Raw genomic sequence first — 57,671 nt, 5'->3', positions numbered from 1 at the left:
AACACCCAGCGAACGGTGAATATCGCCGCCAACCCACAGGGTGCCCTTCGAATCCACGAAAGACTCCCAGATACCGAATCCGTGGTCACCCTTAATAGCAGGGGAGAACTCCGGCAGCATCTTACCGCTGTCCTTATCGAAAGCAGCAACCAGCTTGACCGAGTGAATCACGCTCGAACCGCCCACGGGGGTCCGCTTGTTACGCGAATCCTGGTAGAGGAAGTCGCCGCAGTGGCAGGCGCCGTAGATGGTGTTACCGTGCAGGTGCAGATCCTGGAAGTCTCCACCATCGCGGGTAATCGCGGTGTAGGTGGGGGTCAGAGACGCCTTATCGTAACGAGAGATGAGGTGCTCAGTACCGCCCACCCAGACGCCGGTACCGGCATCCTGGACGTCGAACTGGAAACCCCAAATTTTGGTTTCATTACGCAGGTCAGAGACATTAGCGCCAGCAGGAATCTCAGACTGCTGGTACGCCCACGGGCTGCCCTTCTGCATATGCTGAGTAATATCAGCCACGCGGTAGGCAAGGCCACCGTTGAGCCAGGTGAAGTAACCGGCTACGTAAACATGAGAGTTATCAGCGGAGGCGCTAATACCGTTGACAGTACCGTTGAACACCTGGCGCCAGTTACGGTCTATACTCACAATACCGGGCACACCGTTAGAAGGCTCGCCCAACTTAAAACGGGCAATATTGCGCGAATACGCCTCACCCGCCTTTTCACTTTCATAAATGTGGGTAAAGGTGCCGCCAATATACACGTAGTCACCCTGACGGTGAATGGTCTTCACTGTCATGACCTCGGTACGAATGCGATCTTCGACTTTAACCTGGGCCCATTCAGGGGCAACTTCACCGGTTGTGGCGTCAACAACGACGAAGCTCTCATGCTTCTCACCGTTAACAAGCTTGAAGTTACCGCCAACAGCCAAACGGTTATTCGGCAGAGCCTCAACAGCCTTCACTTGACCGTCAACAGTCAGCTTAAAATCGCGGCGCAACTCGCCGGTCACCGGGTCAAAAGCAGCAATATTAGATTGCGCAACACGCTCACCGGTAGAGGACTCAAGGTACTCGAAGTCGCCACCAATAAACACGCTGGAGGTGCCGTTACCGTGATCGACCTCGGTAATGGCCTCAACGTAGGTGTTCATTTCGCCGGTTTTACCGGAGGCGGTCCTGGCGCTGGTTCGCCAGCGCCAATCCGCCGAACGGCTATTGGGCAGGGCACGACGAGCGCTCGCCGGGGTACCGGAATCCGGGATAGCGCCCAGGTTCAAATCATTCTGGGTCAGCTTCGGGCGCAGGAACATCTGGGTGTAACCGAAAGAGGCCTCACCGTTGCTTTCCTTACCGTAGATGTAGGAGTTCCGCGCATCGGTGATTGCCGGCTCAGAGCCATCCTGCGAAATGGGAGAGTTTGCACCGTAACGGAAACCCATACGGTAATCCTGGGACGCCAACTCATCAAACATCAAAGTCTTGAAGCCGTTGTTCTGTCCACGCAGAATGTGGTCTTCCCACGTGCCATCAGGCCAGTCCCTGCGGCCATTTTCATTGTAGGAAGAGAACTCGTCAGGGTTCGTGACGATCGCATTAGACCAGACAGCGTTCGAACGCAGAGCCCAGGTCCACTCGGAGGTCTGACGGCGGTCAACCGTCGCCTCCTGCCACTTGGTGCCCGAGGTGTTCAGCGCGCGACGGAAACGGTAACCATCGGGCAACTGATCGGGGCGGGTGCCGTTGAGCAACTGCGAAATGGTGGTACCCGAAAGCTGAATCGGGGTCTTCGCGGCGGGCAGGGAGCTCAGAGCTTTGCCCTGTTCAAGAGTCATACCGGAAGATGCGGGTGCGGCATCGCTGTAGAGCTGCGAAGTGTCACCCTGACCTTCATAGTTTTCAGTCCAGCCGTCGCGGCCCTCACCAATCTTGACCCAGCCGCCACCATCAGTTTCCTGATCGCAGTAGAACTGAGTCGGCTGACTCATCGAAGGAGTGTACAGCCAATAGGCGCCGCTCTTTGCCTCGGGGTTAGCCTGCTTGGCTTCCCAACAGCTAGCGGCAGCACGCTCGGAGGTCGTGCCATTGTAGAAAGCAGAGTCCCTTTTTTCCGCAGTCTGTTCGACAGCGGTACTCGGCGTAATAGCGGGGATAGCTACGGGCAAAGCCAACGCCGTAGCAATGCTCAAGCAAAGAGTTGAGCGAGTTATAGCAGAACGTGAAAAGCCAGAGCCCGTCATGCCAAGGTGGGCTTTCATAATATCTCCAAATGAATGCCAAGAAATGTTATCGAGTGCGCATCAACATTAATGCGCTATGGATGATAATGCGCGGGTTCCAGCGAATCATAGCTGGAAACCGGCATCTTTAATTAGACCCTAACAATCAGGATTGTTCGGGAAATCATGGGTCGCAATCTTCCACTGACCATCGACCTGAACGAGGGTGTAAATATTGAGTGAACGCTTCGGAGAATTGTCATCCTTAACGGGCTGATTATTCTCGTCATAGATCTTCACAGAGGAAGAATCCATGCATACTTCCAGCATGCGCGCGGGCTGACCCTTGTACTGGGTTTCAGTCATACGGGGAGTGCCCACGACAGTGGAAGAACCTTCATAGTGCCAGCCAGCCAGTGCGTACTCGGAAGCCTGCACGGCAAACTCAGCGGCAGCGGAATCAACAGCCACGGCCTCGATGGAGCGAATCGTCTCATCATCGAGAACAGCGCGGGCCCGCTCAACGTTCTGTTGCTCAGCCTCTTCGTCGCTGGTCGGATCAGCGGCACGCTCAGGCGAAGCCTCAGCAGAGGGGGCTGCCTTCACCTTGGTCAGAATGGTCTCAAAAGAGTTAACCAGTTCGGTAGTCTTCTTAACTTCTTCAGCGTCAACAGGTACGGAAGAAGCGTTCCTCATCTCTTCAGCGCCAGTGTAAATCTCTTCAAGCTTCTGGCCGTCAGAAGAGGTCGCCTCACTCTTTGCCCCATCCTTTGCCTCAGCCGAAGCCCCAGAGGAAGCATTGGCGGATGCTTCTGCGGTGCCCTGCTCAGAAACCTGGGGGGAAGCGCTCGAAGACTTGTTTGAGGAAGCATGCGCCGACGCGGAAACGCTCGCGGACGCAGAAGCAGGCGAAGAGCTATCGGAGCTCGGGTTTTCAGTAGCGCAAGCGCTCAGGACCAGGGTGGATACCGCAACGGTACCCAAGGTGCCCAGAAGGCGGGACCGGGAGGGGTACTTGAAGAACACTGACATGGAAGCCTCTTTAGTGGTTGGAGTGAGAATGACTATATTCCGGAAGATAATACCTCGCACGAAGGTAAGGCACCTAAAGGCTAACACGCAAAGCTGGGAAAATACTTAGACCCGCAAAAATAACGTTTTTATAAATGATGAGAATAAGCCCTAACTAATGCTCTATTTTGACTCGATTAGAAGGTAAGTATATATCTCTGCATGAAAAAACCTTCATGTAAATGAATGAAATAGATTCACTATGTGCAAAAAAATCCCGGGCTGGTTTAAAACCAGCCCGGGAGAATAGGGCGAACATCACTAAAATTATTTGTCATAAAAGTGAATATCGCCCTGATGAGGGGTTATGCCGCCTGAGCAGCCTCGGTACTTGCCGAATAGTTATCCGCAGTATCTACCGCACGCACATAGTAGCGGGCGCCGTCGCGGTGATCCACCGAATAGCTCGTGCCCGTAACCGTCGCAATAGGACGATCATCGCGCAGAACCTGATACTTCACCCTATGCTCGGAAATACCCGACCAGGTCAGCTGATCCTTGGAGCCGTTCGTCGTAACCTTCAGGTTGCTCGGGGGAGCCGGAGGCGTTACATCGCGAGGTGCATAACGTGCGAAACCAACGGTCTGCTGCACGCCGTTAGCACCCAGCGACTTACGGATATCGCCACCAACCCACAGAGTGCCGGTGGAATCCACGAAGGACTCCCACACACCGTAGCCATACGCGCCGTTCATAATCGGGGCGAACTCCGGCAGCATCTTGCCGCTGTCCTTATCGAACGCAGCTACCAGGCGAATGGTCTGAGCATTAGTCGCGTTCTCCCACTCCGAATAGACAGTGTCTGCGCCCTGGAAGAGGAAATCGCCGCAGTGGCACGCACCGTAAATGGTGTTACCGCTCAGGTGCAGATCCTGGAAGTCGCCACCCTCACGAGTAATCGCACTGTCTGTGCGACGCATGCTCGACTTCTCGTAACGGGTAATCATATGCTCGGTGCCACCCACCCAGACGGAGGAACCAGCATCCTGAACATCGAACTGGAAGCCCCACATCCTGCGCTCGTTTTTCAAATCCCAGGTTTGGGCATTCTTGGGGGTGTACGAAGGACGGTGGTGCCAAGCCACCGGGTTCGTGCTACTGCCTTGCATATGAGCGAGACGGAACGCCTCCTGGTTATTCAGCTGGGTGAAGTAACCAGCGACGTACACATCGGCATTGCCCTCAGAAGCGCTCACGCCGTTAACTGTGCCATTAAAGACCGGACGCCAGTTCCAGTCCACCTCACCGTTGCTCAACTTAATGCGAGCCAGGTTCCTCGCATACGCGTAGGTGGGGGAGGTCTGGCCCTTCAAGTGAGTGAAGGAACCACCAATGTACAGGTAGCCATCACGCACGTGCAGGGTCTTAATCTGTACCGGTACGGAAGCAATGCGGCTAACCACGCGGATATCCCAGTCCTTAGCAACCTGACCGGTCTGCGGATCCAGAATTACAAAACCGTTGTAGTACTCGCCGTTCACCTGGTCGAAAGAACCACCCACAGCAAGCAGGCCGTTCGGCAGAGCCTCAACCGACTTCACCTGACCGTTAATCTTCGGGCGGAAGGAACGGCGCAGCTCGCCGGTACCCACCTCGTAACCAGCCAAGAAAGCCTGCTCAACCTTCTCACCGCTTGCCGACTCAACGTACGCGAAATCGCCACCGGTAAAGACAGCGCCACCGACCTCGGTGATAGCCTCAACCTGGGTGTTCATCTCGCCGTTCTTACCGGTTCCGGTATCAGCGCTGGTACGCCACTTCCACTTCTCGGAGTAGCTATTGGGTAGCGCGCGGCGGTTACTTGCCGCAGCGCCCTGCTGGCCATAATCATGCAGACCCTTAGCCACCAAATCGTTCTGAGTCACCTTCGGGCGCAAGAACATCTGAGTAAATACCAGGGGAGTGGTCGAATCATCCGCCGGGCGGTAAATATACGCCGAAGGACGGTTCATCAGGTAGGTCTCGGTCCACCATGTAATCTTGGCGTTGCGACCGTAGGTGAAGCCCAACTTGTAGCCCTGCGATGCCTTCTCTTCGAAGTTCAGGGAACGGAAGTCATCAGAATCATGGGTGAAGATGTTACCAGCCACCTGACCACGGTTGGCGTAGTCATAACGGTTACTGTACTGCCAGGTGTTTTTGACCGAAATATTTGACCAGAACATCTTCGAACGCAAAGTCCAAGTCCATTCGGTACTGGAATCACGGTGAGCCTTAAAATCCTGCCAGGTAGTGCCCTCAACGTTCATCGCGCGATGGAAACGCACGCCATCGGGCAAATCCTGCGGACGGGTACCGTTCAGTAGCGCGTTCACGGTCACGCCGGAGAGCTGCACCGCATCAAAGCCGGTCGGGTTCTTATACAGCTGATCGGCATTACCGCGACCGTAGTAGTTCTCAGTCCAGCTCTCACGACCGCGGCCAATCATAACCCAGCCGCCGCCATCAGTTTCCTGATCGCAATAGAACTGCTCAGGAGCACTCATCGCAGGGGTGTACAGCCAGTACGCGCCGCTCTTGCCACGCGGATTATTCTGCTTAACCTCCCAGCAGCTCGCAGCCGCGCGCTCACTCGACGAACCGTCATAGTAGCGTGCATCAGCAGCCTGCGCGCCCGAAGCAATCGGACCCAAAGAAGCCGCAACCATCGCAAAAGAAGCAGCCGCCGCACCCAAAGCACGGGACCCGGAGCGAGAAGCTACGCGAGAGCCCTCAGAAGCGGAGGAAGCAGCACCCTGCGCGCGCCCTCCACGCGTGAACGGAAGAAAATTCATTTGTCTCTCCTAGAGACCTCAACCGGCACACAGCAGAAAACTGCAATTCACACAGCAACACCCACCCCACACAAGGCACAGCATAGTGACCAGGCATCGGGGTAAGGGGGAAGCGTTATGAACTGCGCTAACAGCGAGTCTGTAGCCGGAATCAGTGAGTGTAGTTATCGGAAATTGAATGAATACGCCCCACCCCTCACGCACGAAGCCAACAATGGCACCGTACCCGTACGAAGCGGAACGCTAAAAATCTGTGAAGTTTCCTCTGTCGTACCAACAGCGAAGAAACACCACAGACCAAGATTCAGCCCATCATCGGAAAGGACGGAAGCAACCCATCCGACGCAATGAATCCCAACCCATCATAGCCGCCGCAGAGGCGAAGAGATAGCAAACTGGGAAAACCGGACCGAACCAAAACTATAGAGGGCATACACCCCGGGTGCACCGCCGCCTGACCCGGACCCCGCAAACCCTGCAGAGCCCGAACCAGGCGGCGGCTCAAAGAAACTAGATCAACAATCTGACCTAAGCCTGAGCAGCTCCCGTGGAAGCCGAGAAGTTCTCAGACGCATCGATGGAACGCACATAGTAGCGAGCGCCATCAGTATGCTCAACCTCGTAGCTGGTGCCCGAGACCGTAGCAATCACACGGTCATCACGCAGCACCTGGTAGCGAGCACCGCTCTCACGAACACCAGACCAAGACAGCTTATCGGTCGAGCCATCACGCTGAACCGACAGATTCGACGGAGTCGACGGGGCGGTCACATCGCGAGGAGCAAAACGAGCAAAACCGACAGTGCGCTGCTCACCATTAGCACCCAGCGAACGGTTAATGTCGCCACCAACCCACAGGTTGCCGCGAGAATCCACGAAGGACTCCCAAACACCGTAGCCGCTAGCGCCCTTCAGAACCGGGCTGAACTCGCCGATGACTTCGCCGCTATCCTTATCGAACGCTGCGACCAGGCGCATACGGTGAACCGCCTTCGATTCCTTCCAATACGTGTGGTAGCCGGTCGAACCCTCGAAGAGGACATCACCGCAGTGGCACGCACCGTAAATGGTGTTACCGCTCAGATGCAGATCCTGCCAGTCGCCACCGTACTTAGAGATAGACGAAGAAATACGGCCGTAACCGTTCTTCGAGTAGTTCGCAATCAGGTGGTCAGCGCCGCCAGTCCACACGGTCGAGCCAGCATCCTGAACATCGAACTGGAACGCGTACACAATACGGTCAGTAATGTTCAGCTTCAGCGAAGGCTCCCACTCCCACCTAATGTTCGAAGCATCCGAGCCGTTCAGAGCAGCCAGGCGGAAAGCACGCTGGTTATTCAGCTCAGTGAAGTAACCCGCAGCGTGAACAGTCGAGTTATCGGACGCAGCGGTAATACCGTTGACCGTACCGTTAAAGTTCGGGCGCCAGTTCCAATCCACCGCACCGTTCGAGAGCTTAAAACGAGCGGCACCACGCGAGTAAGCGTACGCCTTAGACGTATTGCCCTTTACATGGGTGAAGTTACCGCCAATATACAGGTAACCGTCCTGAACCAGCAGAGTCTTCACCTGTGCGGCATCGCCATTGCGACGCTGAATCTGAAGGTCCCAGGTGCGGTCAATCTGACCGGTGGTCGCGTCCAGAATGACGAAGTGGTTAACCTTCTCGCCATTCACCTCGGTAAATTCGCCGCCAACTGCCAGGCGGTTATTCGGCAGAGCCTCCAGAGCCTTAATCTGGCCGTTGAAAGTCGGGCGGAAGGAACGAACCAGCTCACCCGAATCCACGTTGTAACCAGCCAGGTACGACTGATCAACGCGCTCGCCGCCAGCCGACTCCACATACTTGAAGTCGCCACCGGTGAAGACGGTGTCGCCTACCTGAGTAATAGCCTGAACGTAAGTGTTCATCTCGTTCTTCTTGCCGGTGCCAGTCTGTTCACTGGTGCGCCAACGAACGGGCATCGTGTAGCTATTGGGCAGAGCACGACGGTTGCTGGCGGCAGAGCCAGAACCAATCTGCGAGAAGTTCAAGTCACGCTGAGTCAGCTTCGGGCGCAGGAACACCTGAGTGAAGGGGATAGAGTAACCGAAGGAACCGCGCTTGTGGTAAATATACGAATCAGAATTCTCATTACCGAAGTTCACCAGTGCACCGTACGCAAAACCAATCTGGTAGCCCTGGTTCGGGTTCGCGAAGAAACGAACCGAGCTGGTGGTAATGCCCGGAGCCATTTCCGAGGGGGAACCGCCCATATGAGCGGTGCGGTTAATGCCGGCACCGGTGAACTTCACGGTGCCCCAACGCTGACCGTAGCTCATCGCCCAGGTCCACTGCTCAGTCTGAGGACGCTGAACATAAACGTTCTGCCACTGGGTGCCCCTTGCGTTGTGGGCACGGTGCAGGCGCATGCCATCGGGAAGGTCCTGAGGCTTAATGCCGTTCAGCAGCGCATCGACAGTGTTTGCGGGAAGCTGGACCGGAGTAAAAGCGGAAGGGCCGGTGGGGTTCTGGTGCAGCTGATTCGGGTCGCCGGTGCCGTTGTAAGACTCGGTCCAACCCTCACGACCGCGACCAATCATGACCCAGCCGCCGCCATCAGTTTCCTGATCGCAGTAGAACTGCGCCGGGCCGCTCATCTGCGGGGTGTACAGCCAGTAAGTGCCAGAGGAGGCAGAAGGATTAACCTGCTTGACCTCGTAGCAAGAGGCAGCCGCCTTATCGCTACTGGAACCATCATGGGTTCCGGTCGCAGCCGAGGCGGGAGTAGTAGGAGTAAGAGGTGCCGCAGTGAAAGCGGTACCAAAAGCGAGTGCGAAAGCGGCCCACTTTTTAGCAGACCATGAACGGACATGGGGCTTTTCAGTGGGTTTGTTCGTGTATGTGGTTGTCATATGCGTCTTTCTGATGCGACGTTCCGGAAGAAACATCGAAAGATACGGTGAATTTAGCGCACTAGAAAAACCGCAGTAAATACTGAAAACCTGAGGTTGGTTGGAAGAGGTAAACAGAATCCGGAAGGGGATATACTGTCTGGTTTTTCTGTAAGCGTTAATGATTAGGGTACAGGATTAAGCTGTGAAAATAATGGTGCACAAAGTGCAAAGATGTCTGTGGATGTGTGATTTGCGCCCCATGTGATGAACGTTGTGGCACAGGAACAGACACGGAAGAAAACCATACTCAAATATCACCCACGAAAGCGACAACCGAGTGCAAAAAGGAATATATTCCATCACAGAGAATACAAGAGAAAAATGCCAGAAAAAGCGGACAAGTCCTACAATGGAAAAGCCGCAAAAAAAACACCCCAAAACGCACAAAAAGCACCATGAAATAAAGGCAAATTCACTCGGACGCCCCAAACCGGTACCGCCCTATACCGACCATCCATAGCAGCCCTCCACCAGCTCAACCGCCGCAAGCGAAGACCCCAGACTCAGGAGAACCCGTGAGCACCACCCGAAAAGCTACCGCACAGCCCCTCGAAGCACCCCTGCACCCCCTCCTGAAAACCCTCAACCAACTCAGCAACTGGGCCGCAATCCGCACCGCTGCCTCCGCACAGCCCACCGAACGTAGCGCACGCACCCTCATCGGCGCCGTCGCCGGAACCCACGCCGCGCTCATTGCAGACATCTCCACCGCAGTACGCGATACCACCGCCGAAGCGCTCAGCCTCATCATCGCCCCCACCGACCGTCAAGCAGAAGACCTCGCCGCAGCCCTGCGCTCCTACCTGCCCGCCGCAGACATCGCGCTCTTCCCCGCCTGGGAAACCCTGCCCCACGAACGCCTCTCACCGCGCTCCGACACCGTAGGCCGCCGCCTGCAGGTACTGCGCGCCATGACCGGGGACGCAGATAAACGCCCCCAAGTCGTTATCGCACCCGTACGCGCCGTCATCCAGCCCATCGTCACCGGCATCGAAAAACTTGAACCCGTACACCTGGTTCGCGGCGAAGAATACCCCTTCAAAGACGTAGTACGAGGCCTCAACGATGCCGCATACTCCCGCGTAGACCTGGTTGCCAAGCGCGGCGAATACGCCGTACGAGGCGGCATTATCGACGTCTTCCCGCCCACCGCAACTACCCCCGTCCGCCTCGAATTCTTCGGCGACGAACTCGACGAAATGCGCCACTTCTCCGTCGCCGACCAGCGCACCCTCAGTGGGGGAGAAGAGCTTACCGAACTCACCCTGTTGCCCTGCCGCGAACTGCTCATCACCCCCGAGGTCATGAGCCGCGCCGCACGACTGAAAGCCGACTACCCGGCAGCCGCAGCCATGCTTGAGAAGATTGCCGGCGGAATCTACGTCGAAGGCATGGAATCGCTCACCCCGCTGCTCATCGAATCCATGAACACCCTCACCGAGCTGCTGCCGGCAGGGTCCATGATCATTAACGTCGAACCCGAGCGCGTGCGCGCCCGCGCCGAAGACCTCGTCGCCACCAACGAAGAATTCCTCGCCGCAGCATGGGACACCTCTGCAGAAGCCGACGCAGTAGCACCCATCGACCTCGGCCAGCTCCGCATGAGCGACAGTGGATTCCGCACCATCGACCAAACCACCGCACAGGCACTCGAAGCCAAGCTCAGCTGGTGGGAAATCACCGAACTCGTCACCGACGCAGACCTACTCGAAGACGCCGCCGGGGCGCTCCAGAACCAGAACATTGCCGACGCCATCGAAGACGGAATCGACACCTACACCGTCAACGCCACCCCCGCAACCGCATTCAACGGTTCCGTCGAACGCATGCTCAGCCAGGTCGGCGACCTCATCCAGCAACAGTGGACCGTCCTCGCCCTCACCAACGGCCGCGGCTCCACCGACCGCCTCATCGACCTCTTCCACTCCGGCGAAGGGGCACCCGCCGTACCCGCAGCCCGCCGAACCAGCCTCGAAGCCGACCCCGCCGGGGACCTCGAACACGGCATCGTGGAGGTCTGCGAGGCGCCCGCCTCCGCAGGCTTTCTCATCGAGGAGGCGAAGCTCGCCGTCTTCACCGAAGCCGAACTGCTCGGACGCCGCGGCACCTACGCACCCCGAGGCGCCGCCGGACAGAAATTCGCCACGCGCCGCCGCCGCAACGCGGTTGACCCGCTCGCACTGAACCCCGGCGACTACGTGGTGCACGAACGCCACGGCATCGGCAGGTTTGTCGAGATGACCTCCCGCCCGGTGGCGGGCGCCTCCCCGGTCAACGGTGTGCAGCCCATGAAGGAATACCTGGTCATCGAGTACGCCCCCGCCAAGCGCGGTGGTGCACCCGACCGCCTCTTCGTGCCCTCCGACCAGCTGGACCTGATCTCCAACTACGTGGGTGGCGAGAACCCGAGCCTGTCCAAGATGGGCGGCAGCGACTGGGCTAAGACCAAGTCCCGCGCCCGCAAGGCAGTCAAGGAAATCGCCGCCGACCTGGTGAAACTCTATTCGGCACGCCAGGCATCGCGCGGTCACGCCTTCGCCGCAGATACCCCCTGGCAGCGAGAGCTGGAAGAGTCCTTCCCCTACAACGAGACTCCCGACCAGCTCACCGCCATCCACGAGGTGAAGGAAGACATGGAGAAAGAAATCCCCATGGACCGCCTCATCTCCGGCGATGTGGGCTTCGGCAAAACCGAGGTCGCTGTACGTGCCGCATTCAAGGCGGTACAGGACGGCAAACAGGTTGCCGTGCTCGTACCCACGACCCTGCTCGCGCAACAGCACTACGAGACGTTTAGCGAGCGCTTCTCGGGATTCCCCGTGAAGATTCGCGTGCTATCCCGCTTCCAGAAGGCGAAGGAAACCCGCCAGATTACCGAAGAAATCGCATCCGGCGCGGTGGACGTGGTGATCGGTACCCACCGCATCCTCTCAGACAGCGTGGTGTTCAAGGACCTGGGCCTGGTCATCATTGACGAGGAGCAGCGCTTTGGCGTGGAGCACAAGGAAAAGCTCAAGCAGATGCGCACCAACGTGGACGTGCTCGCCATGAGTGCAACCCCCATTCCACGCACCCTCGAAATGTCGCTAACCGGTATTCGCGAGACCTCCACCCTTGCCACCGCGCCGGAGGAACGCCACCCTGTGCTGACCTTCGTGGGTCCGCGAACCGACAGCCAGATTACCGCCGCAATCCGCCGCGAGCTCATGCGTGAAGGGCAGGTGTTTTTCGTGCACAACCGCGTGGCTGACATCGACGATGTTGCTGCGGAAATCGGCAAGCTCGTGCCGGAGGCGCGCATCGCCACCGCCCACGGCCGCATGAGTGAATCGCGCCTGGAGCAGATTATTGTGGACTTCTGGGAGCGCCGCTTTGACGTGCTGGTGTGCACCACCATCGTGGAGACCGGCCTGGATATTTCGAACGCGAACACCCTCATTGTCGACCACGCCCAGAACTACGGTCTGAGCCAGTTGCATCAGCTGCGTGGACGTGTGGGCCGTGGCCGTGAGCGCGCCTACGCGTACTTCCTGTACCCAGTGGATAAGACCCTCGGCGAGATTGCACACGAGCGTCTGAAGGCTGTAGCGACCCACAATGAGCTGGGCGCTGGCCTACAGCTTGCGATGAAGGACCTGGAGATCCGCGGTGCCGGCAACCTGCTCGGCGGCGAACAGTCCGGCCATATTGCCGGTGTCGGTTTTGACCTGTACCTGCGCCTGGTCGGCGAGGCGGTGGCGAACTACCGCGGCGAGAAGGAAGAGCGCGAGGTCGAGACGAAGATTGACCTGCCCGTCAATGCGCATATTCCGCACACCTACATTGACTCGGAGCGTCTGCGCCTGCAGGCATACCGCCAGATTGCCGCCGCCGATACCGAAGAGAAGATCGCGGAGGCTCGCGAGGAGCTGGTCGACCGTTACGGCGAGTTGCCGGAGGCGGTCGAGAACCTGCTTGCCGTGGCGACGGTGCGCATGCACGCCCGTGCCGCCGGTATTCATGAGCTGGTGGTGTTGGGACCGAAGGTTCGCGTGGTAACCGCTACGCCGCTGCCGGAGTCCCGCCAGATGCGTCTGAAGCGCGTGTACCCTGGCTCCACACACGCCCAGCCGAAGGGTATGGACACCTGGCTGACGCTGGTTCCGCGCCCGAAGACCATGCCGGTGGGCGGTAAGGACCTGGTGGATGGCGCGATGCTGCAGTGGGCTGAGAAGTTCATTAACTCGATTTACTCGGAGAAGCCGCAGGCTCTCGAGGAGTAGAGACATACAGGGGTAGGCGCCGCCCAGTCATATCGGGCTGCCGAACCATGATGCCGAACCATGAAGATGCTCGCCGTGCAGATTGCCACAATATGGCACATCTGCACGGCGAGTGCGTTTGCCCCGTAGGGGCGGCATAGCTCACAATTAAGGCATGACTTCAACGGTGAACTATGCATCTCAGCGAATTGTAATTATTGGTGGTGGCCCCGGCGGCTACGAGGCAGCGATGGTGGCTGCCGCATCCAACGCGGACGTGACTCTGATCGAACGCAATGCCATTGGTGGCTCCGCCGTTCTGACTGACGTTGTGCCCTCTAAGACCCTGATTGCTACGGCGGATATGATGACCCGCTTCTCCGAGGCGGGTAGCCTGGGCATCGAGAACACGAAGGGTAAGGCGCCGCAGCTTCGAGTTGATATGGACCGCGTGAACCGCCGAGTCCGCGACCTGGCCCAGCAACAGTCTGCCGACATTAAGCGTGCCCTGGCCTCTGCAGGAGTGAAGATTATTCACGGTACCGGTAAGCTCCTGGACCGCCACACCGTGCAGGTGACCGATGAGGCGGGTCTGGTCTACCCCCTGCACGCGGACTTTGTGCTGTTGTCGGTGGGTACGCATCCGCGTGAAATGGCGACCGGTATGCCCGATGGCGAGCGCATTCTGACCTGGACTCAGCTGTACAACCTCTCCGAGGTTCCCGAGGAGCTGATTGTGATTGGTTCGGGTGTGACCGGTGCCGAGTTCGCGTCGGCGTATAACGGTCTGGGCTCGAAGGTGACCCTGGTGTCTTCGCGTGACCGTGTGCTTCCCGGTGAGGACGAGGACGCAGCTCGCGTGCTGGAGGACGTCTTTGAACGTCGCGGCGTGCGAGTGATGCCGCGTTCCCGTGCGGCTGCTGTTGAGCGTACTGAGGACGGCTCCGGCGTTATTGTGACTCTGTCGGATGGTCGTAAGGTTTCTGGCACTCACTGCCTGGTTGCTATTGGTTCGATTCCGAACACTGAAGATTTGGGCCTGGAAGACGTCGGTGTTGAGCAGACCCCGAGCGGTCATATTAAGGTGGATGGTGTGTCCCGTACGAGCGTGAACAGCATTTACGCTGCCGGCGACTGCACGGGCGTGTACCCGCTGGCTTCCGTGGCTGCGATGCAGGGCCGTATCGCTATGGCACATATCCTCGGTGATGCGGTGCGCCCGCTGCGCACCGATAAGGTTGCCGCGAACATCTTCACCTCCCCGGAGATTGCGACCGTAGGCGTGAGTGAGAAGGACCTCGCCGAGGGCGCCTACCGCGGCGACGCGGTGACCCTGCAGCTGGGCACGAACCCGCGCGCGAAGATGATGGCGATGCGCGACGGCTTTGTGAAGATTTTTGCTCGCCGCCACTCCGGCACCGTCATTGGTGGCGTGGTGGTTGGTCAGCGTGCTTCCGAGCTGATTTACCCCATTGCCCTGGCGGTGGAGAAGAAGCTCGCGGTGGATGACCTGGCGGATACCTTCACGGTCTATCCCTCGCTCTCGGGCTCTATCGCTGAGGCTGCACGTAAGCTGCACACTCGCGGCTTGTAGCCCGCACATAGATACCCTGGGCTTGTAGAGAGCCGGTATCTCTGAAGCGCACAAAAGCGGTGGGGGTCGCCTCCTGATTCTAAGGAATTCAGGAGGCGACCCCCACCGCTTTGCTGTAGAGACGCGTTAGCTCCGTGAAGCTTTACTTCGTGGTGCTGACAGCGTTCATGTCCACGTCACGGGTTTCGTGAGTGAGCAGGATGAAGATAACGCTCAGGATCGAGGCGAATGCCAGGTAGCCGCCCACTGCAGCCACACCGTAGGAGGTGTTCAGCCACACAGCCACGAACGGGGTCAGTGCCGCACCGAGGATGGACGCCACGTTGTAGGCGATACCGCTGGCGGTGTAACGCACGTTGGTGGGGTACAGCTCCGGCAGGTATGCGGACATGGAACCGAAGGACAGACCCATCAGGCACATACCGATAAAGATGAAGAGGGTAACCACTGCCGCGTTTGCGTTCGCGCCGGTACCAACAACGGAGGGGGAGATGAACAGACCGAAGGACAGACCGAAGACAGCCATCGCGATGGTGGTCCACAGCTGCTGAGTGCGGCGGCCGTACTTGTCAGCCAGCCAACCCGAGATTGGAATGAAGATCGCGAAGCCAATAATGGAGATCAGCTGAATGATCAGGAACTCGCGGTAGGGGATAGCCAGGCCGCCCTTATCCGCCTTGCCGATACCGTAGGAGAGGACCCAAGCGGTCATCAGGTAGAACAGCACATAGCAGGCAACCATGATGAAGGTGCCCTGAATCATGGGCCACCAAGCGACCTTGAACGCCTCAACGAGCGGGGTCTTCACCTTCTCGTTGTTAGCGGCAGCCTTGGCGAAGACGGGGGTCTCCTCCAGCTTGAAACGCACGTACAGACCAACGGCGACCATCACGATGGACAGCAGGAACGGAATACGCCAACCCCAAATGAGGAAGGGGTGCTCGAGGTTCTTCGCGTCGGTTGCGGAGTTGAAGGTAATCCAGCTGGTCAGCAACAGCATGAAGCCGTTCGCAAGCACGAAGCCGATGGGTGCACCCAGCTGAGGCCACATCGCGGCGCGGGCGCGCTTGCCATCCTCAGCGTATTCGCTCGCGAGCAGCGCCGCACCGGACCATTCGCCGCCCAGGCCCAAGCCCTGGCAGAAACGCATAATGGTCAGCATGGTCGGTGCCCACAGACCAATCTGGTGATAGGTGGGCAGCAGACCGATGATGAAGGTTGCCAGACCCATGGTGAGCAGTGCACCGACGAGGGTAGCCTTACGACCGATCTTGTCGCCGAAGTGGCCGAAGATCACGGAACCGAGGGGGCGCGCGATGAATGCGACGCCGAAGGTAGCGAAGGAAGCCAGAAGCTCGGTGGTTGCGTCCTTCGAGGGGAAGAACAGTACGGGGAACACAGCCACTGCTGCAGTGGCGTAAATGTAGAAATCGTAGAACTCGATGGTGGTACCAACGAGCGAGGCGAGAATAACTCGACTGCGAGGAGTCGTATTCTTCACCGGTGCAGCAGACGCTTTCGTGTCGGATGCAGAAGCGCTCATGAGGAAAACTCCCGAGATGGTGAATTTGTGTGTACACATGGAGCCTGAGGTAGGTGTTCCGTTGCCGGTCAGCGCGGGAGGGGGGTGTGCCGTAGGCGCGTACTGGGTGCCGTGACCGCACCGGGTGGGGTGCGGCAGGTGTCGGATTCTGAAAGGCTCCTCTAAAGTGCAACATTATAACTCTGTTCAGAAAAACCCAAACAAATACAGCCACTATCTGGACGCGAACACAAGGGTTAGCGGCGTAAATCCCACTTAAACAGGCAAGAGCGGACATAGAAAATCCCCCGGAAAGATACGAGACGTTACCTCATGCCCTTCCGGGGGATTCGTATAGCCTATGGCGCTCGCGGTATCGAGACCGCAGTAGCGAGATAGAGCGTTACTTGATGGTTGCCAGTACCGCGCCGGAGGTGACGGTATCGCCCGGCTTAGCCGACAGACCCGAAACCTTACCCGCCTTGTGTGCGGTAATGGGCTGCTCCATCTTCATAGCCTCCAGCACCAGAATCAGGTCGCCCTCGGCGACGGTGTCGCCGTCAGATGCGGCAACCTTCACAATGGTGCCCTGCATGGGGCTGGTCAGCTCATCGCCGCCACCCTTTGCCGCGCTACGTGCCGAACGGGACTTGCGGGTCTTGGACGCGGGCTTAGCGGCAGGCTTAGCGCCACCGCCCAGCTCGGGCAGGGACACCTCCATGCGCTTGCCGTTGACCTCAACGACCACGGTGGTGCGCTCATCCTCATCGGAGCCCACGCTGCCGGGTGCGCCGGAGTACATGGGGATAGTGTTGTTGAACTCGGTCTCAATCCAGCGGGTGTGCACCTTGAAATCGCCACCCTCAGCCGGTGCGAAGGCGGGATCATCCAGCACGACGCGGTGGAACGGGATGACGGTCGGCATACCCTCAATGGTCAGCTCAGCCAGGGCGCGGCGGGCACGCTGCAGAGCCTGCTCACGATTCGCGCCGGTGACAATGAGCTTAGCCAGCATAGAGTCGAAGTTACCGCCGATGACATCGCCAGCCACAAAGCCTGAATCCCAGCGCACGCCGGGGCCGGTGGGCACGGTCAGCTTCTCGATGGTGCCGGGGGCGGGCATGAAGGAACGGCCCGCATCCTCACCGTTGATGCGGAACTCGAAGGAGTGACCGCGCAGAACCGGGTCCTTCTCCTCAATCTTCTCGCCGCGAGCAATACGGAACTGCTCACGAACCAGGTCAATACCCGAAATCTCCTCGGAAACCGGGTGCTCCACCTGCAGGCGAGTGTTCACCTCAAGGAAGGAGATAGTGCCGTCGGTACCGACCAGGAACTCACAGGTGCCTGCACCCTGGTAGCCGGCCTCGCGCAGAATCGCGCGGGACGCCTCATACAGGCGCTTGTTCTGCTCATCGCTCAGGTAGGGGGCAGGTGCCTCCTCAATGAGCTTCTGGTTGCGGCGCTGCAGGGAGCAGTCACGGGTGGAAACCACCACAACGTTGCCGTGCGCATCCGCCAGGCACTGGGTCTCAACGTGGCGGGGCGAATCCAAGAAACGCTCGATGAAGCACTCGCCGCGACCGAACGCCGCGGTAGCCTCGCGAACAGCGGACTCGTACATCTCGACGATGCTCTCGCGGTCACGGGCAACCTTAATGCCGCGGCCACCACCACCGAATGCGGCCTTCACCGCAATGGGCAGACCGTGCTCATCCGCGAAGGCAACAACCTCATCGGCGGACTTGACCGGATCCTTGGTGCCGGGCACCAGGGGAGCGCCCACCTTCTGCGCGATGTGGCGTGCCGCCACCTTATCGCCCAGCTGGGTAATGGACTCGGGGGAGGGGCCAATCCAGGTCAGACCCGCGTCGATGCACTTCTGAGCGAACTGCGCGTTCTCAGACAGGAAACCGTAACCGGGGTGCACGGCGTCAGCGCCGGAGCGGATAGCAATCTCAATGAGCTTATCCATCACCAGGTAGGACTGCGCCGCAGTGGCACCGCCGAGAGCGTAGGCTTCATCGGCAAGCTTCACGTGCTGGGCGTCGCGGTCCGGGTCAGCGTAGACGGCGACGGTCTGCAGACCCTCATCGCGGGCTGCGCGAATCACGCGGACAGCAATTTCACCGCGGTTAGCGATCAGAATCTTGCTGACCGGGCCGGTGTGGCGGCCGGGAACTGCAGTAAATTTCTTGGCGGCTTCTGCCTGGTGCTGAGTCACTTAAAGCTCTCCTTTAATCTCCTGCTCCAAGGATACATCGGCAGGATTGGCGAATATAACGCGCATCATACTGTTCTATCTTATCGATTGGTGTTCAACAATGTGTATTTCAGGGCGCGCTTTGAGACGGATTTATGCTGTGAGCCGGTTCTAATCCTCTTGCTCGGGCGCTAGCCACAAATCGGTCACCGCGACCTCGCGGCGGCGCAGCATATCGCGTAGTGCGTGGATGGACAGGCCCACCACCGTGTGGAACTCACCCTCAATACCGCGAATAAACGCCGAACCGTAACCGTCCAGGGTGAAGGATCCCGCCACCCAGAGCGGCTCACCGGTAGCAATGTACGCCTCGATTTCCTCGGGGTTGAGCGTATCAAAGTGGACGGTAGCGCTGCGCAGCTCAGAAACGGTGGGCAGCTCAGAAGTAGCGGACAGCTCGGCACCCGGCTCAAGACCGCGCAAATCCACTAGAGCGTGACCGGTGTGCAGCACGCCGTGGTTGCCGCTCATTGCGCTGATGCGCTCGCGTGCCGCCTCGGCAGTGTGAGGCTTGCCGTAGGCAACACCCTCAAACTCGAAGACCGAATCGCAGCCCAGAACCAGCGCATCGCGCACACCCTCGGCGGCGAGTTCAGCGGCAACTGCCTGCGCCTTCAACTGCGCCAGAAGGGAAGCGGTCTCAGCCGGGGTGAGTCCCGCACGTCCCTGCGCTCGCGCCTGTTCGTTGGCGGTAGCGAGTGCGGCGTCTTCATCTACGGAGGAGACGCGCACCGTGAACGCGATGCGGGAGTCTTCCAGGAGCTTGCGGCGCGCCGGGGATGCGGAGGCAAGAATCAAACGGATCGGTGTGGTACTCATAGGTTCTATTTTAGAGCCTTGCGGGTGAGCCTTACCCTCGAGTGCAGATTGAAGGGTGTCAAGAAGCTGGGGGAATGGGCAGAAAAGTAAGGGGGGGGACGAAAAGAGCGTGTCCCATCCCCCTCAACCACGTAGGAGATGGAACACGCCGTTCAAAATCATAACTCTTCTCAATCGTTAAAGAAAAAAGAATCAATAGTGACACTTTTATGACGTTTGACAAATGTATTTTGCCCATGCTGAGGCATGGGTGGTGGAGAAGCGACACGGCGCTAAGCGGTACCGCCTAGCGCCGTGTGCGTGAGCCTTCGTCAGATTAGCGGTGTGCCGCGGCGGTGTTGTCTTCCACCTCGTGAAGTCGCTGCGCCTCGCCGGCGATGCGCTCATCGTAGAATTCCTGAGCCACGAAGCCGCCCTCCGAACGGGGAGCGTTGTAGAGCTCCTCATCCAAAATGCCCTCGCGGCGAGCCACAATCGCGGGAACCAGAGCTTGACCGGCAACGTTCAGGGCGGTACGACCCATGTCAACGATCGGGTCAATCGCCAGGAGCAGACCCACACCGTCCAGCGGCAGACCCAGAGTGGAAAGGGTCAGGGTCAGCATCACGATAGCGCCGGTCGTACCGGCAGTCGCAGCCGAACCGAGCACGGACACCATCACAATCAGCAGATACTGGGTGAAGTCCAGCTGAATACCGTAGAACTGAGCCACGAAGATTGCGGCAAGAGCCGGGTAAACCGAAGCGCAGCCGTCCATCTTGGTGGTCGCACCCAGCGGAACCGCGAAGGATGCGTAGGCGCGGGGAACGCCCAGGTTGCGTTCGGCAACGGTCTGGGTCATCGGCATCGAACCCATCGAGGAGCGGGAAACGAAGCCCAGCTGAAGCGCCGGCCACACGCCCGAGAAGTACTGGCGGACCGACAGGCCGTTCGCGCGAACAATAATCGGGTAGACCACGAGGAAGACCAGCAGCAGGCCAATGTAGAGGGCGATGACGAACGCGACCAGCGAACCCATCGACGCCCAACCGTACGCGAACACTGCCTTAGCAATCAGACCCACGGTACCCAGCGGTGCCAGGCGAATAATCCACCACAGAATCTTCTGAATAATCGCCAGAGCGCTCTTGACTACGTCAATGAACGGCTTGGCTGCCTCACCGACCTTCAGCGCGGCAATACCGACTGCGCCGGAAATGACCAGGATCTGCAGCACGTTGAAGGATGCCGAGGCGGTAATGCCGGAATCGCCGGACTTAGCGCTGACACCCAGACCCAGGAAGTTCACCGGAATCAGACCGGTCAGGAACGCGGTCCACGAACCGGTCGAGCCGGTGTACGCCTTACCCTGCACCTGCGCACCCACGCCCGGCTGAACAATCAGGCCCATCGCAATACCGATGAGCACCGCGAAGAACGCGGTAATCGCAAACCAGATGAGCGTGTTAACCGCCAGACGCGCCGCGTTAGTTACCTGCGACAGGTTAGAGATGGAGGCGACCACGGCGGTGAAAATCAGCGGAACAACAGCCGCCTTCAGCAGGGTGACGTAGGAGGAGCCGATGGTATCTAAGGTCACCATGAGCCAGTTGGGGTTGCTCTTCGCGTCCCCGCCCAGTGCGAGGGCGAGCGCGCCGAGAACAATACCCAGAATGAGGGAAGCAATGATTTGGTTGCCGAAAGAAGTAGCCCACTTGGGCAGACGTGAACGAGATGATGCATGCGGTGTAGACATGTGGCATACTCTAAAACTTTTACGCGCTCCGGCGCGAGTTTGTGTGAAGAAGTATTGCAAACCCGGTGCAGTGTAGGGGATGTATGACGAACCATGACTTTCCGGCGGCACCTTTCGGCTGTACATCCCGCAGCCCAACCAGCAACACAGCCCAACCCCGCTGCCCAACCAGCAGAGTAGCCCAACCAGCAACGCCGCCACCAGTGCCGCCAGCAGCCCCCCACATAGGCGGTTAAATCGGCTGATAGTTAATTAGGAATTGCCGCAAAAGCAAACAGAAAGGAAACAACTGCGCAACATGCGGGGAAGCTTGCTGAGATTTTGCCGTCAGCTAATAAGCCGAAAGCTAGAGCTTGATATGCTGGAATCACACCGATAGTCCGGCGAAAGTCGCCGGATGATGCTGTACCCACTCAGCTTCATGTACGCGTTGAGCAATACGCCACGCACCACCTTTCAAGGAGAGATGCATGAGTTCTGCTCCCCAATACCCCGGCGGAACCACCACCCCCAACGGCCCGAAGAAGCCCGGCAACCGCATGGAAGCAGTCGCCAACTTTGCTACCCGCGCCGCACAGACCTCTGCCCAGCAGACCCTGAACCTGGGCGCGACCCGCCCCGGCATCGCCAAGATGATTGCCGTAGCGGGCGCTGGCGTGCTGCTGGTTGGCGGTGGCATCTTCGCCTACAACTCCATGCACCAGGAAGAGAACGCGTTCCTGTCGCAGGGCGAAGAGTACGCCCGCGTCTGCCAGGATGCGAAGACCGGCCTGCGCGTGGAAGATAGCGAATGTGAGAAGGCAGGCGTTCAGGAGCCGACCGACTCATCCAGCAGCGATTCCTCGGGCTCCTCGAACTCGTCGGGTTCCTCTAGTTCCTCCGGATCTTCGGGCACTTCTGGTTCGACCACCACTCACAATAATTCGAATGCGTTCCTCTGGTACTACCTAGGTCGCCAGAGTGCCGCAAACTCCACCGGCACCCCCACGGTTCCGGGTGTGGGCACTAAGCTCTCCGGAGGCAGCACCACCCGCCCCAGCAACGGCACCGTCTACAGCGGCGTGTCCTCCAAGGGCGGCGGCTTCGAGGACTCCTACCGCACCGCGAAGAAGTCCTCCACCGTCTCCTCCGGCAAGGTAACCAGCACCAACAACTCCGGTAAGACCTCCACGGTGCGTAATAAGACCACCGGCTCGGTCTCCAGCGGTAAGCAGGGCACCAGCAATAGCGGCAGCACCGGCTCCTATAGCAAGTCGAACACCTCCAAGTCGGGTTCGTCCTCGAAGTCTGGTTCCTCGTCTAAGTCGGGTTCTTCGTCCAAGTCTGGTTCTTCCTCGAAGTCCGGTAGCAAGGGCGGTTTCGGTGGCGGCTCCAAGTCCGGTGGCGGCCGCTCCGGCGGCTAAGCCATAAGCCATCACACTAAATGCGGGCAGGGACTGAACGGTCCCGCCCGCATTTTCCTCACTATTTTCCAATCACTACTTCGAAGGAGCCTAGCCCCTCATGCGCCGTGAAGAATTTCCCGTCGGCCGACCCGACTGGGAGAACGTCATCATTGAGGAAGGCCTCACCTACAGCGTGGACGGCCCCCACGACACCGACCACTATTGGAACGAATACGCCGCCTACATTTTCAGCCCGCAAGAAATGGACTCTGTGCGCGCCCAGGCGGAAGAAATGCACCGCATGTGCCTGGAAACCGTCGAGTACATTGCCTCCGGCGCGTTCGGCACCCTCGGTCTGCCCCAGGCGGCGTTCAACCTCGCCGTAGAATCCTGGAACCGCCGCGACGCCGACTTCTACGGACGCTTCGACTTCACCTACTCGGGCGTGCCTGGCGACCCCATGAAGCTGCTCGAATACAACGCAGACACCCCCACTGGCATCGTGGAGGCGGCAGTCAGCCAGAAAACCTGGGCGAAAGACCAGCGCCTCGATACCCGCGGCTACGCCCACTGGGGTGAAATCGGCGAAGCCTTCACCAACCGTTGGCGCCACATCTTCGCAGCCGAAATTGCCGCTGGCGTGCAGCCCGTACTGCACCTGGCGCACGTGAGCCCCGAGATTGACGAGAACAACGAGGACTACAACAACCTCTGGCTCATCGCCTACGCGGCGCAGCAGGCGGGCATCAAAACCCACATGATTCCCATCGACGAAGTCATCTTCAACGAGGACACCAAGAGCTGGGAAGACGCCTACGGACGCGCCATCACCAACCTCTTCAAGCTCTACCCCTGGGAAGACCTGGTCACCGACAGCGAAGCAGGCTACGACAAGCTCCTCTTCGCCTACCATGACTCCATGCAGCGCTGGATTGAGCCGGCGTGGAAGATGTTCCTCTCCAATAAGCTGCTGCTTGCCGCGCTCTGGGATAAGTACCCCGGCCACCCGAACCTCGTACCCACCTACGCGGGCCACCGCGGCGGCATGCGCAACTGGGTTCGCAAACCCATCTTCGGACGCGAAGGCGACGGCGTAGAAATCTACGCCCCCGACTACGACGTCTTCATCAAGCCCGAAGACGACGACTTCTTCGCCAACGCCCCCGAAAGCGAATTCATCTACCAGGAGTACATCCCGGCACCGCGCTACGAAGGCATTATCAACCCGGTCAGCCACCCCATCCTCGGCGTGTGGGTGGTCGACGGACGCACCGTAGGCGTGGGCATCCGCGAATCGAACGGCGCGCTCACCGACTACTGGTGCCGCTTCGCCCCGCATCTGGTGGATCTGAACGACTCCACCGGCATGGGATTCGGCACCACCGACCCCGGCACCGCAAACTTCGGATAGCCCGGAATCCCGATAGATAAACCTCGCACGAAAAGACGAAGCCCCCGCCTCAGCCAAAGCTGAAGCGGGGGCTTCATCCCTAGAGCTCCTAATCAGAGACTCTAGAAAACCACTCAACGAGGAGCGAACAGACTAGAGGCTACTCGTCATCGTCCTCATCGTCGTCATCCTCAGTATCCAGAGGAAGCATCATCTCATCGGTCAGGGCGCGACGCAGAGTATCCAGGCCCACCGAACCGAGCAGAAGCGCACGCGTGTGGAACGCACGCATGTCATCGCCGCGGCGCAGAGCCTGATCGCGCAACTCCAGCCAGAGGCGCTCACCAATCTTGTAGCTCGGAGCCTGACCCGGCCAACCCAGGTAACGCAGGAACTCGAAACGCAAGTGGCCCTCGGACTCGTCCAGGTTCAGCTTCAAGAACTCGTAACCCAGCTCAGAAGTCCAGATGGTGCCCGGCTCAACGCCCAACTGCTCAGCCCACTCGGCGGGAATCGGCATCTCGCAGTGAACACCAATATCGAAGACCACGCGGGCGGCGCGCATACGCTGAGCGTTCAGCATACCCATGCGGTCACCCGGATCCTTCAGGTAGCCCAGTTCCTCCATGAGGCGCTCGGCGTACAGCGCCCAGCCCTCACCGTGACCGGAAACCCACAGCATGTTCGTGCGCCAGGAGTTCATGGTGCCCTTCAGAGCCGTGGCGATAGCAATCTGCAGGTGGTGGCCCGGAACACCCTCGTGGTACACGGTGGAGGTTTCACGCCAGGTAGTGAACGTGTCCTCACCCTCGGGAACCGACCACCACATGCGGCCCGGACGCGAGAAATCGGGGGAGGGGCCGGTGTAGTAAATACCACCCTCGTTCGTGGGCGCAATGCAACACTCAATGCGGCGCATGGGGCCGCCAATTTCAAAGTGAGTATCCGCCAGGTTCTCCACCGCGGCGTCGGCGAGCTTCTGCATCCACGCCTTCAGCTCATCGGTGCCGTGCAGCTGACGTGCCGGATCCTCATCGAGCAGCTGCTTCGCACGCTCAATGCTTGCGCCCGGCTCAATCTCCTCGGCAACCTCACGCTGACGAGCAATAATGCTCTCCAGCTCCTTCACGCCCCAGGCGTAGGTCTCGTCCAGGTCAATGGTGGTGCCCAGGAACGAACGGGAGTGCAGGCTGTACGCCTTACGGCCCACAGCGTCGCGGGAGGGAGCGACCGGCTGCAGCTTCTCCACCAGGTAGCTGTTGAGGCGGCGGTAGCCTTCCTTCGCAGCCTCGGCACCGGCGGCAGCCTCATCCTTCAGGGCGGGGACAGCCTCGGCGACCTCAGCGGCAAGCTCGTCAAAAAAACCACCGGGAGCGTAGTACGCGGCGGTCTGCTCAATGACAATATCCACCTGGCGGCGCGGGGCGACCTTGCCCTCTTCACGAGCCGCCTCAAGGGTCTGGATGTAGCCCTCCAGCGCCTCGGTCACGCGGTGCATACGACCAATAATGTGCTCCCAATCCTGCTGGGTGTTGCGCTTCATCAGGTCAAAGACCGAGCGCACCTCCTGCGGGACGGAGGCAATATTGTTCAGCTGCCAGCCACCAAAACCAGCCTTGTACTGCTTGCGGTACAGGCTCAGACGCTCCTGCAGAGCATCCAGGGTGACCAGGTCAACGTCATCAATAGGCAGGACGTTATCGACCTTCTTCAAAGTCTTCTTCGCAAGGCGCGCAAAAGCCTTCTCGCCGGCGGGCGAGTAATCGGGGTACAGGGTCTCTACGCCCTTACGACCAAGCTCGGTTGCATGGACGGGGTTCAGGTCGAGGACCTTTTCAAAGTATTCGTTAGCAATCTGATCGACGTCGGTCAGCGAGCGCTTCAATCGGTAGATGCTGGGAAGTTCCTGGTAAGTGCTCATGTTCATATCCTAACGCAGGGGTGTGCCTCCAACCACGATTTTCGGTGATTTAGCTCGCTTAAACCGGCAATATTACGGGCTGAGCGGCACCGAACACGACGAAAAGGGCTCACCTGTGGACAACTCACCGGGGCGCAGGCGCGAAAATGCCCCGGCTTTCTCCCACCTGAACGTGCAGGAGAGAGAAAACCGGGGCATACCCAAGATGGGCTAAAAGCTGCTAGCTGGTGACTTAGCCGGCGAAGTATTCACCGTTCAGCTCCAGCAGACCGTTTGCGCTCTCGACCACGCCGAGGCGGTGCGCAATGAGGCGGTCCTGCAGCTCATCGCCGGACACCAAATCCACCAGAATGTTCGGGTACTTGGTCGAGCAGCGGATGAACTCGTCGTACGCCTCATCGCTGAACGCCGCGTTCGTGATGAAGGTGCCGAGCTGACCGCCGCGGGCGTGAATCGCCAGGAAGAACGCGGTAATATCCTGCGGCTGAACGCTCGCGGACAGCACACCGTTCGCTACCGGGCGCAGAGTACGCACGTAGAATGCGCGTTCTTTTTCACCGGTGGCGGGAGTTGCCACACCATCTACGCCCTGAGCCTCCAGAGCCTCCACCGTGTAGCCGCGCATCAGGAACAGATCGAAACCAATGCTGCGGAAACGCTCCTCAGACACCTGAGCCAGCGCCGGAGCCAGCGCCTCGCGGCGGAAGACCTGACGGTAACGCTTCAGAGCCTCACGCACCTGCGCGGCAGCCACCTGCAGAGCAGTCGAGGGCTCAACAGTCGAACCAGCGGGAGCGGACACAGCAGTAGCGGAAACAACCGGCTGAACGGGAGCTGCAACGGGTGCAGAAACAGCAGGAGCGGGCACGGCAGGCTGGGCGGTAGTCGCAGCGACCGGTGCCGCCGGAACCTCAGCGGGTGCCTGGGCAGTAGTCGCCTGGGTAGGAGCCGCTACCGGCGAACCAGCCGGACGCGCCAACAGCGCCGGAGAAGCACCCGGCACCGGAGCCAACGGCTCACGCGAAGCACCCTCACGAGCCGCCAGGCGAGCCTGACGCTCCGCCGCGCGCGCCTCCTTAGCAGCCTGAAGAGCCTCCTCACGAGCCTGCAGCTCAGCCGCAATATCCTGAGGCAGCTTGTGCTTGAGCGACTGCGGCGGCAGCGGCGCCATGCGGGCGGTCACCGCCTCCGGAGCACCCTCCGGGAAACGCTTGAGCAGCTCCTTACCCGCCTCGCTCAGCTCGTAACGCTCCGGGTTCTTGCGGGAGGTACGGCCCGTACCCTCACGCAGAGCGTTCAGGTAGCGTTCGCCCTTGAGCACGTGCATCGCCACCGAATAGCGGTTACGCAGACGCGGGGTCAGCTTATAACGGTGCGGAGCAATCTCACCCTGCAGGTACGGGATATCCAGGGCGAGCTTCAACTCATCGTAGATGTCGTAGTAGGAGATACGCGGGTTCTCCTCCACGAGCTTCAGAATCGGGTACAGCAACTGATGCGGGTACGGCAGAGCATCCACCGCCGCGGGATCCAGCAGAGCCGAAGCCACCAGCTTCTGAACGCTCGGCTCAACCATCTGCGCCAAAGCCGGTGCAAACGCAGGACCCAGCGAGTAGACGGTCTCACGCTCGGAGAGATAGTGGTGGGCAATCAGCACATCGTAGAGGTAATCCTGCGCGTCAATCTGCACAAAATAGGGGTTCGAGGACGCCTGCTGAATGCGCTCGTCGCGGTCAAAGACCTGCTCCAGGCTCGGAAGGCTCAGCTCCACATCGGCGCCGTGGTCGTTGAGAGTATCGAGCAGAAGAACGCCCATATGGGTCAGCAGAGCATCGGTTGCGGCAATATCCTCAGCGGTAATCGAGGTGCCCTCATCCTTAACCAGCGCCAGCACGGAGCTCAGCTCGCTTGCGGGCACGCCAGTCTCCTCGTGGCGTGCCACCAGCTCCTTCGCAGACGGGGACAGCGAGTACAGCGTCAGCGGCGAATCCGTGTGCTCGTGAATGGTCTTGGTGCGCAGGTAGCCCTCACGGGTCAGCAGGCTCAACGCCTGAGCAATCACCGGCTCCACGATGCGCTGCTCCAGATACGACAGACCGTACCAACCCTGCACGAAACCGCACTCACGCAGCACCAGCTCGCGAATCTTCACGGGCGCCGCCGCAGGGTAGGACGGGGTAACGCTCAGGACAATGGGCAGAAGCTCACGCACCGTAATGTGCGAGAGCAGAACCGGGTAGAACTGCTTCAGATAGTGCAGGTACACGCCGCTCTGCAGAGGCAGAACCGGCAGAAGAGCCTGCGCCTGCTGTTCCTTCGGGGTACCCAAAAGCTCACGGCCAGCCTCGCTGAGGGTGTAGTGCAGGTTGCCCGGATGCAACTGGCTGAGGGACACCTCAAGATAATCAGCATTGACCAGCGCCGCAATCAGCTTATTGAGTGCCTCACGGAAGAGGACATTGTCACCGACCGCAATGAAACGCTGAGTCATGTTGAAACCCAGGTCCACGCCAACCGGGGTGTACATATCGGGGAAGAAAACCTTCTCGCCACGATCCTGCGCGCGCTCAAAATGGCGGAGCAGAGAGAAAGCCGCCGCAATGCTGAGAGTGCGTGCTTCCTCGGGTAGAGCCTCCCACGAGGTTTCCTGCTGCAAAGAGTGCAATTCGGAATGATCGATATGGAGCATTGTTTTATTCACAAAAGCCACGCCGGGCTCCTTATCTAGTGTTATTTATCGTGCAGGCGTTCTTCATAAAGTGCAGTCATGCGAACGGGAAAATAATCACGAAAGTGAGCGGCACCATCTTTATTTTTGGGCCGGCACTTTGAAATCCCGCAGTGAAGAGAAGCGAAGAGAAGCAGGGTAGGTAGTTTTTTCTCAACCCGTCCCGCTTACGCACCGTCTTCAACGACGAACACTTCAGAAAAGAACGCTATAAATTGGGGTGAAGTGTCTAGACCGTCACGGGTATATTCACTTCGTGAAATAATGCGAAGAATATATAACGCATTACCTTCATTATTGTATCGGCTGGTTCGAGAAATAACCTAGATTTCTAAAACCAGCCGATATGTGAAAAATATCCTCAAGGAAAAGTGAAAATACATTAAGTGAAATGACGTGGGAAATGCATGAAGGCCAGAGATATTCGGAGAGAAATAACTCGCCCCAGAAACACCCCGGCTACTCCAAGCCGCGGGCAAAATACTCCTCGTCAATGCGGTAACCGCACTCGCCCTCACCATCAAGAACACCCACACGGTGACGAATCATCAGCTCCACCAACTGGTGTCGATCAACCAGCGCAATATTGCGAGCGCCGGGCAAACCCTGCAAATACTCGGGAACCGGATGCGCAAAAGCACCGCAGGTCACCAAGACACCCTGCAGGCCGCCGTGCAGAAGCACTGCACCGGCAAGCTTCTGAATCTCGTTGGGGGTGACCTTCATAGTTCCGCAATAATGCTTCACCTGAATATAAATCGGCGCGAAATCCAGGCCATCAGAATAGCGGGCAATAACGTCAACACCCTTATCATCAGCACCGCCGGTTACCTCGGTGTTAAAACCAAGAGCCGTAAAAATATCGGCAACAATCTGCTCAAAATATTCTGGCGTCACCGCGTGAATATGCTGAATCAAATCCTGCGTAAAATGCTCCGCGAACTCAGCCTGAGCGTGAATCACCGGCGAATCGCTGGCACGCAAAATAATATCCAGAGGTGACTGACCGGCGGGCCAGGACCCCGCAGCCTCCGCAGAATTCAAAGCATGCGCAAGATGCGCCGCGCCGGTTGCTTTGTGGGCAGCAGTAGCTTCCCCGGCATCGGCAGCAGGGAGGAACGGTTCCATACCGGTGACCGCATCACCATCGGAAGCGCCAAAAATAAGGCGATGCTCCTCCTGCGCATTCTCCAGTAGCGCGTTCGCCTGCTTCTTCAGCTTCTTCACGCTTTTTGCCGTCAAACTCTGAGAGCACAACGCCTGCACCTGCTTCACCACACGCGGCGGCACCGAACCGTGCAGATGCGGGGTGCAGGTCAGCTCGGCGCCCAGGGGAGTGAGCAGGTACTTCCTCTTCTCCCACGGGGTCAAACGAGGCATAAGCTGGGCATAACGAAGCGCCACCAAGATTTTCAAGGTGGTGCGCACAGCCACCGCAAAATCGGTGGATTCAAGATCCGGTAGGTTCTTCTTCGACCCCAACGCCTTAGTCTGCTGCCGCAACTGCTCACTAACATAGGCGGCGGTGCGGGGCACAGTCTTCGACAAGCGCCGTAGCGTCGGCAACAGAAGCGTGATATAGACATCCGGTGGGGGCCTATGGTTTTTATTCAGCATCTTTGCCATGGTCCCTGCCAATTTACTAACACTATTGTGATGGTATATACATCGTAGCATCAGGGCGTATCATCATCGCTTTATCGTTTCTAATATGACAAAACCGCAAGAACCAGCGCATTAGATGTTCAATAGCGCAATATAAATCTTAAATTTGGGGCAAAACAATATATTCCCGTCACACCGGCTGGCGTGACGGGAATATAAGAAGCATAGTTAGCAGCCCGCATTACATGGGGCGAGCGCGCCTCCACGAACCGGGGCCGGGACGCAACGAAACACCCAGGCGCTGACCGCGGTTCAGGATGCGCGAAGCGGCACCCACCAGCAAATTCTGTTCCTGCTGCGCGGCATTCGCCTGCATCATCGCAACCACAGCGGTGAGGGCGGCAATCTCCTCCTCAGTGGGGGAGCCCTTAACCACCTTCAGTAGAGGCTCCTGCTCAGCGTCAGTATCTACCGAAGGCTGAGCAGAATCCTTCGGCGGGGCGCTGGATGCGGTATCTGCGTGCGCAGAAGAATGTGCGGAGCTACGCTCAAGCTGCTCGGCGCTCTCAGTAGCCTCCGAACTATCCTTCTTCTTACCGAATGAGAAATAACTCAGCGGGTTGTAGCCTGCCAAAGGCACGCCTCCTTAGAAAACCTAAAATCCTGGGAATGCCCGCGCCACAAATGGTGCGGGCACAAGGGAAGCCTACAGCGGGATGTTGCCGTGCTTCTTTGCCGGGGTAGACGCACGCTTATCGTGCAGGGCACGCAGCGAAGAAATAATGCGCACGCGAGTCTCGCTCGGGGCGATAACTTCGTCAATGTAACCCAGCTCGGCAGCCTGGTACGGGTTCAGCAGCTCTTCCTCGTACTTGGCGATCAGCTCAGCGCGGCGAGCCTCAACGTCGCCGCCCTCGGCTGCCAGCGCAGCCAGCTCGCGACGGTACAGAATGTTCACCGCACCCTGCGCACCCATCACGCCAATCTGCGCGGTGGGCCACGCCAGGTTAATATCGGCGCCCAGCTTCTTCGAACCCATCACAATGTACGCGCCACCGTACGCCTTACGGGTAATGACCGTGACCAGCGGAACGGTCGCCTCCGCGTAAGCGTAGAGCAGCTTAGCGCCGCGGCGAATAATGCCGTTGAACTCCTGATCGGTACCGGGCAGGAAGCCGGGAACATCCACAAAAGTCAGAATCGGAATGTTGAACGCATCGCAATGACGCACAAAACGGGCAGCCTTCTCAGACGCAGAAATGTCCAGGCAGCCGGCGAACTGCATCGGCTGGTTCGCCACAATACCGACCGTGCGGCCCTCAACGCGGGCGTAACCAATCATCACGTTCGGGGCGTACAGCGCCTGCATCTCCAGGAAGTGGCCGTCATCGACCACGGACTCAATGACCGCACGCATATCGTAAGGCTGGTTCGCCGAATCCGGGATCAGGGTGTCCAGGTCCAGATCGTCTACCGTCACCACGGGCTCCTGGTCGTGCTCCAGGGGCAGGGACTCTGCAAGGTTATTCGAGGGCAGGAACTCGAGGAGCTCACGCACAAAATCGAACGCGTCTTCTTCATCCTCAGCCAGGTAGGTGCTGGTACCGGTCACGGAGTTGTGCTGACGCGCACCGCCGAGGGTTTCCATGTCCACATCCTCGCCGGTCACGGTCTTAATGACGTCCGGGCCGGTAATGAACATGTGCGAAGTCTTATCCACCATGATGATGTAGTCAGTCAGCGCTGGGGAGTACGCGGCACCGCCAGCGCAGGGGCCCATAATGACAGAAATCTGCGGAACCACGCCGGACGCACGCACGTTCATACGGAAAATGTCGGCAAACATCGCCAGGGAAGCCACGCCCTCCTGAATGCGGGCGCCACCACCATCGTTAATGCCGATGACCGGGCAACCGTTCTTCAGAGCGAACTTCTGCACCTTCACAATCTTCTCGCCGTTCACCTGCGAGAGAGAACCACCGTAGACGGTGAAATCCTGCGAATACACGGCAACCAGGCGACCATCCACGGTGCCGTAACCGGAGACCAGGCCGTCACCCAGAGGCTTCTTCGCCTCCATGCCGAATGCGGTGGTGCGGTGGCGGGCGAGGGCATCAAACTCTACGAAAGAACCCTCGTCCAGAAGCATATCGATGCGCTCGCGGGCGGTGTGCTTGCCGCGTGCGTGCTGCTTCTCGATAGCTGCCTCACCGCTGGGCGCGAAGCTGCGCTCTCGACGTGCATAAAAATCAGCGAGCTTACCGGCGGTGGTGCTCAAATCAAATTCCTGCTGGAGGTTCTCGGACATTATTCCTCGTTCCTGCTCCACCCGATCGTCGGGAGCCAGTGGTTGCGGTGATAAGGTGCTCAGGTGCCCCGAAGAGCACTCTTGAACAATGTGCATATCTTTCAACTATAGTGCGAACTAGGGCACATATGCCAGGTGAGAAGCCAGAATATCAACACTAGATACACTTTTATGCACTCAGTACCCAAGAAGGTGCATATAGTAAACGAAAAGTGCGAAAGCGCGGCTCAAAAGAGCGCAGAAAACCCCCTTTTCGCTTCGGCAATCCTTGTCGACGGAAAGGGGGTTTGCGTTCAAACTTTCAGCGTGAAATGACGCTTAGATGGTGCCCAGGACCGGGTTCCACTCGGTGATGGTGTGAGACAGAACCGCGCCACCAATGTTCATGGGGTCGCCAGCAACCAGCTTCTCAGCTGCCTCAACGGAGTCAACCTTTGCAATCAGCAGAGCGCCAGCGGGGGTCTCGCCGTCCAGCAGAGGACCCGAAACGATCAGGTTGCCCGCCTCAATCTGCGAACCAAGGTACTCGCGGTGAGCCGGACGGTACTTCGCCTGCTCCTCGGGAGCTGCGTAAACGTAAGTAATTGCGTAATAAGCCATAGCGGTCTTCTTTCGAGCAGGGCGGAGGAACCTCCGCAGCCGGTCGGTGCTTGATGCACCCTCACTGTCTAATGTACCGTCTCGGGTGCCGGTGGGCATCACCGGCGGCAAGAAATTGGTATGGTGAGAAATCAGTGCGACTCGGTAGAAACCGGCAGATTACGGCGGCAGGTTGATAGCGGGTCTGCGAATTGCAGGACTGATTGAGGTAGGACAGAAAGGTGCAGGCTATGGCTGAAAACATGCATAACGAGAGCGATTATTCGGTTTTGGATGTGCCACGCATCCGCACCATTGCAATGGAAACCGGGTACTCCAGCGTAAACCTCTACGATGAGGTCGACTCCACCACCACCCGCGCCCGCGAACTACTCATGGACGGCACCGACCCCGAACGCGAACAGCTCGGCGAGCTCTCCGTCTACGCCAGCCTCTACCAAAGCGCCGGACGCGGCCGCCTCGCCCGAGCCTGGACCGCCCCTCCCGGGGCCTGCCTCGCCGCAAGTATCGTGGTGCGCCCGCACGCCTCCACAGACCCTCTCGCCCGAGAACTACCCGAAGACAGCTACCACTGGCTGACCCTCATCGCCGGGCTCAGCGTGGTCGATATTTGGCGCAGCTACGGCGTGGATGCCGCCCTCAAATGGCCCAATGACGTCATCGCGCAGGGGGCTAAGGGCTGCGGAATCCTCGCCCAGCTCGTTCCCGAAAGCGGCTCCACCGAGGGGCAGCGCAGCATCATTGTGGGTATCGGCCAGAACACGAACATGTCCGCTGAACAGCTGCCCGTACCCACCGCCACCAGCCTGAGCCTGTGCACCGGGCAGGTCATCGACTCCTCCGAGGTGCTCACCCGACTCTTGAGCATCTTCGCCCGCCGCTACCGCGCCTTCGTGCGCGCCGGCGGTGACCCCGAACGCCCCGACCCCCTCAACCCCGACCCCCTCAACCCACAGAGCATCAGCCTGCTCGACCAGGCACGCGCCTCCACCGCAACCCTCGGAGCCAGCGTGCGCATGAGCCTGCCCGACGGAAGCACCGTAGATGGCATTGCCGAAGACCTCGATGCGCAGGGGCGCATCCTCATTCGCCGCGAGGACGGAACCATAGAGCCCTACGCGGTGGGCGATATTGAGCATCTTCGCCCCGCCAACGGTAGCTACGGAGATTTTCAGCAGGCACACTAGAACCAACCTATAAAGTTTCTGCCCATAAAATTTTGCCCGGCACAGCAACACTGAATACGCCCGCACCACCTCAAACCGGCGCCTCCAGCCGGGACATAACAACCAGCACAGCTAAGGAACACCATGCGCCTGCGCGGAAAACTCAACCCCGGTGAGCATGTCATCATCGCCACCCGACAGCACTACGGTGCACTGCTACCCGCGCTCGCCTACCTGCTGGTTGCTATCGCCGCATCTACCTTCGCTTCCACGGCACGGTCCTCACCGATTCTGTGGACTCTCGGCACGATGTGTGCGGTGGGTGCCCTGCTTGGTGCTGTGCGTACTGCCTGGCGGTGGGTTACTACCTACTACCTGCTGACCACCCATCGGCTCGTAGTGCGCCGCGGTGTGATGACCCGTAGCGGAGACGAATCCCTCTACCTGGATTCCATGGGCGAGCGCTGGGCAAAACAGCGTGGCCCGGGCGCTTGGTTGGGCTACGGTTCGGTGTACGTGGTATGCCGCGGGGTGCACCACCGCCTGACCTACGTGCCCGACCCCAAGCGTTTCGAAAAAGAAATTAAATCCGCTCGACGCGACTACTACGCCCTGCGTTCCCGCTACATTTAGCCCTCTCTGGGGTGCCTCCTCCCACTACAAGGAGGGCGGACCGGTTGGCTCAGAGCCTAACCCGGCACCTAAAATCAGCCGAAAAAATGCGGATTAGAGTATTCTTAAATGTGAATTACTCCACTAAAATATCTTTGGGTGTGGAGGCTTTGACGCCCAAAACACCGCAGTGGAGGGTATATTAACAAGGCGCTATACAGTGAAGCAGTGCACAGTCGACGCACGGCACACACCAGTGCATCCGCACGGCAGAACAGATGATCCGGCAGATATGAAAGGAGCGGCAGCGGCAATGAGCACGGCAGACCCCCAGAAACCTGCACACTCTCCGCAGGGCACCGGTGCCACCATGGGCCCCGAAACCCAAATGCTGAACCTCAAAATTCTGCAGAACCTCGCCCAGAACAATATCTACCGCGACGAGGAATCCAAGGCAGGGATTCGAGCCCTCGAAAAGTCGCTCCTGGGACAGGGTCGCCGCTACACCCCCGTAGAAGTTGCAGAGTGCGCCGGACTTCCCCTCGAAACCGCCCAGCGTATCTGGCACAATGTGGGCTTCCCGACAATCCCCAACCACTCGCCCTACTTCACTGAAACAGACGTGCAGATGCTCGCCGACCTGCAGAAGTTGGACGCAGACGGCGACATTCGCATGGAATATGTGGCATCCCTCGTGCGCGCTGAAGGTCAACTGACCGACCGTACCGTCGCCTGGCAGATTGAGGCGCTCGTGCACAACATTATGGTCACCGAAAACCTCAGCGATAATGATGCCCGCCGCAAGCTCCTCAAAGACTTCCCGCGTTACCTCGAGGTTCTCGAGCGCCTGGCGCTCTACGCATACCGTCGCCAGATGTACGCCGGAATCCTGCGCCTGGGATTGCGCGAAAACAACGTGACCACCTCCGGACTTTCCCGCCTGCCCCTGGTGCGAGGCGTAGGGTTCGTTGACCTGGTTTCCTATACCTCCCTGGTGCGTAACCTGGACGCCGCGGCTCTTTCTCAGCTCATCAACCACTTTGAGCAGAGCTGCCTGGACGTCATCGCACCCCTGGGCGGTCGCATTATCAAGACCCTCGGTGACGAAGTCTTCTTCCTCACCGAAACCCCGGACACTATCGCAGAAATTAGCCTGCAGCTCTCCGAAAAGATCGGCGCCGACCCGCAGCTACCGGAAGCCCGCGTCGCCTTCATTTGGGGCGAGGTTCTGGCTAACCGCGGCGACGTGTACGGCTCCAGCGTGAACCTGGCTGCGCGCCTGGTCTCCCTCGCTGAACCGGGTACCGTGCTGACCGATAATGAGACAGCAAACACGCTCCGACAGGTGGGAAATCGCTATACTCTCACCTCTCAAGGGACGCGAAACGTTAGAAGCTTTGGTAACGTAGACCCCGTGGCGGTGACTCGTCGCGCGAACTACACAATGGAGATAGACCTCTCATGACTGAACTGAAACTACGTACCGGTGGTGCAACGCACCGCGGCGCACATCGAGAAAATAACGAAGATTCGATGGTCGTCGCCGGTTCCCTTTGCGTGGTCGCGGACGGCATGGGAGGCCACGAAGCCGGCGAAGTAGCATCGCGTCTGTGCGTGCGTCAGCTTGCCTACTCGCCCTTCTTCACCATGCCCGGTGGCCGTAGCGAAGAGGAGCAGCAGGCCTACGCTGAACGCCTCGCCGCCATTGACGAATCCGACCCCGCCAAGCGCCGTCGCCGCGCAAACACCCTGCTTAACAATGAAATCGTGGGCACCCTGAACCGCCTGCACGATATCCTTGGCGAAACCAACGAAGAAATTAAGCAGGCGCTCTCCCGCGCCGGCGGCACGACCGTCACCGGCGCCTGGCTGACCAGCATCGGTGACCGTAACCTGTGGGTTATTTTCAACGTGGGTGATTCCCGCACCTACCGCCTGCTGCGTGAGGACGAAGGTATTCACCACTCCGCCATGGAGAAGCTGCCCGGTTCCGAGGGCTCCGCCTCGCTGGAGCAGGTCACTAGCGACCACTCCGAGGTGCAGTACCTGGTCGATGAAGGTCAGATTACCGCCCTGGAGGCGCTGACCCACCCGCGCCGCAACGTGATTACCCGCGCGCTGGGTACCGGCAACTACTGGGAACCGGACTTCTGGGTTCTGCCCGCCCGCGCCGGTGACCGCCTGATGCTCTGCTCCGATGGTCTTTCCGGTGAGCTTTCGCACGAATACATGGCGCGTGTACTCACCTCGATCCGCCACCCGCAGGACGCCGCTGACGTGCTCCAGCACGAGGCGCTGCGTTCCGGCGGCCGCGACAACATTACCGTGATTGTTGCCGACGCTGTCGAAGCCTAAACTTCATACCTTGTGATTCACCCCCGCCCTCTACAGGTACTCGCGCGAGTGCCTGCAGGAGGCGGGGGTGAACTGTATCCGCGCACAGAAACTAAGGAAGCGCAATCCGGTAAGTGGCTACGGCACTCTTGCCTCATCGTTTGCCTCATCGTTCGCGCTCGCGGAACCTGCCAATATGACGAGCGATAGGGGAGAGGCGGATCAAAAACGCTAGACTGGACGGGTGACTGAGAACAACACCACCCAGCAGACTGCCCCCGCCGAGACTCGAGCAGAGAGCCCCGCAGAAAACTCCGTGGAGATTACCGAGGCCCTGCGCGCCGAGTACGCGGAACTGACCGATAAGATTCGTGCCGCCCGCCGCGCCTACTACAACGAGGACGCGCCCTTCCTCTCTGACGCCGAGTACGATGCGCTCTACCGCCGCCTCGAAATCATCGAGGCGGAGCACCCGCTCATCATCGCCAACGACTCGCCCACTCAGGAAGTCGGCGGTGAAGCCATCGAAGCTTTCGCGCCCGTCACCCACCTGCAGCGCATGTACTCCCTCGAGGATGTCTTCTCCTTCGAGGAGCTACGCACCTGGTTGACCAAGACCGAAGAGAACACCCGGAACCTCACCGGTGGCGCACCGCAGTGGCTGACCGAGCTGAAGATTGACGGCCTGGCGGTGAATCTGCTCTACCGCAACGGTACCCTCGTACGCGCGGCAACCCGCGGCGACGGCACCACCGGCGAAGACGTCACCCACAATGTGCGCACCATTGCGAGCATCCCGCAGCAACTGACCGGCGAGAACCACCCCGAGGAGATTGAAATCCGCGGCGAGGTGTTCATCTCTTCCGCTGATTTTGAGAAGCTCAACGAGTCCATGATTGCCGCAGGTAAGAACCCCTTCGCGAACCCGCGTAACGCCGCGGCAGGCTCGCTGCGCCAGAAGGATGCGGCGATTACCGCCTCGCGCCCGCTGAGCATGTACGTGCACGGCATCGGTTCGCGCACCGGCCTGGATATTGCCACTCAGTACGAGACTTACGACCTGCTCGCCTCCTGGGGTCTGCCCGTGAGCCCCTACAGCGAAATTGCCGCCAACACCGAAGCGGTGTTCGACTTCATTAACAAGTACGGCGAACAGCGCCACTCTCTGGTGCACGAAATTGACGGCATCGTCATTAAGGTCAACGACTTTGCGACCCAGGCTCAGCTGGGCTACACCTCCCGCGTGCCGCGCTGGGCGGTGGCGTATAAGTACCCGCCCGAAGAGGTGCACACCAAGCTACTGGACATCCGCGTGGACGTGGGACGCACCGGCCGCGTGACCCCCTACGGTGTTATGGAGCCCGTGTTCGTCTCCGGCTCGACCGTGGAACGAGCCACCCTGCACAACCAGGACGTGGTCAAGGCTAAGGGCGTGCTCATCGGTGACACCGTGGTGCTGCGCAAGGCAGGCGACGTGATCCCCGAGATTGTCGCCCCCGTGGTTGCCCTACGTGACGGCACCGAACGCGAGTTCGTCATGCCCAGCGAATGCCCCTCCTGCGGCTCGCCCCTTGCCCCCGGCAAGGAAGGCGACGTGGACCTGCGTTGCACAAACCCTCGCTCCTGCCCGGCGCAGCTGACCGAGCGCGTGTACTATGCGGCAAGCCGCGGCGCCTTCGACATTGAGGCGCTCGGCTTCGAAGCAGCAAAGGCCCTCACCAGCCCTGCAACCCCGGACACCCCTCCGCTGACCACCGAGGCGCACCTGTTCAGCCTCAACATTGAGGACCTGCGCGAGGTCACCATTGAGCGTGAGAAGAAGGTCAAGGGTGTGGGCACCGGAAAGATGGAGCGCGTGCCCTACTTCTACACCAAGCCGACCAAGGCACGCCCCGAGCCGAAGCCCACGAAGAATACGCTGAACCTCTTCGCTGAGTTGGAGAAGGCAAAGCAGCAGCCGCTGTGGCGCGTGCTGGTTGCCCTCTCGATTCGCCACGTGGGCCCGACCGCTGCCCGCGCGCTCGCCGCGGAGTTCGGTTCGATGCAGGCGATCCGCGAGGCCGACCGTGAACGCCTTGCCGCTGTGGACGGTGTGGGCACCACGATTGCCGACTCGATTATTGAGTGGTTTGCTGAGGATTGGCACGCCGAGGTGGTGGACTCCTGGGCTGCCGCCGGTGTGCGCATGGAAGATACTCGTGACGAGTCCGTGGAACGCACCCTGGAGGGCTTGACTGTGGTCGTGACCGGCACGCTGAACGGTTACACCCGTGACGGTGCGAAGGAAGCCATTATTTCTCGCGGCGGTAAGGCATCCGGTTCGGTGTCTAAGAAGACCCACTTTGTGGTTGCTGGCGCGAACGCCGGCTCGAAGCTGGATAAGGCTCAGCAACTGGGTCTGAAGGTGCTGGATGAAGAGGGCTTCACCGCCCTGCTTGAGAGCGGTCCGGAGGCTGTCGAGAGCGCCGCGGAGTAGGCCCGGTAGCGGGGTCATCTGAATCTGACCCCTGCAATATATAGAGCATTCAGGCTCTGAAGCGCGTGGTTCAGAGCCTGAATGCCAATTTTTGGCATTTGTAATTACCACAGCTTTTAAGGCGGAAGCGCCTTAAAACACTCCCAAAGCGAAGAAATATTTAAAAAATATTTACACGCCGTTCAAAACCCTTAAAGGGGGCGCGCGCCAACCCCGAATCAGAAAGCTCGGCGGGGGAGCGCCTCCGAATTAAAGCCCTAGAAAACCCCGAAATTCCGGGGAAAAACCCCTAAGGCGCGCGGGGTTCAAGATCCCAGTTAACGTTTCCTGCACTTTTAACCTGGAAGAACCCTGGGAGAAGTCGGGACGTTCGCTGTGAACTTGAAATCGGGTTGGAATCAGAAAAAACCTCGGCTATCTTGGAGACCAGATAGATTCTCGCAAGGGAATCGCCTGTGTGGTTTCAAGCTTGGAATGCTTGAAACGATGCCCGGTTCTACCGCACGTCCCCATCGAGGAAGTGCCACCCGGATTCCGTACACAAGTGCAGAATCGCTCACGGTGACATGAAATCGGTGGAGAGCCGCTCACATGGTAGAGCCAGAAAATGAGTAACCTACTTCGTTATCAAAGGGTGAGCGGCGGCGCGCTAGAGTTCCGGGGACGGAACGAGCGGGGACGGCCCCAAGGAGCATTATGAAGAACACTTCCATTCGTCGTACCGCAGCAGCTCTCGCCATCGGTGGCGCTGTAGCAGCTACCATGTCGATGCCCGCTGCAAACGCAGTAGACGGTGCTACCTGGGACGCACTGGCACAGTGCGAGTCCGGTGGCAACTGGTCCATCAACACCGGTAACGGCTTCTACGGCGGTCTGCAGTTCACCCAGCAGTCCTGGAACGGCGTCGGCATGTCCGGCTCCCCCGCAACCGCTTCCCGTGCACAGCAGATCGAGGCTGGCGAGCGTCTGCTCGCTATCCAGGGCTGGGGCGCATGGCCCGCATGCTCCGCTAAGCTTGGCCTCTACGGCAAGACCGGCGCAGCTCCCACCTACACCGAGCCCACCACCACCGTGGCTGCACAGTCGCAGACCCAGCAGACCTACACCGCTCCCGCGGCACAGGCTGCACCCGCAGCTCCTGCAGCTCAGGCTGCACCCGCAGCAGTTGAGGCACCCGCAGCTCCCGCTGCACCGGTAGCACCCGCTGCACCCGCAGTTGAGGCTCCCGCAGCTCCCGCAGCAGCACCGGCAGCTGAGGCTCCCGTAGCAGCAGCACCCGTCGCAGCTCCCAAGGCAGCAGCAGGCACCTACACCGTGGTTCCCGGTGACTCCCTCTCGCTGATCGCTGCAAAGCTCGGCGTTGCAGGCGGCTACCAGGCAATCGCAGCTGCGAACACCGACATCATCTACAACGTTGACCTGATCTTCCCCGGCCAGGTTCTGACCATCCCCGCCTAAGGATTAACCCCCAAGCGTAACGTGGACACGTTGTAGCCCAACGCCCCGCACCTCATACGAGGAGCGGGGCGTTGAGTATTTAACCCGAAAACAGGGGAGAAGAACACCGCCTGAACACACAAACCAGCAGGTAAACCCTCCAACCCCCAATGAGACGGAAAACGCAACCTCCACTACACTAGAGAAGAGACAAGAAAACAAACTACGGGAGAACCATGTCTGCCATCACCTTTGAACAGGTAAAGCACCTGGCATCGCTGGCACTCATTGAGATGACCGATGAAGAACTCACCGCGATGGCGTCTGAGCTGGACGTCATCGTCGCATCCGTTGAGACCATGTCGCAGAAAGCAACTGCCGACATCCCCGCGACCAGCCACCCCATCCCCCTCGAGAACGTCTTCCGTGAAGACGTACCCGTCACCACCCTCACCCAGGAAGAGGCGCTCTCCGGCGCCCCCGACGCACAGGACGGCAAGTTCCGCGTGCCGGCAATCCTCGACGAAGACTAAGAGGAGAACAACCAAGTGAACGAACTGATCCAGCTCACCGCTGCAGAAGCAGCAGAAAAGCTCGCATCCGGCGAAATCACCTCCGTCGAGCTCACCCAGGCACACCTGGACCGCATCGCAGCCACTGACGGCGCACCCCTGAGCGACAACCGAGCAGATGGCAAGAACGGCCTCAACGCCTTCCTGCACATCAACGCCGAAGAAGCACTCGCCACCGCAGCAGCAGTAGACGCAGACCGCGCAGCAGGCAAGGAACTGCCCCCGCTCGCAGGCGTACCCATCGCCGTCAAGGACCTCATCGTCACCAAGGGCCAGCCCACCACCGCAGCATCGCGCATGCTCGAAGGCTGGATGAGCCCCTACGACGGTACCGTCACCCGCAAGGTCCGCGAAGCACGCATGCCCATCCTCGGCAAGACCAACCTCGACGAATTCGCAATGGGCTCCTCCAACGAGCACTCCGCATTCGGCGTAGTACGCAACCCCTGGGCACTCGACCGCGCACCCGGCGGCTCCGGCGGCGGCTCCGCAGCAGCCGTCACCGCCTTCCAGGCACCCCTGGCGCTCGGCACCGACACCGGTGGCTCCATCCGCCAGCCCGCAGCACTGACCGGTAGCGTCGGCGTCAAGCCCACCTACGGCTCCGTCTCCCGTTACGGCGTCATCGCCATGGCGTCCTCCCTCGACCAGGTAGGCCCCGTCGCCCGCACCGTCCTGGACACCGCACTGCTCCACGAAGCAATCGCAGGCCACGACCCGCTCGACGCAACCTCCCTGCCCGATGAGCCCGGCAACTTCGTTGAAGAAGCCAAGGCAGGCGCAGAAGCCGCACGCAAGGGCGACCTGTCCGGCCTGCGCATCGGCGTCATCAAGGAACTCGGTGGCGGCAACGGCGAAGGCTTCGAAGCAGGCGTCCTCGCACGCTTCCGCGAATCCGTCGAAGAGCTGCGTGCCGCAGGCGCAGAGATCATCGAGGTCTCCCTGCCCTCCGTCACCGAAGCCATCAGCGCCTACTACATGATCATGTCCTCCGAGGTGTCCTCCAACCTGGCACGCTACGACGGCGTCCGCTACGGCCTGCGCGTCGTACCCGAAGACGGCCCCGTCACCATCGAACGCGTCATGTCCGCAACCCGCTCCGCAGGTTTCGGCCACGAGGTCAAGCGCCGCATCATCCTCGGCACCTACGCACTGTCCGCAGGTAACTTCGACGCCTACTACGGCGCCGCACTGCGCGTACGCACCCTCATCCAGCGCGACTATGCAGCAGCATTCGAAAAGTGCGACGTGCTCATCTCCCCGACCGCGCCCTCCACCGCGTTCAAGCTCGGCGAGAAGACCGAAGGCGACCCCATGGCAATGTACCTGGGTGACGTCGCCACCGTGCCCGTCAACCTGGCAGGCGTCCCGGCGCTCTCCCTGCCCGGCGGCCTCTCCGAAGAGAACAACCTGCCCGTCGGCATCCAGTTCACCGCACCCGCACGCGAAGACGCACGCCTCTACCGCGTCGGCGCAGCGCTGGAAGAACTGCTCACCGCAAAATGGGGCGCACCGCTCTACAAGAGCCTGCCCGACACCGAAACTCTGATCCGCGACTTTGACTTTGGGGGAACCAAGTAATGAGTGAAGAAGTCCTCAGCTTCGAAGAAGCCATCGAAAAGTACGACCCGGTCCTCGGCTTCGAGGTGCACGTCGAACTGAACACCAAGACCAAGATGTTCGACTCCGCACCCAACGAGTTCGGCGATACTCCGAACACCAACATCACCCCCGTATCGCTCGGCCTGCCCGGCGCGCTACCCATGGTGAACAAGACCGCTGTTGAGTCCGCCATCAAGCTCGGTCTGGCACTGGGCTGCGACATTGCAGACAAGTCCTACTTCGCCCGCAAGAACTACTTCTACCCGGACTCCCCGAAGAACTTCCAGACCTCTCAGGCTGGCGGCCCCATTGCGGAAAACGGTTCCCTGGACGTTGAGCTCGAAGACGGCACCATCTTCACCGTCGAAATTGAGCGCGCCCACATGGAAGAAGATGCAGGCAAGCTCACCCACGTCGGCGGCGCAGACGGCCGAATCCAGGGTGCAACCTCCTCCCTGGTCGACTACAACCGCGCAGGCGTGCCCCTGATCGAGATTGTCACCCGACCCATCGTCGGTGCCGGCGAGCGCGCACCCGAACTGGCACGCGCCTACGTTGCCGCAATCCGCGACATCGTACGCTCCCTCGGCATCTCCGACGCCCGCATGGAACGCGGTAACGTCCGATGCGACGCCAACGTCTCCCTCATGCCCAAGGGCGCCGAGAAGTTCGGTACCCGCTCCGAAACCAAAAACGTGAACTCCCTGCGTTCGGTTGAGCGCGCCGTCCGCTACGAGATTCGCCGCCACGCAGCGATCCTCGAACGCGGCGAAAAGGTCACCCAGGAGACCCGCCACTGGCACGAAGACACCCGCGAAACCTCCTCGGGCCGCCCCAAGTCCGACGCTGACGACTACCGTTACTTCCCCGAACCGGACCTCGTACCGGTCGTCACCAACAGCGAATGGATTGAGCGTCTGCGCGCCGAACTGCCCGAACCCCCGGCAGAACGCCGCCGCCGCCTCAAGGGCGAGTGGGGCTACTCTGACGAAGAGTTCCGCGACGTCGTCAACGCTGGCGCACTCGACGTTATCGAAGAGACCGTCGCCGCAGGCGCAACCGCAGCAGCAGCCCGCAAGTGGTGGATGGGTGAAATCGCCCGCCGCGCAAAGCAGGCTGAAGTTGAGCTCACCGCCCTCGGCGTGGAGCCCGCAACCGTGGTCGCCCTCGAAGCGCTCATCTCCGAAGGCAAGATCAACGACAAGATCGCCCGCCAGGTGCTCGAGTTCGTCCTCGCCGGTGAAGGCACCCCCGCCGAAATCGTTGAGGCACGCGGCCTCGCCGTGGTCTCCGACGACGGCGCGCTCACCGCAGCCGTTCAGGAAGCACTGGCAGCAATGCCCGACGTTGCCGACAAGATTCGTGCCGGTAAGGTTCAGGCTGCTGGCGCTATCGTCGGTCAGGTCATGAAGGCTACCCGCGGTCAGGCTGACGCCGCTCGCGTGCGTGAGCTGATTTTGGCTGAGTGCGGCGTGGAAGGCTAAGCTTTTCTGCTGACCCGCCTCTAACGAAAGAGGCGCTGTCTCCCGAGGTGGGAGGCGGCGCCTCTTTCGTGCTTTACCCCATTCCAGGTTCTGCGCGGGATGCACGGTTCCGCTTAGATTCCGCACGGAAAGGCGGTTATCGTCCTCGTTCCTACAGGGAACCCGCCCTCGCTTCGCTTCGGGCATCCTGATGTCACTTTCGGACGATACCGCCTTTCCGCGCTGGGGCACAGTGCGGGTGCGGCCGTGTTTTCCGGATGCGCCCTCAGGGTGTCAGCCCGGGCGCTCTCCGATGCGGAGCGAGGAGGAAGCGGAGCGTCCGGGTGACGGGTGCCCCTGCGTAGGCGCGGAGGAAATATGCGGCGCCCCGCCCCTGCTTGGTGAGGGGAGGAACGAGGACGATCGGCGCCCCTCCAGTAACGCAACGTACCATAACGAGAAATGCTCCTTCCATATCTTCAAGATATGGAAGGAGCATTCTCTATTGCTGGGTGTTACTCAGTAACGCCGAGGTTGCTCATCAGGAACGCGTAATCCCACGCGATCTCACGCCAACGCGTATACCGGCCGGAACCACCACCGTGACCGCCCGACATGTCAATCTTCAGCAGCGGCACCGGCGACGACGGGTCAATCTGCTCACGCAGCGCCGCAATCCACTTTGCGGGCTCCACGTAGAGCACGCGGGTGTCGTGCAGGCTCGTCACCGCAGCAATCGCCGGGTAGCGGACCGGGCGGATGTTCTCGTACGGGGTGTACGACTTCATGTAGGCGTACACTTCCGGGTCCTCAATCGGGTTGCCCCACTCTTCCCACTCCATTGCCGACAGCGGCAGCTCCGGGTCGAGGATGGTGGTCAGCGCATCCACGAACGGTACGGCAGCCAGGCAGGCGGCGTACTTTTCGGGGGCGAGGTTCACTACGGCGCCCATGAGCAGGCCGCCGGCGCTACCGCCGTAGCAGCCGATACGCGCCTCATCAGCCCACGGCTTAGCCGCAATGTAGCTGGTGACGTCCACGAAGTCGGTGAAGGTGTTCTTCTTCGCGAGCTTCTTGCCGTTCTGGTACCAGGAGCGGCCCATCTCGCCGCCGCCGCGAATATGCGCGATGACGTAGATGACGCCGCGGTCCAGGATCGACAGCATCGGGATGGAGAACATCGGGTCCATGGACGACTCGTAGGAGCCGTAACCGTACTGGATGACCGGGTGCGGCTTGCTCATGTCCAGGTCGGCGCGGTGAATCACCGAGATCGGGATGAGCGTGCCGTCCTCCGCTGGTGCCCAGTCGCGGTAAGCGCGGTAGTTCTCGCGGTTGTAGCCGCCCAGCACGGGGGTTTCACGGCGCAGCAGCAGGGTCTGCGACATGGGGAAGTAGTCGTAGACGCGGCGCGGCGTCAGGTACGAGGTGTAGGCGATGCGCAGCACGGGGGAGTAGTTCTCCGCACGCAGCACGGAGGCGGTGTACAGTTCCTCGTCGAAGCCGGCAGGTTCCATGAAGGTCACGCCGGCGGGTCGGCGGCGGCGCCACTGGATGGGCAGCTGTTCACGCGGTGCGAGGAAGATGCGGGTGGTGGTGTCCGCGCGGGCGGTGACGACCAGGTGCGTTGCGGTGAAGGTGAAGCCCTCCAGGCGCACGTGTTCGCTGTGGCGGATGACCGGCACCCAACGTTGCGCGTACTCTTCGAGGCTTTCACCTTCGCGCGGCATGTCTGCGAGGACCAGCTCGGAGTTCAGCGCATTGTAGTCGTGCTGAATCAGCAGGTGCTGCTCGCCGGCAATGTTGAGCGGCTCGGCGTAGTATTCGATGCCCGCGCTCTTGGGGATGAGCAGGGTCGGCTCACCCTTGGGCTCGCGGGTGGGGATGAGGCGCACCTCCGTGTACTCGGAGTTGGAGCTGGTAATGACCACGGAGGAACGGTCGGAGCTCATGGCGGCGCCGAGCCACATGGTGTTGTCCGGTTCCTCATAGATCAGGTGGTCTTCGGTGCCCTGTCCGACGTCGTGCACGTAGACACGCCAGGGGCGCCACGACTCGTCGGGGACGAGGTAGATGAGCTGTTCGGCGTGGTTGATGAAGAAGGAGCCCGCCGCAATGTTGGGGATGGTGTCTTCGAGGAAGGTGCCGGTTTCCATGTTGAGGAAGCGCTGCTCGTAGCGTTCGTCGCCCTTTTCGTCCACGGAGATGCTCAGCAGCTTGCCGTTACGTGCGGGCTGGAAGCTGCCGAGGGAGAAGAACTCCATGTCCTTGGCGTATTCGTTGCAGTCGAGGATGACGACTTCACCCTCGAGTACTTCGCCGGGGGTGACGGTCGGCGGGGTGTAGCGCACCACCTCGTCGCCTTCGTGCAGGGCGGGGTAGCGGTAGAAGACGGGGTACTGGCCGCCGGGCACCATGCGGCTGTAGTACCACCAGTCACCGATACGGTTCGGGACGGTCAGATCCGACAGCAGGGTGCGGCCCTTGATTTCGTTGAAGATGGATTCGCGGAGGGGCTGCTGGTCTGCGGTGACAGCTTCGGTGTATTCGGCTTCTGCCTTGAGGTAGTTGAGGACCTCTTCGCTTTCCTTGTCGCGGAGCCATTCGTAGGGGTCGATGAAGACGTCGCCGTGGTGTTCGCGGCGGTGCTCGACCTTCTTCGGTACGGGCGGGGTGAGGTTCTGTTCAGCCATGCTGCCACCTCTTTCATTGAGTTATGGGTTTGTGAATGGTGTGTGCCGTCTGCGCCCGCGTTCCTGTGCCGCCGGGTGGCGGTGAGGGTGCGCGGGGGATTGTGGGCACGCCTAGTTCTAGTGTATCGAAGAGTGAGGCAGGCTACTATATTGCGGCCTGGGCAGGATTGCCCGGCTCAGCTTGTGGAAGCCCCGCCGGGATATGCCCGTTCGGCGGCTAGTTAGCGCGGCCCTTGATAGACATGAGGGTGCGGCGGCCTGCCTTGTTTGCCTTCGTGAAGGCGCGGTTACTTTGCCTGTACTCACGTTCTTGAGAGCGCAGGCGTAGACGCGCGGATTCGGCTATCATCCTGCGGTAGCGTTCGAAGCGCTCGGGGTCGAGGGAGCCGTCAGTGATGGCCTGCTGCACCGCGCATCCGGGTTCGGAACCGTGGGAGCAGTCGCTGTACCGGCAGGCAGAAGCGTAACCGGAGACATCGTCGAAGGTTTCGTCAATCGCGGCGCTATCGCTCGTTGCGGCTAGGGCTCGTATGCCCGGAGTGTCGATTAGCACCGTGCCAGATGATGATTTTGCGTTGGTCGAGTCTCCTTCGCTTGAGCCTTCCGCACCGGGTAAAACAAGCATCTGGCGGCTGGTGGTGGTGTGGCGCCCCTTGCCATCGGCACCGCGAACTGCTGAGGTGACCTGCACCTGATATTCTTGGCTATCCTCGCGGGGGTCAACTCCGGGGTTGAGCAGGGCGTTGACCAGGGTGGATTTTCCTGCGCCGCTACGGCCCAAGAACGCGGCGGTGCGTCCGGCGACAAGCTCCGCCACCGGGGCAGGGTCGTAGCCGTTGTCCGTGCAGACGGCGAGTACCGCATCCACACCACCTGCGAGGGAGTCCCTGTAGTTGGTGAGCTGTTCGGCCGTTACCAGGTCACCCTTGGTGAGAATCAGCGCGACCTGCACCCCGGAAGCGTGCGCCAGAGCGGTGTAGCGTTCAATTCGCCCAATGGACGGCTCGGGGAAGCAGGGCTCAACGATGCAGAGTATATCCACGTTGGCGGCGACAGGCTGATCCGCGGATTCTCGGGTGGCGCTGGGGCGGGTGAGGTAGCTTCGCCGGGGCAGTATCGCGAGGGGTTTATGCTCCGCGGGGTGGGCTGCACCGCCAGTTCCGGGGATGGGCTGGGTGAGTACCCAGTCGCCGACGAGGGGGTACTCTTCTTCGCCGTAGTCGTTCTCAACCGGACGCAGCGGAGCGGAAAGCTTAATGAGCTCACCCTGCTCGCAGGTCAGCAGTTCGCAGCGGGTGCGGTGCACTGCGCTCACGCGGGCGAGGGTGAAATCTTCAAGCGTGCCGCCGAGGGTGAACGCGGCGCGGATTGCTGAACCCTGCCAGGAGGGGTCGAACCCTAGAGTCTCTAAGGTGTATGAAGCGGGAGCAATGGTCACAGGAATAGTCTTTCTTGGTTGCGGCGCCCGGATAGCGGGTGAGTAAAAGGCTCGTTCTTTTTCAGGGTTCACCGTTTACAACAGCGAGGCGCGGGCGCCGGCACGGATGCGGCGGGCGGCAAGGAAAGTCAGCCCCAGCCCGATAGCGGCGTAGAGTACTGCCAGGGCTGTGTCTGCTGCCAGGAGCGCGAAGAGATTCGGGGTAGTGCTGCTCGCAATACTGCCAGAGGTATCTAAAGCCTGCACCAGCCGGGACCCCGGAACCCAGGAACACAGCCAGGCAAGCCAGCCGGGGTAGGTACTCACCGGCACAATCACGCCCGCGCTGACCGGCAGAACAATAGATAGAACATTCGAGCCCGTGTACGGATCCGACAGGTACAGACCCAAACCGGCGGCAAAAATGCCCAGGCAGACCCCGCCCAGAACCGCAACCGGCATCAGCGCAATGGCTCCAATCAGAAGCCCCGAAGCCGCCCCGGTAGAGGGTGCCGTGAGGGAGAGCAACCACACGATACCCACATTGCTCAGCCCCGTCACGGAGGCTAGCAACGCGGGTACCGCCGCCGCGCCCAGCCAGTAGCCCGCATCCACCGCTCGTGTCGTGCACACGTACTCGAAGACGCCGATCCACCGGTCGGTGGCAACGCGCGCGACGATGCCGGCGGCCACCGAGCTGAGGGTGGCAATCAGGGCGGTCGCGCAGCCGATGCGTACCGTATCGTTCGCGGCGAGGTCGGCGCCCAAAAGCACCGTAAAAAGCACGTTGAGGCCCGGCACGAGCACCAGGGTAGTGATGGCCGTTCCGAGGGTCGCGAAGGTAATCGACGACGACCAGCCAATAGAGGCGGTAGACAGTGCCCGACGCACCACGCCGGGCAGGGAATCAGGAGAGAGAACACGCACGCTACATCGCCCCCAGGGTGCCGCGACGACGGGCGGAGGCGAGAGCCTTCCGTGCAAAGAGGAAGGCGCACAACGCCCAAGCGAGGCTCACGGCGAGCGTCTGCGCAACGGGCAGGAGCGCATCCGCCGGGGTGTTCATGGGGGTGCGCCCAAGAAGCAGGTGCACCGGCGCCTGCAGGGGAATGAGTGCGCCCGCGGCATCCAGCCAGGCGGGCGCTTCAATGGTCGTGAAGAGAACCCCGGAAAGAATAAAAACCGGCACGAGGAGCAGCTCCTCGTAGGCGATAGCGTTCGGCGTCGCCACGAAGAACACCGCAATCATGAACGTGACCGACAGGCAGGCAAGCCACAGCAGGGGAACGCCCAGAACGTAGCGCGGCCAGAGCGCAGAAAAGTCGGTGACCTGCGGGTTAAGCGTCACAAGAGCCCAAAACGCCCACGACAGAGGTAGAGCCGCCAAACCCACAATGGAGGCGCTCGAAACGATAGCCGCCAGCACCCGCACCGGAGAAATCGACCCCGAACACAGGTACACGAGGGTCCCGCGGAAACGCTCAAAATTGATGATGCCCGCAGACACGATGCAGACCGACCACATGCCCACAATGCCCGCGCGGGTCCACGCGAGGGTCGGGTCAACGGAGTGACCCGCGGAGCTCTGCGCCGCCGCATGCACGGCGAGCGCCTGAAGGATGACCGAGCCGAGTACCGTACTGATGAGCAGCTGAATGAAGTAGGGGACCGTCAGGAACTGGCGCAGGCTAAAGCCCATGAGTCGCAGTTGGCGGGCGCACTCCTGCCACAGGTCGTACCGTCGACCCTGCCGCTGGAACTCTTCCGAGCGTTGCGTCTGAGCGTTCATCGCTTGAGCCCCTCCGCCATTGCCAGGTATGCCTCTTCCAAGGTTGCCGGGCGCGTGTAGGGCTCGGTCCTCGCCCCGATGCGCGAGGCGGCGAGCCCCTCCGCCAGGATGCGGTGAGCCTCGCCCGCCTCGAACGTGGCGCGCTCGCCGTGCCAGTAGAGGGTCAGTTCCCAGCCGGAACCACGCGGGGCAAAAAGTACCGCCGCCTTATCGTGGAGGAATCCGCGTAGTGTATCAAGACCCTCGGTGGCGGTGGGATCCACCTGAACCACAGTCGTGGCGGCAATACCGGCGTGTGCGGCAACGTCCTCGAGACTGCCGCTCACCGCAACGGAACCGGCGCCCAAAACGGTGATGGTATGCGCCAGGTCCTCGATTTCGCCCAGTAGGTGACTCGTCAGCAGAACGGCGGCGCCGTCCTCCGCGAGGGAACGAATCAGCGCGCGCACGGTCAGGGCGATATCGGGATCGAGCCCGTTGGTCGGCTCATCCAGCAGGAGCAGGGCGGGGGAGCCGAGCAGCGCCCTGGCGATGTGTAGGCGCTGCTTCATGCCGCGAGAAAACTCCTGGACGGGTCGCGCCGCCGCATCGGTGAGTTCCACTCGAGCTAGGGCGTGGTCCACCTCGCGCCGCCGGCTCCGCCCGGAAACCCCCGCAACATCGGCGAAGAACAGCAGGTTATCGCGGGCACTGGCGCGCGGGTAGAAGCCGTTCTCCCCGCCCAACGCGAGACCCACGTGACGGCGCACCCGCTGCGGGTGGGCGATGGCGTCGATGCCGTTCACGGTGAGGGTGCCGCTGGTGGGGGTGAGCAGGGTTGAGCACATCTGCACGGTGGTTGTTTTGCCCGCGCCGTTGGGGCCGAGGAGGGCGTGGATCTCGCCGGAGCTGATGCGAAGGGACACGCGGTCGACGGCGGTGAAGGCGCGTTCGCCTGTGCCAAAGACGCGGCTAAGCTGTGCCGCATCGAGAACGAGAGACATGATGGACAAACCTTTGAAGTCGGTTTTCCGGCTTCTGCGCCGGAAGGGTACGCGAGGGGGACGTGTGCGAAGCCCCGCACGAGTGTATGCGTAGTCCCAGTGTACCGAAACCCCAGGTAAAAGTGATGGGGGTTACTATATGGGTGGGGGGGTACCTCCGCATCTCGATTGCCTCGCCCTCGGATTGCCCATGCATCGTCACTAACGTTTTGTTGCAGGCGGTTTTTTGTTACGGGCGTTAAAAAACGTCATCTTTGCAATGAAATGTCTTAAAGTGCCGTTCACCCACAAAACCCTTGACCCCACCCAACGCCCTATGACACCCTGAATACAGGTCAAGAGCGCCAGCGATAAGCCCCAGCTAGCTGGCCGGCAACCCTCCTCCGCGGTGGGGTGCCCTGGGTGAAGACCAGGCGGCACGCAAAAGCGTGACGCAAGCGCGGGACCGATGTGACCGAATCCGGTACATCAATCGTGACAGGATTATTCGACGACGATTCCTGTACCGCTCGGCATGCGGCCCCCTAACTATCCCCTTAGGAGAGCCAAGCATGAGCAACAACACTACCGTCCCGACTCCCGCCAACCCCGCCGGTTGGAAGTTCGAAACCCGCCAGATCCACGCAGGTCAGGCGCCGGATGCCGCAACGGGAGCTCGGGCACTACCCATCTACCAGACCACCTCTTATGTCTTTGACAGTGCAGAGCAGGCCGCAAACCGTTTCGCTCTCGCCGAGCTGGGACCCATTTACACCCGCATGAACAACCCCACCCAGGAAGCTATCGAAAACCGCATCGCTTCCCTGGAAGGTGGCGTTGGCGCGCTGCTGCTGGCCTCCGGTCAGGCAGCTATCACCTACGCAATCCTGAACATTGCCGGCGCCGGTGACCACGTGGTCGCCTCGCCCTCCATATACGGCGGCACCTACAACCTGCTCAAGTACACCCTCGCCGACCTCGGCATCGAAACCACCTTCGTTGAGGACCCGGACGACCTGGACGCATGGCGCGCCGCGGTTCGCCCCAACACCAAGCTGTTCTACGGCGAGTCCGTGCCTAACCCCCGCAACGACGTGCTCGACATTGAGCCCATCGCCAAGATTGCGCACGAAAACGGCGTGCCCCTGATCCTGGACAACACCGTACCCACCCCCTACCTGCTGCGCCCCATCGAGCACGGCGCAGACGTAGTCGTCCACTCCGCCACCAAGTACCTGGGTGGCCACGGCACCTCCATCGGCGGCGTGATCGTTGACTCCGGTAACTTCGACTACGGTGCAGACCCCGAGAAGTTCCCCAAGTTCAACCAGCCCGCCCCCGGCTACCACGGCCTGGTCTACGCACGCGATTTGGGTAAGGACTCCGCGTTCGGCGCGAACCTCTCCTACATCCTGAAGGCGCGCGTCTCCCTGCTGCGTGACACCGGCGCCGCCATCTCCCCGACCAACGCCTTCAACATCGGCATCGGCCTGGAGACCCTCTCCCTGCGCATCGAACGCCACATTGAGAACGCCACCAAGGTCGCCCACTGGCTCGAAGCAAACCCGCAGGTTGACAAGGTTATCTGGGCTGGCGTGGAATCCTCCCCCTGGTACGAGCGTGCACAGAAGTACCTGCCCAAGGGCCCCGGCGCGGTGCTCGGCTTCACCCTCAAGGGTGCAACCCTGGAGCAGACCCGCGACTTCGTGGACGCCCTGAAGCTGCACTCCAACGTGGCGAACATCGGTGACGTACGCTCGCTCGTGATTCACCCCGCCTCCACCACCCACTCCCAGCTTTCCGCTGAGGAACTGGAGAAGATTGGCGTGTACCCGAACTTCGTCCGCCTGGCAGTCGGTATCGAGAACATCGACGACATTCTCGCCGACCTGCAGCTGGGCTTCGATACCCTCTCCTAAACGGTGATGCAACCCGCAGGTGGACCGGCAAGCTACGGCTTTTCGGTCCACCTGCGGATTCCCCGTTACGGAGCATGTTGTAACTGTGCGGCGTTGCTGCCGCCCAACCTGTTGCTTCTTCTACCCACAGACGAGTACCCCGCTCACACCCGGCACCACCTCGCCGACCAACCCAGTGAAGGGAACCCCATGACCACCCAGAGCACTAGCCAGTCCGGCACCACCAAGTCCGGCACTACCAGCCAGCCTGTCACCGCACCCATCCCCGTGGCGGGCACCCAGCGCGAGCATCCCGAAGCGCAAGGCTACCTGCGTCAGCTGAACATCGGCGACCTGGAGCTCGAGTCCGGCGTGACCCTGCCGCAGGTCACCATCGGCTACGAAACCTGGGGCACCCTCAACGAGGCTGGCGATAACGCCATCCTGATTCTGCACGCGCTCACCGGTGACACGCATGTCTCCCGCGGCGTACCCACCCCCGACATGCCCGCCCCGCTGATTCGCGCCATCGAATCGGACGGCTGGTGGGAAGGTATCGTGGGCCCCGGCTCGGTCGTAGACACCAACCGCTACTTTGTGATTGCCCCCAATATTCTGGGCGGTTGCTACGGCTCCACCGGACCGGCAAGCATTATTCCGGAAGGCTACCCGGGTGCCGGTGAGCACTGGGGTTCCCGCTTCCCGCAGGTGACCATCCGTGATTCTGTGCGTGCTGAGGCGCACCTGGCCCGTGCACTGGGCGTGACCAGCTTCCGCTACGTGATTGGTGGTTCCCTTGGCGGCGCTCGTGCCCTGGAGTGGGCGGCGACTAACTCGGAGCTGGTGCGCGGATGCGCGGTGATTGCCTCCGGTCCTTCGGCTACGGCGGAGCAGATTTCCTGGGCCCACACTCAGAACATTGCGATTCGTTCGGATGCGAACTTTGCCGGCGGCGACTACTATGCCGGTCCTGCACCGACTGCCGGTCTGGCTCTGGCGCGCCGTATCGCGCACACCACCTACCGCAGCCCCGCAGAGCTGGAGCACCGCTTCGGCCGTGAGGAGAACCGCGGCGAAAACACTGTGGGCGGTTCGCTGGGTGAGCCGCGTGGCCGCTACGCCATTGAAAGCTACCTGGACCACCACGGCGCTAAGCTGGTTGAGCGTTTTGATGCGAACAGCTACCTGGCTGTGAATGAGGCGCTGATTTCGCACGACGTGGCGCGTGGCCGCGGTACTCTGGCGCAGGCGCTGGCACATACCGATTGTGAGTGGACGATTGCGGCGGTGAACACGGACCGCCTGTTCTTCCCGCACGAGTCGCACCGCCTGGCGGAGGCGCTGCCCACCCCCGTGCCCGTGGACATTATCGAGTCGAACCACGGCCATGACGGCTTCTTGATTGAGGCGAAGCAGGTGGAGAAGATTCTGGCGCGCGCCCTCGGCGTTGAAGATGAATCCGCCGCCCCGAGTGAAGCGCAGCGTGAGCGTGAGGCGCTGGACTCGATGACTCGCCTGTACGCTACGGCGACCCACTAGAACCGCGAGTATTCACGGGGTACTGACCTAAGCCCCTCTGATCGCTGTTTATGCCACCTAAGTGCGGGTAAATTCCGGGCGGGCTGATAGTGTCTTCACAGGTTCTTCCGCCCGTCGAGAATTAACCTTCACCCTAAAGGTTAGATAAGGAGACGCCGGGTGCTCACATGATGTGAGCACCCGGCGTTTCTTTGCACCTTCTCGAAGAGTGTTGTGCCAAGTCAGGGAATATTTTTCGGTTTTTCGGGTGTTTTGCGAAACCTCCGCGAGATACCGCGGAAGTAGCCTCCTGTTGCACTGGAAGGTAAGGGTTCTCGGTTTGCTTTAGACCCGCTCTAACCCCATAGCATTAAAGTTGTGGTAAGTATTCAAGAGGTAGCGGAGCAGTTGGGGGTGAGCACCCACGCCCTGCGCTATTACGAAAAAGAGGGGCTCATTGCGGTGCCCCGTGATGCTCACGGAACCCGTATTTTTGATGAGGAGTCTATCTCCGCAGCACGGTTTATTGCTACCTGCCGTCAGGCTGGCATGAGTCTTGCCGACATTCGCACGATTTTGAGCAATCCGGACGACCACGCCCTGTCTATTGATGTGATGGAGCGTGCCCGTCAGAAGATTGAGGATGAGATTGTGGGGTTGCAGCAGAACCTTGAGCACCTGGATCGCCGTATTCAGGAGCACCGCCGTCACCTCGACGGCACCCGCTAGGTAACTAGTCTTCTGCAGACGCGTATAAACGCCCGGTATTCCCAACGTTGGGAATACCGGGCGTATTTTTGTGCTCAGCTTTCACACTCAGCTACTCACCCCTAGCTACTGGGTATTTTCAGCCCGTAGGTTTAACCCCAAGCCGCTTTTTCCGGGTCAATACCGTGTGCACGAGCATTCTCGTAGATGACATCCCGCAACCACTCCGCGAGCCCGGTCGCAAGCTTCTCGTAGTGCGCCTTGAAGCGGGCATCCTCAACGTAACCGCGGGCTAGAATAGCGTGCTTGGCGGGGGTGACCTCAAAGAAGAACAGGGAGGCGCGGTGCCGCTCGGCGAGCGCGTTTGCCTCCTCGCTGCCCGGCTGCACGCCGCGGTTGAACGCCTCGACGAGGGCGTGTTCTACTTCCTCAACCTGCTGTTTGCCGTTCTGCCAGTCGGCACGGTCCATTGACGCAGTACGGCGCTGGTACTCGGCCCAGTCGTCAGTTTTTCCGTAACGGTCCTGCGCCTCCTGTTGGTGGGTGAGGCTGAATCCCTCGCCCATAATTTCTGCTTTCTCAGCAGCGCTGAGCTGCTCATTCTTAGGTGCCATAGCGTCCTCCAAAAGGTGTTCGATGGTTTCAAGCATGTGCCCGTACGCGGCGATTTTGCGTTGAAGCATATCCCGTTGAGCGAGTAGATGCTCGGTGCTGTTCGCTTCGTCTTGCAGTATGTTGCGAATAGCGTCGAGGCTCATGCCGATGGCGCGGTATCCCATAATGACGGTGATTCGTTCAAGATCTGCGTCGGTGTAGTACCGGTACCCGTTGAACTCATCATGCGCCGGGTTGAGTAAGCCTCGTTGCTCCCAGTGGTGCAGGGTGCGGACTGTTAGCCCGTGCAATGATGCCGCTTCTCCTACGGTGTATTCGTGTTGCCCGTCAGGCGGTGTTCTGTTCGCGTCCATGGTTTCACTGTAGAACCTGACGTTAGGTGAGGGTCAAGCTAGCGGCGGAACCCGCGGTGCAGGTTTGTGGGGGAGTCCTCGCTAAGATGGGTGCATGAGCGAAAACAAATACGTCGTCGAATACACCCGCCCCGAGAACGAACGCGCAGGCACCCACCTGGTGCTCATGCTGCACGGCTACGGCTCCCAGGAGCACGACCTGCTGTCCCTGGCAGCACACCTTCCGCAGGAGGGCTTCACCTACGCCTCCATGCGCGCACCCCAGCCGGTTGGCAGCCAGTTCTCCGCGGACTCGACCGGCGCCTACATTGCCGCAGACGCTATCGGCTACCAGTGGTACCCGCTGAACCAGCAGCTAGAATCTGACCAGCGCGCCATTGAGCAGGCGAGCGACTACGTGCTGGAGTGGGTGCGCGCAAACCGCGAACCGTACGCTTCGGTGACCCTGCTGGGCTTCTCGCAGGGCATGGGCATCGCAACCTCCATGGTGCGTCACGCCCCCGGCGAGTTCGCCGCCGTGGTGGGGCTGTCCGGCTACGCCGTGGACTCGGATTCGCCGTACTTCAAGGACGAGGAGCTGAAGAAGACCGAACTGCCGGTGTTCTTCGGCCGCGATCAGGAAGACCCCGTCATCCCGCAGGAGATAGTGAACTACACCTACGACTGGATCCGCAAGTACACCGACGGCATTAAGGTGCTGTACGCCGGTGCGGGTCACGGTGTGAGCGCTATGGAGATTCGCCATGTGGGCGAGTTCCTGGAGGTGAAGGTGCAGGGTAAGGAGCCGCGTATTCGTGCGCAGAAGGTTGCGGAGGCGACCGGCACCGCGGAAGGCTCTGACTCCTAAATCGACTATATGGAAAGCCCTCGGGTCATGACGACTCGGGGGCTTACGTGTAGTTCCGCTTGGAAAGGCGGTTATCGTCCTCGTTCCTACAGG

37 protein-coding genes and 1 riboswitch (1 of these 38 running past the window's edge) are annotated in these 57,671 nt (G+C 60.3%); of the genes, 17 read left to right on the top strand and 20 right to left on the bottom strand.

Annotation, left to right across the window (positions count from 1 at the left end; all coding sequences use genetic code 11):
* From HMPREF2894_RS07340 to HMPREF2894_RS07325, 4 genes are all read right to left on the bottom strand, one after another.
* Positions 1-2,262 carry the 5' portion of a fibrinogen-like YCDxxxxGGGW domain-containing protein gene (locus HMPREF2894_RS07340; protein WP_070678602.1) on the bottom strand. The gene continues 1,263 nt to the left of window position 1, outside the view, so only the first 2,262 of its 3,525 coding nucleotides appear in the window; it begins with the start codon at positions 2,260-2,262; its stop codon lies off the left edge, out of view.
* Positions 2,263-2,382: 120 nt separating this feature from the next.
* Complete coding sequence (locus tag HMPREF2894_RS07335; RefSeq protein ID WP_070594041.1) at positions 2,383-3,255, bottom strand: hypothetical protein; 873 nt, start codon at positions 3,253-3,255, stop codon at positions 2,383-2,385.
* A 344-nt stretch (positions 3,256-3,599) separates the two neighbouring features.
* On the bottom strand, positions 3,600-6,068 hold the full coding sequence (locus tag HMPREF2894_RS07330) for a fibrinogen-like YCDxxxxGGGW domain-containing protein (protein ID WP_070594043.1): 2,469 nt from the start codon (positions 6,066-6,068) through the stop codon (positions 3,600-3,602).
* A 528-nt stretch (positions 6,069-6,596) separates the two neighbouring features.
* Positions 6,597-8,963 (bottom strand): fibrinogen-like YCDxxxxGGGW domain-containing protein, encoded by a 2,367-nt coding sequence (locus HMPREF2894_RS07325; protein ID WP_070678599.1) that lies wholly within the window; start codon positions 8,961-8,963, stop codon positions 6,597-6,599.
* Positions 8,964-9,520: 557 nt separating this feature from the next.
* Here HMPREF2894_RS07325 and mfd point away from each other — a divergent pair.
* Together mfd and HMPREF2894_RS07315 are read left to right on the top strand one after the other, a co-directional pair.
* On the top strand, positions 9,521-13,267 hold the full coding sequence (gene mfd, locus HMPREF2894_RS07320; protein ID WP_070678596.1) for a transcription-repair coupling factor: 3,747 nt from the start codon (positions 9,521-9,523) through the stop codon (positions 13,265-13,267).
* A 154-nt stretch (positions 13,268-13,421) separates the two neighbouring features.
* A complete protein-coding gene (locus HMPREF2894_RS07315) occupies positions 13,422-14,840 on the top strand; it encodes an NAD(P)H-quinone dehydrogenase (RefSeq protein WP_044142785.1) in 1,419 nt (472 codons plus the stop codon).
* Between the two features lie 142 nt (positions 14,841-14,982).
* Here the strand turns inward: HMPREF2894_RS07315 and HMPREF2894_RS07310 are convergent, their stop codons facing one another.
* The 4 genes from HMPREF2894_RS07310 to HMPREF2894_RS07295 form a co-directional block, all read right to left on the bottom strand.
* On the bottom strand, positions 14,983-16,383 hold the full coding sequence (locus HMPREF2894_RS07310; RefSeq protein ID WP_070678591.1) for an MFS transporter: 1,401 nt from the start codon (positions 16,381-16,383) through the stop codon (positions 14,983-14,985).
* Between the two features lie 382 nt (positions 16,384-16,765).
* Positions 16,766-18,586 (bottom strand): acetyl/propionyl/methylcrotonyl-CoA carboxylase subunit alpha, encoded by a 1,821-nt coding sequence (locus tag HMPREF2894_RS07305; protein ID WP_070678587.1) that lies wholly within the window; start codon positions 18,584-18,586, stop codon positions 16,766-16,768.
* 150 nt (positions 18,587-18,736) lie between these two features.
* Positions 18,737-19,444 carry a Maf family protein gene (locus HMPREF2894_RS07300; protein WP_070678584.1) on the bottom strand — a complete coding sequence of 236 codons (708 nt, stop codon included), beginning with the start codon at positions 19,442-19,444 and terminating at the stop codon, positions 18,737-18,739.
* A gap of 316 nt (positions 19,445-19,760) precedes the next feature.
* Positions 19,761-21,179, bottom strand: a complete 1,419-nt coding sequence (locus HMPREF2894_RS07295) for a dicarboxylate/amino acid:cation symporter (protein WP_070644064.1) — start codon at positions 21,177-21,179, stop codon at positions 19,761-19,763.
* Positions 21,180-21,649: 470 nt separating this feature from the next.
* On the opposite strand from HMPREF2894_RS07295, the gene HMPREF2894_RS07290 reads away from it, so the two are divergent.
* Positions 21,650-22,582 (top strand): hypothetical protein, encoded by a 933-nt coding sequence (locus HMPREF2894_RS07290; protein ID WP_070678582.1) that lies wholly within the window; start codon positions 21,650-21,652, stop codon positions 22,580-22,582.
* Between the two features lie 100 nt (positions 22,583-22,682).
* Positions 22,683-23,975: a glutathionylspermidine synthase family protein gene (locus tag HMPREF2894_RS07285; RefSeq protein WP_070678579.1), complete on the top strand. Its 1,293-nt coding sequence runs from the start codon at positions 22,683-22,685 to the stop codon at positions 23,973-23,975.
* Positions 23,976-24,114: 139 nt separating this feature from the next.
* Here HMPREF2894_RS07285 and HMPREF2894_RS07280 read toward each other — a convergent pair whose 3' ends face one another.
* The 6 genes from HMPREF2894_RS07280 to HMPREF2894_RS07255 form a co-directional block, all read right to left on the bottom strand.
* Positions 24,115-25,875, bottom strand: coding sequence for a DUF885 domain-containing protein (locus tag HMPREF2894_RS07280; RefSeq protein ID WP_070678576.1), 1,761 nt, complete (start codon positions 25,873-25,875; stop codon positions 24,115-24,117).
* Positions 25,876-26,107: 232 nt separating this feature from the next.
* Positions 26,108-28,585 (bottom strand): restriction endonuclease, encoded by a 2,478-nt coding sequence (locus tag HMPREF2894_RS07275; protein WP_049352004.1) that lies wholly within the window; start codon positions 28,583-28,585, stop codon positions 26,108-26,110.
* A 477-nt stretch (positions 28,586-29,062) separates the two neighbouring features.
* Positions 29,063-30,151 carry a restriction endonuclease gene (locus HMPREF2894_RS07270; protein WP_246827030.1) on the bottom strand — a complete coding sequence of 363 codons (1,089 nt, stop codon included), beginning with the start codon at positions 30,149-30,151 and terminating at the stop codon, positions 29,063-29,065.
* A gap of 298 nt (positions 30,152-30,449) precedes the next feature.
* The gene (locus HMPREF2894_RS07265; protein ID WP_239662238.1) at positions 30,450-30,848 is read right to left on the bottom strand and encodes an acyl-CoA carboxylase subunit epsilon; all 399 of its coding nucleotides are present in this window, start codon (positions 30,846-30,848) and stop codon (positions 30,450-30,452) included.
* A gap of 66 nt (positions 30,849-30,914) precedes the next feature.
* Complete coding sequence (locus HMPREF2894_RS07260) at positions 30,915-32,516, bottom strand: acyl-CoA carboxylase subunit beta (RefSeq protein WP_049341639.1); 1,602 nt, start codon at positions 32,514-32,516, stop codon at positions 30,915-30,917.
* Positions 32,517-32,834: 318 nt separating this feature from the next.
* Positions 32,835-33,116, bottom strand: coding sequence for a YciI family protein (locus HMPREF2894_RS07255; RefSeq protein ID WP_049341641.1), 282 nt, complete (start codon positions 33,114-33,116; stop codon positions 32,835-32,837).
* A 230-nt stretch (positions 33,117-33,346) separates the two neighbouring features.
* Here HMPREF2894_RS07255 and HMPREF2894_RS07250 point away from each other — a divergent pair, with 230 nt between their 5' ends.
* The 9 genes from HMPREF2894_RS07250 to gatB all read left to right on the top strand — a co-directional run bounded on the left by HMPREF2894_RS07250 (position 33,347) and on the right by gatB (position 44,799).
* On the top strand, positions 33,347-34,303 hold the full coding sequence (locus HMPREF2894_RS07250) for a biotin--[acetyl-CoA-carboxylase] ligase (protein WP_070678570.1): 957 nt from the start codon (positions 33,347-33,349) through the stop codon (positions 34,301-34,303).
* Between the two features lie 123 nt (positions 34,304-34,426).
* Positions 34,427-34,915 (top strand): hypothetical protein, encoded by a 489-nt coding sequence (locus HMPREF2894_RS07245; protein WP_049349988.1) that lies wholly within the window; start codon positions 34,427-34,429, stop codon positions 34,913-34,915.
* A 292-nt stretch (positions 34,916-35,207) separates the two neighbouring features.
* Positions 35,208-36,359, top strand: coding sequence for an adenylate/guanylate cyclase domain-containing protein (locus HMPREF2894_RS07240; protein ID WP_070678566.1), 1,152 nt, complete (start codon positions 35,208-35,210; stop codon positions 36,357-36,359).
* Positions 36,356-37,249 carry a PP2C family protein-serine/threonine phosphatase gene (locus HMPREF2894_RS07235; protein ID WP_049341646.1) on the top strand — a complete coding sequence of 298 codons (894 nt, stop codon included), beginning with the start codon at positions 36,356-36,358 and terminating at the stop codon, positions 37,247-37,249. The genes HMPREF2894_RS07240 and HMPREF2894_RS07235 overlap by 4 nt, the downstream gene beginning before the upstream one ends.
* Positions 37,250-37,472: 223 nt before the next feature.
* Positions 37,473-39,704, top strand: coding sequence for an NAD-dependent DNA ligase LigA (gene ligA / locus HMPREF2894_RS07230; RefSeq protein ID WP_049341648.1), 2,232 nt, complete (start codon positions 37,473-37,475; stop codon positions 39,702-39,704).
* Between the two features lie 696 nt (positions 39,705-40,400).
* Complete coding sequence (locus HMPREF2894_RS07225) at positions 40,401-41,162, top strand: transglycosylase family protein (protein ID WP_070678559.1); 762 nt, start codon at positions 40,401-40,403, stop codon at positions 41,160-41,162.
* A 215-nt stretch (positions 41,163-41,377) separates the two neighbouring features.
* Positions 41,378-41,674 (top strand): Asp-tRNA(Asn)/Glu-tRNA(Gln) amidotransferase subunit GatC, encoded by a 297-nt coding sequence (gatC, locus tag HMPREF2894_RS07220; protein ID WP_005507016.1) that lies wholly within the window; start codon positions 41,378-41,380, stop codon positions 41,672-41,674.
* Positions 41,675-41,689: 15 nt separating this feature from the next.
* Entirely contained in the window at positions 41,690-43,294 is a 1,605-nt protein-coding gene (gatA, locus tag HMPREF2894_RS07215) for an Asp-tRNA(Asn)/Glu-tRNA(Gln) amidotransferase subunit GatA (RefSeq protein WP_070634997.1), read from the top strand.
* Complete coding sequence (gene gatB, locus HMPREF2894_RS07210; protein WP_070667176.1) at positions 43,294-44,799, top strand: Asp-tRNA(Asn)/Glu-tRNA(Gln) amidotransferase subunit GatB; 1,506 nt, start codon at positions 43,294-43,296, stop codon at positions 44,797-44,799. The genes gatA and gatB overlap by 1 nt, the downstream gene beginning before the upstream one ends.
* A gap of 494 nt (positions 44,800-45,293) precedes the next feature.
* Here the strand turns inward: gatB and HMPREF2894_RS07205 are convergent, their stop codons facing one another.
* The 5 genes from HMPREF2894_RS07205 to HMPREF2894_RS07185 all read right to left on the bottom strand — a co-directional run bounded on the left by HMPREF2894_RS07205 (position 45,294) and on the right by HMPREF2894_RS07185 (position 51,660).
* A complete protein-coding gene (locus HMPREF2894_RS07205) occupies positions 45,294-47,471 on the bottom strand; it encodes a S9 family peptidase (protein ID WP_070678556.1) in 2,178 nt (725 codons plus the stop codon).
* A gap of 217 nt (positions 47,472-47,688) precedes the next feature.
* Entirely contained in the window at positions 47,689-48,909 is a 1,221-nt protein-coding gene (gene rsgA / locus HMPREF2894_RS07200) for a ribosome small subunit-dependent GTPase A (protein ID WP_070678553.1), read from the bottom strand.
* 75 nt (positions 48,910-48,984) lie between these two features.
* Positions 48,985-49,815 carry an ABC transporter gene (locus HMPREF2894_RS07195; RefSeq protein WP_070678550.1) on the bottom strand — a complete coding sequence of 277 codons (831 nt, stop codon included), beginning with the start codon at positions 49,813-49,815 and terminating at the stop codon, positions 48,985-48,987.
* A 1-nt stretch (position 49,816) separates the two neighbouring features.
* Positions 49,817-50,677 carry an ABC transporter permease gene (locus HMPREF2894_RS07190; protein WP_070594061.1) on the bottom strand — a complete coding sequence of 287 codons (861 nt, stop codon included), beginning with the start codon at positions 50,675-50,677 and terminating at the stop codon, positions 49,817-49,819.
* Positions 50,674-51,660: an ABC transporter ATP-binding protein gene (locus tag HMPREF2894_RS07185; RefSeq protein WP_049358360.1), complete on the bottom strand. Its 987-nt coding sequence runs from the start codon at positions 51,658-51,660 to the stop codon at positions 50,674-50,676. Before HMPREF2894_RS07185 ends, HMPREF2894_RS07190 begins: the two co-directional genes overlap by 4 nt.
* 333 nt (positions 51,661-51,993) lie before the next feature.
* A riboswitch (SAM riboswitch) is annotated at positions 51,994-52,106 on the top strand.
* Positions 52,107-52,211: 105 nt separating this feature from the next.
* On the opposite strand from HMPREF2894_RS07185, the gene HMPREF2894_RS07180 reads away from it, so the two are divergent.
* The 3 genes from HMPREF2894_RS07180 (at position 52,212) to HMPREF2894_RS07170 (ending at position 55,784) form a co-directional block, all read left to right on the top strand.
* A complete protein-coding gene (locus HMPREF2894_RS07180; protein ID WP_070678546.1) occupies positions 52,212-53,558 on the top strand; it encodes a bifunctional o-acetylhomoserine/o-acetylserine sulfhydrylase in 1,347 nt (448 codons plus the stop codon).
* Between the two features lie 189 nt (positions 53,559-53,747).
* A complete protein-coding gene (locus HMPREF2894_RS07175; RefSeq protein ID WP_210399407.1) occupies positions 53,748-55,076 on the top strand; it encodes a homoserine O-acetyltransferase MetX in 1,329 nt (442 codons plus the stop codon).
* A 357-nt stretch (positions 55,077-55,433) separates the two neighbouring features.
* The gene (locus HMPREF2894_RS07170; RefSeq protein WP_044146078.1) at positions 55,434-55,784 is read left to right on the top strand and encodes a MerR family transcriptional regulator; all 351 of its coding nucleotides are present in this window, start codon (positions 55,434-55,436) and stop codon (positions 55,782-55,784) included.
* Positions 55,785-55,915: 131 nt separating this feature from the next.
* On the opposite strand, the gene HMPREF2894_RS07165 is transcribed toward HMPREF2894_RS07170, so the two are convergent.
* Positions 55,916-56,731, bottom strand: coding sequence for a MerR family transcriptional regulator (locus HMPREF2894_RS07165; RefSeq protein WP_070678544.1), 816 nt, complete (start codon positions 56,729-56,731; stop codon positions 55,916-55,918).
* 94 nt (positions 56,732-56,825) lie between these two features.
* Between HMPREF2894_RS07165 and HMPREF2894_RS07160 the strand changes: the two genes are divergently transcribed.
* Positions 56,826-57,578, top strand: a complete 753-nt coding sequence (locus HMPREF2894_RS07160) for an alpha/beta hydrolase (RefSeq protein ID WP_070678541.1) — start codon at positions 56,826-56,828, stop codon at positions 57,576-57,578.
* The last annotated feature ends 93 nt before the right edge of the window (positions 57,579-57,671 follow it).

Source organism: Rothia sp. HMSC066G02, assembly GCF_001813145.1.
Lineage (GTDB): Bacteria > Actinomycetota > Actinomycetes > Actinomycetales > Micrococcaceae > Rothia.
This window is presented reverse-complemented; position numbering and strand designations above follow the sequence as displayed.

Coding starts and splice junctions, on each gene's coding strand:
- HMPREF2894_RS07335 (WP_070594041.1), bottom strand. CDS start 3,255: ATGTCAGTGTTCTTCAAGTACCCCTCCCGGTCCCGCCTTCTGGGCACC.
- HMPREF2894_RS07330 (WP_070594043.1), bottom strand. CDS start 6,068: ATGAATTTTCTTCCGTTCACGCGTGGAGGGCGCGCGCAGGGTGCTGCT.
- HMPREF2894_RS07325 (WP_070678599.1), bottom strand. CDS start 8,963: ATGACAACCACATACACGAACAAACCCACTGAAAAGCCCCATGTCCGT.
- HMPREF2894_RS07315 (WP_044142785.1), top strand. CDS start 13,422: ATGACTTCAACGGTGAACTATGCATCTCAGCGAATTGTAATTATTGGT.
- HMPREF2894_RS07310 (WP_070678591.1), bottom strand. CDS start 16,383: ATGAGCGCTTCTGCATCCGACACGAAAGCGTCTGCTGCACCGGTGAAG.
- HMPREF2894_RS07300 (WP_070678584.1), bottom strand. CDS start 19,444: ATGAGTACCACACCGATCCGTTTGATTCTTGCCTCCGCATCCCCGGCG.
- HMPREF2894_RS07295 (WP_070644064.1), bottom strand. CDS start 21,179: ATGTCTACACCGCATGCATCATCTCGTTCACGTCTGCCCAAGTGGGCT.
- HMPREF2894_RS07290 (WP_070678582.1), top strand. CDS start 21,650: ATGAGTTCTGCTCCCCAATACCCCGGCGGAACCACCACCCCCAACGGC.
- HMPREF2894_RS07285 (WP_070678579.1), top strand. CDS start 22,683: ATGCGCCGTGAAGAATTTCCCGTCGGCCGACCCGACTGGGAGAACGTC.
- HMPREF2894_RS07280 (WP_070678576.1), bottom strand. CDS start 25,875: ATGAGCACTTACCAGGAACTTCCCAGCATCTACCGATTGAAGCGCTCG.
- HMPREF2894_RS07260 (WP_049341639.1), bottom strand. CDS start 32,516: ATGTCCGAGAACCTCCAGCAGGAATTTGATTTGAGCACCACCGCCGGT.
- HMPREF2894_RS07255 (WP_049341641.1), bottom strand. CDS start 33,116: ATGGCTTATTACGCAATTACTTACGTTTACGCAGCTCCCGAGGAGCAG.
- HMPREF2894_RS07250 (WP_070678570.1), top strand. CDS start 33,347: ATGGCTGAAAACATGCATAACGAGAGCGATTATTCGGTTTTGGATGTG.
- HMPREF2894_RS07245 (WP_049349988.1), top strand. CDS start 34,427: ATGCGCCTGCGCGGAAAACTCAACCCCGGTGAGCATGTCATCATCGCC.
- HMPREF2894_RS07240 (WP_070678566.1), top strand. CDS start 35,208: ATGAGCACGGCAGACCCCCAGAAACCTGCACACTCTCCGCAGGGCACC.
- HMPREF2894_RS07235 (WP_049341646.1), top strand. CDS start 36,356: ATGACTGAACTGAAACTACGTACCGGTGGTGCAACGCACCGCGGCGCA.
- HMPREF2894_RS07225 (WP_070678559.1), top strand. CDS start 40,401: ATGAAGAACACTTCCATTCGTCGTACCGCAGCAGCTCTCGCCATCGGT.
- gatC (WP_005507016.1), top strand. CDS start 41,378: ATGTCTGCCATCACCTTTGAACAGGTAAAGCACCTGGCATCGCTGGCA.
- gatB (WP_070667176.1), top strand. CDS start 43,294: ATGAGTGAAGAAGTCCTCAGCTTCGAAGAAGCCATCGAAAAGTACGAC.
- HMPREF2894_RS07205 (WP_070678556.1), bottom strand. CDS start 47,471: ATGGCTGAACAGAACCTCACCCCGCCCGTACCGAAGAAGGTCGAGCAC.
- HMPREF2894_RS07190 (WP_070594061.1), bottom strand. CDS start 50,677: ATGAACGCTCAGACGCAACGCTCGGAAGAGTTCCAGCGGCAGGGTCGA.
- HMPREF2894_RS07185 (WP_049358360.1), bottom strand. CDS start 51,660: ATGTCTCTCGTTCTCGATGCGGCACAGCTTAGCCGCGTCTTTGGCACA.
- HMPREF2894_RS07180 (WP_070678546.1), top strand. CDS start 52,212: ATGAGCAACAACACTACCGTCCCGACTCCCGCCAACCCCGCCGGTTGG.
- HMPREF2894_RS07175 (WP_210399407.1), top strand. CDS start 53,748: ATGACCACCCAGAGCACTAGCCAGTCCGGCACCACCAAGTCCGGCACT.
- HMPREF2894_RS07165 (WP_070678544.1), bottom strand. CDS start 56,731: ATGGACGCGAACAGAACACCGCCTGACGGGCAACACGAATACACCGTA.
- HMPREF2894_RS07160 (WP_070678541.1), top strand. CDS start 56,826: ATGAGCGAAAACAAATACGTCGTCGAATACACCCGCCCCGAGAACGAA.